The following is a 57,671-nucleotide window of genomic DNA, read 5'->3' on the forward strand; positions in this document are numbered from 1 at the left end:
GCTGGGTTCGTGGGATTCTCTTTGCAGGACGGTTCCATCGACGGTCCAGGTAATGAAGAACGCCAGAGGTTCCGAGTTGTCCATCTCACTATATTAGCCGTTGGGCGCTAGCCCCGGTTGTTGTTGGGGAGGCGACGCGTTTGGTTGGTGGGGCAACCGGGGCTAGCGCCCATCGGCTAATTTTGGATGCGGTCGTTGCGGTTGAGGAACTCGACGATCTGGCAGGGTTCGTGGGATTCTCTTTGCAGGACGGTTCCATCGACGGTCCAGGTAATGAAGAACGCCAGAGGTTCCGAGTTGTCCATCTCACGATATTCGCCGATGGGCGCTAGCCCCGGTTGTTGTTGGGGAGGCGACGCGTTTGGTTGGTGGGGCAACCGGGGCTAGCGCCCATCGGCTAATTTTGGATGTGATCGTTGCGGTTGAGGAACTCGACGATCTGGCAGGGTTCGTGGGATTCTCTTTGTAGGACGGTTCCATCGACGGTCCGGGTGATGAAAAACGCCAGAGGTTCCGAGTTGTCCATCTCACTATATTAGCCGTTGGGCGCTAGCCCCGGTTGTTGTTGGAAACGCGAAGCGTTCAGTATGTGGGACAAGCGGGGCTAGCGCCGAATGGCTAAATGAGCTATCTGTCTTGTTCCACACTCGAGGGTTCAACGAGCGGAAATACTCTTGGCTCGATGGCACGTGAAATGCATTGTCAACAAATATCGAACTCCAATTTTCACGCAGAGGAACAGCACGATGAAAGCGATTTGTTGGCATGGGCGACAAGACATGCGGGTCGACAATGTGGATGATCCGAAGATTTTGGACGCTGGCGACGTCATTATCAAAGTCACCTCCACGGCGATTTGCGGTAGCGATCTGCATCTGTACAACGGGTACATGCCGTCGATGGAAGCCGGCGACGTGGTGGGTCACGAACCCATGGGGGTCGTCATGGAGGTTGGGAACGCGGTCACCAAGCTGAGTAAGGGAGACCGAGTGGTCGTCCCGTTCACGCTTTCCTGCGGACATTGCTTCTTTTGCGAACGGTTGGAGTATTCACTATGCGACGAATCGAATCCAAACGCTGACATGGCAGCGAAGGTGATGGGCCACTCGCCGGCTGGTTTATTTGGCTTCTCACACATGCTCGGTGGATTTGCGGGAGGCCAAGCCGAGTATTTACGTGTCCCTTACGCGGACGTCGGACCGATCAAGATTCCCGATGGGATTCCTGATGACCAAGTGCTGTTTCTTTCTGACATCTTTCCCACGGGATACATGGCCGCTGAAAACTGTGGCATCGAGCAGGGGGATACCGTGGCGGTGTGGGGTTGCGGACCGGTGGCTCAGTTCGCCATTCAGAGTGCGTGGATGTTAGGGGCTGGACGTGTGGTCGCCATTGACCGAGAGCCGGAGCGATTGGAGATGGCACGCACGCATGGAAAAGCCGAGACGATTCATTTCGAACAGGAGAACGTTTACGAGCGACTGATGGAAATGACCCAAGGCCGTGGGCCCGACCGGTGTATCGATGCGGTGGGTGCCGAGGCCCACGCAGCGGGAGGCGTTCGCGAAGTAATCGACGACGCGAAGGAGGCCGTTCACGTCCCGGCAAATCATCCGTACGTTTTGGCAGAAGCGATCAAGTGCTGCCGCAAGGGGGGTACGATCTCGATCCCCGGAGTATACACCAGCACACTCAACGGAGTGCCAATGGGGCCGGCGATGAACAAGGCACTGACATTCAAGATGGGACAAACCCATGTTCAGCGATATTTAAAGCCGCTGTTGCAAAAGATCGTGGAAGGTGCCATCGATCCCTCATTCGTGATCACACATCGAGGCTCGCTCGATCAGGCACCTGAGCTCTATAAAACATTTGAGCAACGCAGCGACAAGTGTATCAAGGTAGTTCTCAATCCATAGAGAAATGCGCTATCAGTAAGCGGCCTCAATGACAAATTCGTAGTCGTCGCTTCCGACGGGAACGTCATTCAGATTGACGATGGCGATACCCGCAGTATTGCGTTCGAGGACGACCATTCCTCGACCTCGTATTCTACGCAGCTTGGGATAGTTCAGCGTCGTGTCTGAGGGTAGGAAGCTGGTAACGCCTCGGTTCTGAAAGACGGGAGTTTTCTCGGGCTGCCATAGGTACTGATTCAGTTCGATGGTCGGCACGGGGTTGCCAAAGTGGTCGATCCACCGAGCGCCTTCTGAGCTGACCTCCAATCGCCCGGCCCCATCGAGATGCAGTTTAAAATGCAAATCGACATGCGGCAGGTCGAGTTTTGAAATGTCAGCAACGATCTGCTCGTGCTCAGATCCGGACAGGGACGGTAACGCAGCGAGGTACCATTGTCGCGATCGGTCGTGGGTGCCTTGTCGTTCCAAAGTTGTCAGAGTTGTGCCCGCATCTTGCCATTGTCGAGCGATCTCGATATGGGCAGCGGAGCTCTCTGGGGTTGCTAGATCGATTTGCGCACAGGCCTTCAGCGACATATCGGACCCTTCGGAGAGCAAGGGTAACCCTCGCTGCCAATCGCGACAGCTGAGTGCAAAAAACTTGCCCAGGCGTGTTTTGGCATCAGCATTGAGGGTATCCACCGCTTGGCCGAGTTCACTGGACACTTTCTGCTGAGCGGTTGTCAGCGGCTTCAAACCTGCCAGACGCCTCGATAGCTGTTCCTCTAGGTCAGTCCGTTGGTCAGTAGCGGCGATTGACTGAGCCGCTGCGACGTAGTCGGTGGCATGTTCGTACTGGTGAATGTCTGACGCATTGTCGGCCCATCGGAGTGAGGCCGTGATCAGTTCATCGCCGGGGATGTCAACGGTTGACTCTTGAGCTGCCTTGAGAAGTCGCAACTGGGCGTGATGGACATCGAACTGATATTGATTCGAGATCTCAGCGAGTAATGTAGCCGCACGTTTGAATGCACCACCCATCGCTAGATACTGACAAGCTTGCCGCAGTTGCACGTATCGCTTGATGGCCTCTGCTTCATTCTTGGACTGTTCCAAGACTACATCTGCCAACTGAATCTTTTGGTCTGCAGTTTCGGCGTCGTCAGATTGTCGTTGCAATTCAGCCAAGAGCTCTTTGTGCGATTGTCTTAACGCACTGAGTTCGAATGCGGGCGTGGGTGGAAAGTTACGCTCACGCACCAGAGAAGGCGGGACGACCACTGTTTCATCGAGTTGGCTCTGGTTGGTCGGAGCACCTTTCAGGATCCATTTCACGACAACGGGAACTAGCCACGGGCCTCCTGCATGAGGTTCGACAGGGGAGTAGGAAACGCGACCGCGCTGGTATGCGATGGTGACGAACACGGGGTCCTCGGGATTGTGCTCGGCACGGCGGTCGTCAGGGTCGCTCGCTGTGGCACGTTTGAGCATGACCACGGCTGTTCGATCTTCGTCCACCGTCACGTTTCCAAATGAATGCACGTAAGGGGGTGATGGCACCAGTGATTCAGAGCCTGCGAACAATACCTCCGATCGTCCCGAGATTCGCTCGAAATGATCGTTGTGAAAGTGCGTGGTGTGAATGCCGAATTCTTGGAACTGCTCTGTGTTTCGGCCGTTGTAGGATCCGAAGACGATCAGGTGTCCACCGTTGGCGACGAACTCTCGCAAGGATGAAAAGACCTGTTCTTTTCGCGCCTCATCCTGATGCCATCCGAGGAAGTCCACACCGTTACTGCCAATGATGATTGCGTGGTGGTTTGAGCAATCCAGGGGTAACGTCTCGAGGGATGGAATCGAGTTGAAACGAAGATTCATCGAGTCGCAGATTTGCTGCGCCGCGACCGCATCGGATGCTCCATCCCCAACCACATAGAGCAGCGATTGGTCGTCCGAGCGGTATTGCAATCTCAGCTTTGGCGTCAGGTCATCGTCAGCGAAGAGCACCATAGCTGTGGTGACCAATGACCAAGTCGCCAACACGAAGCAACGCTGCATGAGGGTTTGATCGAGAGTGCCAATGGACTTAAAAGTATTCATCGTTGCAGTGAAGTGAAACGCGAGGATGGGAGTTCGCATGGATGGGGGCCTGATCGTCACTCGGCGGGCATCTTCCAGATGCGGACGCTGCCATCGGCACTAGCCGAGAGTATACGAGTGCCGTCAGGAGTGAAGGTCACTCCTTGAACATTGAGCCGGTGGCCGGCGAGAACTTTCAGCACGGATTGATCGTCCGTTTTGCACACAATCACCTTCCCTGGCGGGACGGGCTCTTGGCCAGAGAACGTGCCGGCGACGAGATATTGACTATCAGGTGAAAAGGCGATCGATGTGATGAACTCAGCGTCGGTATTGATGCGGCCACGTTCACTGAAGTCATCCGCATTCCATAAAATGATTTCTCCACCAGCGCCTGCACCGGCAAATGTTTGGCCGTCAGGTGACCATGCTGCGCTGTAGACTCGTGGCGAAAGGGATTCAAAAGTATGTAGCAGTTCTCGCGTCTCGGTGTCCCAGACCTTGAAAGTTTGGTACGCGCCGGTGAGCAACCGGGATCCGTCGGGCGACAGTGCCAGTGCATTGCTACTCGCTTGTAACGCTTCCTTCCATTGGTAAGGCAGCGGTGTATCGCTGATCCGCCAGAACTTGACATTGCCTTGGGTGTCGCCCAACGCAATGGCGTCTCCACTGAGTGCGGTGACAATGCAGAAGGCATAACCATCGATCTGCCCGACCACAGAAAAGGCATTTTCGCTCACGAAATCCTCGGTCCGTAGATCACTCAGGATGACCATGCGTTGGCCGCCCGCGGAGACGCTCATGGCTGTCTGTCCATTGACCGTGTGATTTGAAACAACATCGAGCGTGTGCGGCCAGAGTGGATGCTCGGCATCCTTCTGGCCAGTCGCAATATTGTATGTGGAAAGGGAACGTGGCCAAGCAGACGTTTTACTGACGACAAAACTATCGCCATCATTGATCACACTCACACGATGGACATCGTAAGGCCCAAGTTCGACGACATGGAGGGATTCACCCGGGTCTTCGCTGTCAAACGCCCATCGAACGGTGCGTTGGAAATCGATCTCTTGTCTCCAGATACTGGTGTCCCAGCGTCCTTCGAGCCGTTCAATCATGTCTCTGGCCACGGGGCGGTCGTGGGCAATGTGAGCGTAATACGCAATTTGGCCCAATCGGTAGGGAGAATCAGGGACTTCGTCGAGCCATCTCAACAGGCCACTTTTCACTCGTTGCCAATCGAAGCCCGTTTCCGAGAACTCCGTTTCTTCTTTCGCATCGAACGCACTCATGGCGACGATCGCGTAGACGGCATCCCCAATTTCCGCATGGGTTGCATCGCTCCAGTCTTTCGCAAACTGCAACAAATCGCCCTCCTCACCATACCATCGTGGGAGCAAATAGAAGCTCATGGCAGAGGTCGTGGTCACAAACCAGGGATCAATTTCAAATGCCTTTTTGAGATATTCCTGCATGGTCTCTCGGTCATGTCCCAGGTAATGGCCGACGCGCATTTGGTACAAAGCAATGCAGGGATCCTCAATGTTTTCCAGATCCGCGATTTGTTCAGCCCGTTCCAGGACCAGCTCGGCCTCATGCAATGCTGCGGTCATTCCCAGCTCGCCCTCCGTCGTAATGGTGCCAGCCAGGCCGCCACCCCGATATTTTTTCGCAAGTGTCCACAGGCTGTCTGCCAGCGCAATCTGGGAGGCCACCGAAGGAGATTTCTCGCTCCAGGCCACCAACAGCTGTCTGCGATCGTTCACCGCCGCACGTGTGCGTCCAGCGCCTGAATAGGGTGATCCCAAGATTTCGTAGTAGGCTGTCAACAGACTTCCACCCCTCGCCACGCGAGTTTTCTTCGCCCGAGCGTCGGCGATCAATGCATTCAGCTGCTCGTATTCGCGATTGAGAAGGAGCGCTTCGGCATGCTCGATAGCCTGCTTTATATCATCATCGAAGCTGTTTTGCGCCTGCAGCAGTCGCGGACTCAGCGAGACGACGGTTGAGAGCAGCAACCCACAAGCGATCACATGGACGGGCGGCAGATGAAAGATTCGTGTCGCTGCTGACATCCTAAATCTCGAAATGTTGTGTCAATGAAGCATTGGGTTTTCGATCGGATTCTCGCCCGCCCGAAAAATTTATTCTAGTCTCTGAATCACGCCACGCTTGATTCACGTGCGATTCGGAAGCCCGTTGGCCCTTGGCATTATTAATGCGCACTCGCAGTTTTTGCGTTTTGCGTCCGCTTGGGAATACCAGGGGGTCGTGTGCACCAAACTACGACGCAATCCCACCGCACGCAAGCGTCCAACCGCCGCCAAGTCGTTTCTCAAACTGTACGTAGGCTCGCTGTCGGAGTTCTGCCATGACGCGTCGAACGGCCCTCGGATTCGTGCCGATCGTCTCTGTCAGAGGATGGGGCGTCACGGGGCCCACCTGTTCCGCTGTATGAAGTAGGATGTGAAGCACGCTCGATGACTTGCTGTTTCGTATCATGTAGCACGCTGTGTCGCATGAGTGCGGGGACATCGAAGGCATGGGCGTTGCGACGTGTCGAGACTCGAGTCCGCGCGTCCTCGCACAGTCGCATCATGTCAACAACCGGATCAGGACCAGCGAAGTATGGGCACTCTCCAACGGCCAATCGTCACGGCGCCATTCTATGTGAGCTTCCTGCTCAGTGGAGTCCTGGTGCAGCCAGTTCGGGCCGGTGAAACCGAGGCCCACCAAACGCGTCACGCAGTTGCAATTCAGAGAGCTGGTGCTGCAGTTGCCGGACAGTCTGAGCCTTCGCCGAGTTCATTGGTAGGTTTGGGGGACGCGTTGTTGCGGGGTGGTCGATGTACGGAAGCGGTGGAGAACTTTGAGCGAGCGATCAAACGAAGTCCAGAGTCCGAGCCTTACCTATGGCAGTACGGGATCGCGTTGTTTTTTGTTGGTCGGTACGATGATGCTCGCGCACTATTTGAAAAACATCGGGTCGTTAATCCGCACGACGTTGAGAACGCCGCGTGGCACTTTTTGTGCGTTGCCAAAGCGGATGGCATCGAAAAGGCTCGCAGAATTCTCTTGCCGGCTCCCGGCGATTCCCGAGTCCCCATGGGGGCGGTTTTGCAGCGTCTTCCGGGAGGCGATTTTGGGGCGATCGACGAAGCGGTTGAGAAGACTCGCCGCACACCTGCGTACGCATCGGCTCAGTTCTACGGAGACCTGTACATCGGGCTGATTGCCGATGCGGAAGGAAAATCACTTATCGCTCGCGAACACCTTCAAAAAGCGTCATCAGCCAAATTGACGCATTACATGGCGGACGTCGCCCGCGTGTATGCCAGCCAAGTTAAATGACCTATTATTTGATGATGCCCAAGATTCTCCTGTGGTCAGCCTGTTGAATTGACCGTCGCTCGTTTTCGCAGAGGACCGCCGGGACAATATGAGGCGGATTCTGAGTGGCCATTTAGCTCACGGAATATCGGTTTTCTGACTGCGGTACGGATCTTGTTACAGAGCCTTCGTGTCACGAATGGGAATCTTGCTACCCTCCCAGTGTGACTGCGTAGTTCACTGCGTTGATTCAAAGACGGCGAGTTGGGGCAGGTGGTCACTCAGCGCAAACGACTGCTCGTCGTCCATGTTCAGTCGAAAGCCTCCTTCAAACAACGGCCGCGATTCGGCAACACGGTCTGCGATGGGCCCGGCGGCCATGACATAATCAATTCGCCATTTGGGAATATCAGACTTAATCGTCAGACCCTCTCCCTGTCCGATTTTGGCGAACGTATCCACCCATCCAGCATCAATCCAAAGTTTGTGTTCCTCTGTGTCGGGGGCGTGGTTGAGATCCCCGATTAGCAGCATCGACCGACCAGCATCCAGATCCGGTTTCATTGCTGCGATCATCACTTGGATCTCTTTCAGCCGCACAGTAGGATCGGCGGTAGGGAAGAGATGTGCTGAATGAACGATCAATTTCTCATTGCTCGGTAATTGGACCGTAGCTCGCCCCCAGTGCCGGGTGAATAGCTCGGTCGGTCTCGTGCCGCTAACGGGTACGTTTTGCGATTCGATGATTTCAAACCTGCTCAGCAGAGTGCCTGGCCAATTGCCGCCGCTGGGAAATCGAACGTGATTCATGCCCAGTATCTCGGCAACTTCTCGGGTCAGATTTTCACTGGGCGATTCAGAGAAGTTAATAATGTCAGGCGCATAGAGGTCCAGTTCCATCGCCAGTCGCTTTGCCATCTGGCCTTCGGCGACAGCTTGTTTGGCACGCAACCGTTGCTCAGGCCACCCCTTCAGTTTGTAAATATTGTACGCAATGACTCGAAGCGAGGATTCAGGAGGTTCGTTTGCGAGCAAGTTGTCGTTGGCAAGAGCGAGGCTCGCTCCGATCGCGGTACCAAACTGACGGCGTGAAATGGGCATGCTTGTTCCAGTGAAAGCCAGAGGGATCCCGATTCTATACCATGTGAGTTTGCCTGGGGCATGAAGAACAGGTGCGCGACCGCGCCGACGCCTCGCTTTTAGGCTGACAGTTCCAGTTCAACGAATTTTCAGAACGTAGGCGAATTCGCATGGCTTCGCATCGGGCAACGTCACGTGTAGCCCTTCGCGATCCGCCTTCCACTGAACTTCATCAGGGCTACCGAGTAGCTCAATTGAATCAATGTCGGTCAGAGCGAATTCAGCACCGTCGGCAAGTGTCTTGATGGTCACTTCACGGGATTCTGGCCAATCGAGAAGGATGGCGTACAGAGTATCGTCTTTGCTTGTGAAGCGAATATCTTTTGCGGTAAATGGCAGATTCTTCTTTTCGGATAGGTGCCCAGTGGCGGTTTGGGTTGGCCCCTCTCCGTATACCTTCCAGTGAGTGGTGTGATAAATGGCTTCGCCATTGATCCGCAGCCAATCTCCGATGCTCAGCAGGATCTTTTGATCTTCCGTAGGAATTGTCCCATCGGCACGAGGTCCGACGTTTAAGAGCAGGCATCCGTTTTTGGAAACGATGTCGACGAGGTCATCGACCAATCGTCCGGCGGACTTGTATTTCTGGTTCTGGGTATATCCCCACGAGCTACTGCTGATGGCGGTGTCGGTCTGCCAGAACGGTTCGCGAATAGCATCCATCTTTGAACGCTCCAGGTCCAAGACGGCGGCGTCTTCGGGAAAGGCTTGCCATTTGTAGTTGATGACGCCAGGGGAGCCGGATCGTTTCTGGCTGACGTCGTAATAGTAAGCCGCAAACCGCTGGAGGTATGGCGAGAAGTGGTTGGTGTCGTAGGTGGTTTCTTGGCCTGCGGTAATTCCGAAATCGAACCAGACCAAGTCGGGGTTGTATTTATCGACGAGCTCGCAGGTACGAGCTAGCCAGTCGTCCTTGAACTGTTTGTCTTGCGGCTCAAAACGGGCTTGATAGTTGTCTGCGTCCGGTTCAAACAGAAACGGCATCGGTCGCCCGTAAAGCCGAGCAAACTGGGGGGCCGCATTATCAAATTCAGGGCGACGGACGTAGTATTTCCAATTAAAGGCACGGTGACTGCTCAGGCCCAGTTTCATACCCCGTTGCCGAATTGACTTGCTCAGCTCTGCGATGATGTCGCGATGAGGCCCCATCTCGGTCGCGTCCCATTCGGTAAAGCTGCAGTCGTACATTGGAAATCCGTCGTGATGCTCTGCGACGGGAACGACATACTTCGCGCCCGCTCGCGCGAATAAATCAGCCCATTGGTCCGCGTTGAATTTTTCCGCCTTGAACATCGGGATGAAGTCCTTGTAGCCGAACTTCGACTGGGGACCGTACGTTTCGATGTGGTGAGCAAAAAAGTTGTCACCCCTCCGCTCGGTGTCGATATACATTTGACGCGGATACCATTCGCTCCCATAGGCAGGAACACTGTAGACACCCCAGTGAATGAAGATGCCGAATTTCGCGTCCTGATACCATTGTGGAATCTCGTACTTGCCCAATGATTCCCAATTGGCGTGAAACGGACCTTCGCCAATCACCGCATCGATCTTCTCCAGGGCTGGGGCAACCTGTGGATGAGGTGCGGTGGCATCATCCGCTGATGCGGTTAGGAGAGCTGTGCCCATACTGAGCAGGCACACGAGGGTTGCAAATAGGTTAGTTCGGCGCATCAAAATAGGTTTAGACAGAAGGGCAGATTGAAAACTCACTGCGGCCTTGGCTTCCTCCCTCGGCCGCGATAGGAGCATTGCCACCGATATTCCTCATCACGGTGACTCGGTAACCGAGAGTATTTACTCAGTAACCTGAATCATCGCTTTGATGACTCCTGAATCAGGGGCGATCCAGCGATCGAAGACTTCGGGGACGTCGTCGAAGGATGCGTGATGGGTAATCCACGGATCAGTATTGATCTTGTCGTCTTGGATTAAACGAATGATGCGTACAAAGTCCTCCGGTAACGCGTTGCGGCTGGCCAGGAGCGTTAGCTCGCGTCGATGGAAGACTGCTGCGTGTGGAAACTCGAGGTTGTTCTGGGTGATGCCGACGTAGACGACGCGACCGGCATAGGCAGCGAACTCAAAGGCACGAACCATACTGTGATTGTTACCGGTGGCGTCGACGATCACATCGGCCAAACGTCCATCCCCGAGCCTGCGAATCGAATCAACGTCCGATTCATCGCCTGTCAGGAGAACCGTTTTGGCAACTCCCATCGAATTGGTGACGAAGTCCAAACGCTGCTGATTGATGTCAGCCACAATCACATTTGCGTCGGCAAGCCGAGCAAACTCCAGAGCGGACAGGCCGATCGGGCCAGCGCCCAAGATCAGCACGTTCTGGCCAGGTTGCGGGGCACCGCGATTGACCGCATGGCAACCGATAGCAAGCGTCTCGACGAGCGCCGCTTGTTCATAGCTCAACGAGCCCACGCGGTGTAGCTTTTGGGCGGGAAGGATTACCTGGTCGGTCAGCCCACCGTCACACATGACGCCAAAGGTTTGATTATGTTCGCAGCAATTCGTATGTCCCCGCAGACAGGAATCGCACTTGCGGCAGTTGATGTAGGGTTCGACGCAACACCGATCGCCTACGGCAAGATTCTCGACACCTTCACCGACCGCGATCACTTCCACTCCCAGTTCATGGCCGGGAATGCGAGGGAATGCGAAAAACGGAAATCGACCGAGGTAGCATCCCACGTCGGTGCCGCAGACACCCATGCGATGGACACGGACGAGCACTTCGCCCGCTCCCGGTTGCCCGGGTTCGGCAATGTCGATTCGCTTCCAGGTTTTAACGTCGCTGATTTGTAGAGCTTTCATGACTAGTTGTTCTCCGGGAGACCTTCGGCGTGACTGATATTGTGGACAGGTTGGAAGACTGCGAGGACATCAGCGAGCAGTTCCTGGTCGATGGGCTCATTGATCCATTGAGCCCATTTGCGAATGTTGTCTGGATTGGCACTTCCGGCCACCGTGGTGGCGAGGTCGGGATGACTGCAGGAAAACTGCAACGCCAATTTCGCGATATCAACTCCGCGGCTTTCGCACAATTCAGCGGCTTTTCGAGCGGTTTGCTGAACCTCGGCAGAGTCTTTGTGCCAGCTCGGTAGGGTCGCATTGGTCAGCAACCGTGCGGCAAAAGGGCCCGCGTTCATGATGCCCACGCCTTTGGGTTTGAGCTTGGGCAGGACGTCATCGACCAAACGTGTGTTCTGCAGCGTGTACTGGTTGTACGACATGATGCAGTCGAGCTCCGTCTGTTCAGACATCTCGGTGAACATCTTCATGGGGTAGCCGCTGATGCCGATGCAGCGGACCTTACCCGCCTGTTTTGCTTTCCGGAGGGCAGGCAGGGTCTCTTCAACAATCTGGCCCAGCGACACAAACTCGATATCGTGGCAGAGCACGATGTCGAGGTGATCGGTTCGCAATCGGTGCAGACTGACATCGATGCTTTCGGCCACACGTTTGGCGGAATAGTCAAAATGATTGACGTCGAATCGGCCGAGTTTGGTGCACAGCTGATACTCCTCGCGTGGAACGTTCTGCAACGCCACCCCAAGCAGCACTTCGGACATGCCCCGCCCGTAATAAGGTGACGTGTCGATCAGATTCATGCCACATTCAAGTGCAACGCGAACGCTCGCAAACACTTCGTCCATTTGGACGTTACGGAACTCGGCCCCGAGCGATGATGCACCAAAACTGAGGATGGGCAAGTCGAGTCCGGTGTTGCCAAGCGGGCGGGTTGGTAGTGGCTGGGCGCTCATCAATGTTTCCTATTCGAGAAAGTAAAGTGGCGTGTGACTCACGACGAATTGATCTATTCGGTGGCCAGGCTAACGTTCAGTTGTGGATCAAGATGCAGGTAGGATGGTATCCACCGGCCGATCGAACCCAGTGGATTGCCGGTGCCAACCGGCCCCAGGGGAAGCCCTCCGCTCGAAAATAGCTCGGTGTGTCGGAAGACTGGTGGGATGCGCGTAATTGCGCAGTGGCCGGATGTCGGTAACGGCTGCTTGACTTGGCGTGAGACATGATTAGTGTCACGGCAACCCACGTCAAGTTCTCTTGTGGTTATGATTATGTCACCAGTGAGATAAACTTCGATAGCCGATTTTGACCCTACCATACCCATTATTAACCTGGCTTTGATGGCTAGCGATCCCGATTTTGTTTCCCAACAAACCTACGATGCGAGGCGATTTTATCTCGATTTGGATCCGTCGAAGGAGAAGCCGCTCACGGTCGTTTGTGGTGGCGTCGAGCGGATGGAGGATGATTATGTCGTTGAGCGGACGGATTTTCCTTATTTCGCCATCGAGTGGGTTAGCGAGGGAAACGGTCGGCTGACGATGGGTGCCAAAGAGTACGAACTGGCGATGGGAACGCTGTTCACCTACGGCCCCGGCATCGCGCACCAGATACGCAACGTGGGCCCCGGCAATATGCGCAAATACTACGTTGATCTGGCCGGCTCGGAAGTGGCGGTGAAGCTGCAGGAATTAGGACTGCTGGAGTGTCGCCCAGTGACGATCAGCCGGCCGTACGAGCTGGTCGAACTATGGAATTTGATCGATCGCGAAGCCCGGGAGGTTGGCACCGCATCCGCAGCGATCTGTGAGTCGCTCGCGCGGGTGTTGCTGCAGAAGATCGGGCAGCGAATGGTTGTTTCGGGAGGTGGTGATTTCACCGAGGCATTCCATACCTTTGAAATGGTTCGCCAACTTATTGAAGAGCGGTTTCTTGAGCTCAAGACAATCGAAGAGGTCGCAGCGCAGAGCGGGATTTCGCCCATTTATTTATCGCGACTGTTTAAGCGATTCGCTGGGTCGGGCGCGTACCGCTTCCTGCTACGACTGCGGATGAATTACGCCGCAGAGCTCTTATTGGAACGCGGTCTCAAGGTACGTGCCGTGGCTGAGCGGCTGCAATACGCCGACACGTTTCAATTCTCACGGGCGTTCAAACGGGTTTACGGAGTTCCTCCGAGTTCGCTGGCCCGTAACGCGACGCGACGTTGACGAACACGGGAATGTCCGGATCGGGACACTCCCTAGTTCTGCTCGAATTTCACTTGTTCGGGAGCTTGGCTGTCGCTGTGCATGTGCTTTGGCAACCGGAAGACGTTGCCTGCGGAATCGCAGAAATACAACTGGGACGGCGAGGGCTTACGGCCGTGCCCGTCGGCCCAGAAACCGTAGAACTCGGGAGCAGCATCGACAGGCCGTCGCACGTACGTGTGGTTGTAAGGGCTACCGCCGGTCAACTGAGTTGATTGCCACGAGACGCCGCCATCGCGGCTCTTCCACATCGCGATTTCGCCGCCGGGATTGAATGGCTGCGGTCCCGGCTCGGTTGGTGCAATCACAGTCAGCGATTGATCGTCGTGCAGGTACAATGACCCCATGTCGTAATTGTTGTCTGAGGTGGTGACGTCGTGAATCTGCCATTGATCCCCCGTCCAGCGGGCCAACCGCCAGGTGCGCGGCCCATTTGCCGGTCCAGACGCATAACCTTTGGAGGTGATGAATAGGATGTGCGGGTTGCCATCGCCGTCCAAGGCAATGTCCTTCATGTACACAAGCAATTCTTCTTGCTCGTAGTCGTGAACCAGGCCCGCATTGTCGCGGTCGGTCAGCGGGAGCGTCACCGCGGTGCCATCGGCGGCCTGCCACGTGTTTCCTTGGTCCAACGTTTCGACATAGTACAGGTTCGTTCGCCAGTTCAAACCTTTCTGACCGGCGTGTCCAGCAAACTCGTGGGGGTGGTAGTTGAATGCGGTTGCTGCTTTGGTGTCATCGACGGCACTGATTTGGTAATGCCCAGCTTCGATGTCGGCAACATGCTGTGTATTCCATTTGAGTCCGTCGATGCTGTGGGCGAACAGGGTCTTGCGTTTGGCAAAGCTGTCGTACTTGGTGTAAAAGAAGCAGAAACCTTGGCGATCGCTGTGCCAGGCCTGCATGTATGAAAAGTTGGTGATGGGTGTCGCCCTGTCGCTGGCCATGTCGACCGGAGTCACCCGTTCAAAATGCCGAACGTCATAGGGTTCTTTGCTCTTATGAACAAAGGCGGGACGCGACCGGCCGTGAGCTGTCGAGTAGATCCACAGGTAGCCTTCGGTATCGATGGTCATGACGGGGTTATCATGGGCATCGAGGGTATGCTTATCACACAGAATCGTAGGACGGACGACTTCTCCGGTAGTGTGGTCGAAGTAAGAAACCATGTGATAGATGGCTCCATCGGGCGATTCACCGTCAAGATTCCCCTTGTCCAACTCGGCGCTGAACCTCTCGATGTAGTCGGCATCGACGCCGCCGTAGCAGAAGAAGGTTTTGTTGACTTGCGGTCGATAAACCGCCATCGGTTTGTGTTTCGCGCAGTAAGTGCCGAGCCCACCGCTGTACTTGTAAACAAATTCACCGCCGATGCGTTGGTTGAAATACCACAGTCCACGATAACCATCGGCGGTGGCAGCCGCTGTGGGCGGACTGTCGGCCGACACCGACGTGGCGAGTATGAGCACGCTCAAGATGGCGTCGCGGGTAGCTGTTGCAATCAAGTTAATTTCTTTCGTTGCTGTGTTAGACAGAACTCTGGTTTGTTGGCCCAGGCCCGATGGTGGAATGATCTCGTCCGCAGGCGACTTTCACGCTCAGGACAATGGTCGCAAACTAGGACGACCGGCTTCACTCTTCGCTTTCCCACTGCTCGAACTGAGGTGATTGGACGAACGTTTCGAAACCTTCATTGTCGTGGAGGTCACCAAATTGCAGACCAAAGCGATCTCGCATGATTCGGAGTCGCTTGAGAACCTCGTCGTGGTCATTCGTGGCTAATGCGACGGTGGCGGCGTAGTCTTGGGCTTCGAGCAGCGGTGAGGCGTCCACATCGGCATCAGCGACCATCGCACGAGCTTGGTCGACTGCGCCAAGGTTGGCGAGATTCGCACCGATCATCAGGTCCAGGAAAGGATCACCGCCAGTCCACTGGGTCATTGCCTCGTGGGCAGCAATGAGCATGGTGGGATCTTCACGCATGACAGCGACATCCATGGAGATCAATCCTACTGAGGCGTCTTCAGGGAACTCAGCGACGTAGCCTTCAACCGCTGCAAGGTACGCTGCTTCATCTTCGACAGGGGTTGCCGCGATGCGGTAGAGCATCGACGTTTTGAATTTCTTGATGTCTTCAGGCAAGGCATCGAGGAGTTGCAATGCTTTCTCGGTGTTACCGGACTGTATCGCTTGGCTGATTTGAGTCTGCAGTTCCAGTCGCTTCAATTCGGCTTTGGCCTGCCCACTGATACGATCGACGAATGAGTTCTGACTTTGCGCGGCGGCGCCGACGACAGTTCGCAATGTATCTGAAAACGCTTCGCCGGTGGCCGCGATGAACAACTCATCCGCTTTGACGATGCCAGCTTCGCGAATCAGGTGGAGGTCGTGATAATTAATTCGCCCATTGTCATCTAACAACCGGAACACGACGTGCGATTGTCCATCGCGGTAGACCGCACCGACTAAATCGTAGGCACCCTCTCGGGTCAGATAGGGCGTCACGGACTGCACAAACTTAGTCGCCGCGGGTCCGGCGCCCTTAAGGTATCCGTTGCGAAAACGTTCATTGTCGACGAGGCCTTCGAGCGAGCGGTTGAAGATTTTCTTAAAATCCAGCAGCTGTCCGACTTTCACGCCATCGCGTGTCATGATGGCATCCCGCCACTGACTGCCAAATGCCTCCGCTTCCGCAGGGGTAACCATATCCTGGGGTGCGTCCTCCGGTGGCGAGGTCTCCGCTCGCGCCAGCGAGAGGGGCTGGTGAGGCGTCTGACTTGCCGTTGAACCTCGATCGCAGCCGCTGAGCATCACCACCAACAGCCCCCCCAAGACCACCGCTTTACCAAAACGTGGGACGATAGCGAGCAGTGTTCGGCGAAGCATGAGAGCACTCTGGTGGAGAGAAAACGAGCACGGGACAATGATTGGCTCACAATTCTAAGGGATTCGAGCAACGGACTCCTCGCATTTTGACACTGCCACGGCAAATTTTCTGATGCAAGCAGATCGATGAGTCCTTCATTGTCGCAAGGCGTGGCCGACATGATCGCTGGTTGGTTGACCAGGGCGGGTGACTAAAAGTAAATGGCATCACCTTGCCCACTATCCGCTCAGAGAGCCGAGCGACCATTTCACTATTTTGCGATCATCGGGTCCAGCCAGTAGCCGTGATCGCGGTGGGTTCCGTCGCCGGCGTCTTCGACAATCAATTCGAGCTTGTTGGCCCCCGAGATGTTTAATTTGCAGGGCACCAATTGGCCGGGGCGCGTCACGGGGCTGCGCCAGGTTTCCTGGCCATTGACTCGCACGACGAAGACGACCGAGCCAGGCGGGCCGTCACTGACGGCACAGGTCGCGGTCAGCGATTTCCAGTCTCCGCCAAGGTTCCAAGTATAAGCAGAACTGGCGTGCGCGAAGATTCCTCGACGCCTCACGGTTCCGGTGACCTCAATCCATAAATCTTCAGGGCTGTAGTCGAACGCGGGAGTTCGCCAGCCGACGGTGGCAGACGCCGGACGCAAGTCACAGAGTGACCATGAGCGAGCGTCGGCATCGGGCGCAAGGGGACGTTGACTAGGTGGCGTGAGCATCGGCAGGGCCAGAGCCTTGGCGGGCTCCTCGTCGGGAATCGCAGCGGTGAGACGCGCGGCCTCGCCGGCTGCGCCGATTCGCAGGTTCGCTAAAACGGGGGCGAGAACGAGTCGCTCACGCAGCGATTCGGTATTCACCTCCCCTTCGCTTGAAACCGAAAACTTCATGCCAGTTTGCGTAAAAGCGTCTCCGTTGACCTGGTAGGGAGAACGTTGCCGAAATCTCATTCGCTCGCTGTCCCAGTCCATCACGGCGGTGAAGACGGCGATCGTTTCTTGAGTGGGTTCGATTCCAGCGGCTCGCAATGCGGGCAGGCATTCCGAATAGATCATGGCACCGGACGCCGGTTCCTTCGTATTGTAGGCCTGCCAAGGCCGCTCGCCTCGGACCTCGGTGAATCGAAGCAATCCATCCTCGTCGCGGTCCAACGCGACGGGCTGAGCAGTTAAACCGTAGCTAGCGATTTGCTCAGCGTAGAACTCGGTCATCGAATCCAGGACTCGTGTTAGTCGCTCCCGATAATGGGCTGCAGGCTCGCGATCGGAGGGCAGAAAATACGCGAATCGCAATCGGCGCTGCGACGGCAGGGGCTGATTTTCATGGTACTTCTCAAGGCGTTTGTTGGCTAATTCTGCCTGCTCCGCTGTCGTCATGATTTGTTGCGGGATGGCGTCTGCGGCCGGACAGAGCAATAACATCAACGCTGTGAGCGTGAGACTCCGCCGGGAACGCGGGTGAAGTGTTGCTTGCAACCGTTTGACCTGATCGTTCATTTCTTTTTGTTCACGCTGTGGATGCCGAATTTTCTTCGCGGTCGCCTCAGCATACACTGCAGCCATGTCGACATCACCAGCTACCCCCGATCCACGCCGCTGCTCGCAACTCTTGGTCAGCGTGCGCAATCTAGAAGAAGCCCAAATCGTGGCGGCAGCGAGAGTTGATGTGATTGACTTTAAGGAGCCTCGGTCGGGACCTCTGGCTCCGGTCGACGCCGGTGTTTGGAGCTCGGCCGCGCGAGCGTTGCCCGACGCCGTGCTGTCGGCCGCCCTGGGTGAGTCAAGCACGGCAGTCGCGTTGGCGGGACATGTTCCCCCGGTGTTTCGGTTTGCCAAGGTTGGTCCGAGCCAGCAGCGGACACCATCCCAGCTTGAGCGTCTGTGGGGCGAACTGCCACTCCCTGGCAGTGTCGAATTAGTGCCGGTCGCCTATGCCGATCACCAGGCTGCCGATTGCCTTGAATTGGAGGGCGTCCTCGACAGTGTCATCGCCACGGGGCGGGGCCGGTTGTTGATCGATACCTATGGCAAAGACGGTCGCTCGCTGACGGATCACTTCGGGGCGATGGATTTAGCGAAGCTGATCGCCCGGGCCAGGGCCGCCGGGATTTGGATTGCGTTAGCGGGCTCGCTACAACTCGATCAAGTGAAGCAGCTAGTGCAGCAGGGCGTCGTTGCCGATTGCTGGGGAGTTCGCGGCGACGTCTGCGTGCGCGGTGTCGCCCCTGCTCAGCAACGTGCGGGGGCACTTGACGCAGGTCGTGTGGAGAGTTGGATGCAAGGACTCAAGCTGTTGGCCCTCGGGCCGCAGCACGGTGCAGCCGCTGCGCCGAGGGTCACCGGTTCAGCAGCGTTGTTCCGATAGCTGTTGGATCATGATAGCGAGGGCTGCGCTGACCATCGGCGTGCTCATGCTCGGCGAATCTGAATTATCACGAGCGACCTGGGCGGGCGCAAGCGGGATATGGACGAAGGCGGATGCCGTTCGCATGCCAAACGAGCTGATGTAGTGTTGGCTCAGGAAGAGCGCGGCATTGCACAAATAGGTACCAGCGTGGTGGGAGACGGCCGCGGGAATACCGGCTTCGCGAATTTGAGCGGCGACGGCCGACAAGGGCAGCGGGCTGCGATAGGCGGCCGGGGCATCGGAAAGAATCTCGCTGCCGTCGGTCCGCAGGTTCAGGCCAATCGATTCGAGCCGCAGTCGCGAAGAGCCAGGTGCTTGCCCACAGTGCACAGCGAAATCGTAATCCTCTTGCAGTTCCGCACGTAACTTTTCGCTCATGCGTCCCAGATCCACAGGATACCGGCGGGTCACGATTTCAACGGGGCCATCATACCAGCGTGTCAAATCGATCAAGGCCAGCCAACTGGCATTGTCGGGCCAGCGGTCGTACGGTTCGAAGGCGGTGAGCAGGACGCGAATCACGGAAACAACATTAACCGGAAGGAGGAGGAACTAGGGGAAGTATAGTTCCCACTGGGCGCCGTGATTCGCCTTGAATGGGATTTTTCGGTACAATCCAGGCAGACGAGTGTTTCATTTTCAATACATTCCAATGCGGAGCGAACCTCCACACGCCCTGCTTCGTCCTTGTTTTCTGTGCTGCCGAGATTTTTCTAGTCACTCACCCTCGGAGTTACCGACATGTCAGCTCAAGTCGATCAGCTCAGCGCGTACCTGGATCGAGGTACCATCGTCTATGACCAGGACGACGAGCGGGGCCTATTTCGAATGTTGTTCGAAGGCAAACACGGCGATCTGCGGGTGGCAATGATTATCGACGAATCGATGCTGCAGGTATTCACCCATCCCGCCAACAAGATTCCAGCGAGCCATCGGCAATTGATCACCGAGGCAATCACGCGGGCCAATTATGGTTTGAAACTCGGCAGTTTTGAGATGGATTTGGAAGACGGCGAATTGCGGTACCAAACCGCCTTACCGCTGGGTGAAGATTTTCCCGAGGATGACGTGATCGACCATGTCCTGTACGTCGGTGGCGCGATGATCGATCGCTACATGCCGGCTTTTCTGTCGATCATCTACGGCAACGAGGATGTGAAACTGGCCATTACGGCAGCGGAATTGTAGGCTGAATCAGGTGGCGAGCTAGAATTCGTTGGTGGGAGCGAACCATTGAAATCTGTCATTCGATGAGATCCGTCGAGGCAAACATGACAACATTACCAAACAATGGAATCATGCTAGGGCGAAGGTGGTGGTTCACCGAGTGTAGGATTGAGCGGTTTTATCGGGAGGGGCGCGGCGCGAAACACGATCTTGATTTTGTGCGCGATCCCTAATACCCGAACCCACCCCTGATTAGGAACGCAGTGGAGAGGGACTGATCATCGGCGGAGTACTCATACTTCAATTCGCGATTGAAGGCGCCGCCAAACTCAATAAATGCGGTTCGCTGACCCATTCGGATCAGGTCGCTGCGGCCCCACTCGAAGCCGAATGTGACATCAATTTCATTGATGTCGACTCGTTCTTCTGTTTTGGAAGCGTTAGCACGGGTGATGGTCCATGACCCGCCACCGAGATCGCCGGCCACGTACCACCATACATCCTGAGTGCCCAGTGTCCGCCAGTATTTTGCAAACTTCGGTTCGGGGAAAAAGATGTCGAAACGCGTGTACGGATTCGGCTGGCATAGCACACCACCAGCGGGGAGTAGTTTGATGGTTTCACGATCGAGATAGTAGACACCCGCTTTCAGCGTGGAGGAGGGTGTCAATCGAAACGCGAGCAGCCCCCGACCCAATATCCGGATACTATCGGAATAGAAAGTATCAAAATCGGTAAACGCACCGATGCGAACGCCGAATTCACCCCCGACGATCTGGTTGGGGTCCGTCTGCCAGCTGAAATCGAGGAAGCCACCGTAGGCACTGCCTGGTAGGTCGGCTTGGTGCGATGGCGTCGTGATCGGCCCGTCAAACAGGTACAGCGAGAATGACGGTGCGATCCGCAGTGGCTGGTTGCTGAATAGAAAATTGTTGCAGGTCAGTCCGAGCGACACATCCGTTTGGCTGACGCCGAGGTCGTTTTGGCTGTTACCCCCCGTGATGAACATCTGGCGGAATCTCGGTCCGCGAAGCAGATCATAGGCATTGATCCCGCTCGTGATGGGCAGCATGCTGTTGCCATAGGGCGAGCTAAGGCCTTGAGGAAACAGCGAGTTTGGTGAGCTCGATGGATATGCCGAGGGCGGAAATACGGGGGCGCCATAGCTAGCAGGAGGTGGGGTCGAATACGTCGAGCCGCCGTACGGCATACTGCTGGTGGGGGCAGTTCCATAGGGAGATGGGGTGCCAGCCCCGCCGTAAATCGGAGGTGCATTATAAGGAACCGCGCTCGAAGTCGTCCCACCGAATGGGACCGCGCCTGTGGACGGGTACCCGGCGCCCTGGTAAACGTTGCTACTGCCACGAAACATATCGCCAGAGAAGATGCCGCCGAGCAAGCTGCCATTGGGATAGGCCGGATTCGTCCCACCGGGGGCTCCCGGGTAAGCTGGCGTTCCAAACGCGGATGCTGAGTTTGGAGATGTCCCGTAGGGATCGTACTGGGGCGTGGCGGGGCCAAGACTGCCCGACGCGGGTGGTAGCGTCTGACCGCCAGCATAGCCGCCTGGCGGAGATGCATTGCCGGTGGGGGGATAGGTGCTGGGCGGGTAGGCACCTCCGGTGGGCGGTGGTGTAATGGGGCCCATATTTGTCTGCGGCGTTGACGAAAAACCGCTCTGCCCCGATGCGGGGGTTGGCACAACCATTGCACCGAGCATCATCGCAGCAGCCAACATGCGTTCGCGCCAGTGTGATGGTATTCGGTAGTTCGATGCGATGGGCAACCAAAACTCTCCCTGAGGGCTCGTCGACTTCGGACCGACATTGCAATAACTTGAGTCGATTTAGCTATTTTCACAGACTTCCGTCAAGAGAAATGTTCAGTTTGCTATGGAAGACCTCGATATCCCCCAACTCGCCGAGTATCTGCACGTCACTCCGGACCAAATCACAAAGATGGTCACCCGAGGAAATCTGCCGGGACGCAAGATCAGTGGACAGTGGCGATTCAACGAAGCGGAAATTCACCATTGGCTCGAAGAACGCATCGGTTTAAGTGATCCCGATGAACTCGACCGGGTTCGTCGGGTACTGCATCGCCGCGATGACGCGCCGCCGCAGAGTCTCAGCGATATGTGCTCGATTGACACGATTGCCAATCCACTGACAGCGCGAACTCGAGGCAGTGTGATCCGCGGAATGAGCAACTTGGCCGCCACGACCGGGATGCTGTGGGACGCTCCAGCGATGGCCGAGGCCGTTGCTGAACGCGAAAAGCTCCATCCAACTGCTCTTGATAATGGTGTCGCGTTGTTGCACCCACGTCGGCCTCAAACTTCCATACTCGCTGACTCGGTACTTGCTCTTGGCATCTGCCAAGCTGGGTTGCCGTTTTCAGATCGCGGGCAGTTGACCGACATTTTCTTCTTAATCTGCTCTTACGACGACTCCAGCCACCTTCGTATCTTGGCGAAACTCAGCCGTCTCGTGTCGGACGATGCGTTTTTGGAAGGGCTTCGCTCGAGCGATTCCCCTGGGGACGCGTGGTTGATTTTGAAAGAAGCCGAAGCGGCCGTCGATGAAAACCTCTCACTCTAAACGTCTTTTGCCACAGCGGGCTGTCTCTCAACGCGAAGCTGGTGTTGGTCCGCCACCGCTGTTTGCCTGTGATTCGCTGTTGTGGATCGGTGATGCTGAGCACCCCGCGGTCAGTGCGGCGTGGCATCTCTGCCAGAATCACTGTGACGCAATCTCCATCCGCCGGTCGATTTCGGACGCGCTCGCGGCGCCCCCGCGGCAGTCGATCACGCACCTAGTCGTCGCTCAAACGAATCGGCACGAACGCGACTGTTGGGCGATCGATGGCCCCGAGCTAGCCGCACTACGAAATCAATTTTCCAGCGTGAAAACATTGGTTCTCCGAGGTCCTTTGGTCGCTCCAACGGTCCGTTTGCCCGCTCAATCAAGCTCCACGCAGGGTCCGGCAACACCGGATTGGGTTGACTCGATCGCGTTGAGCGAAGCGGCGACCTATCTGAGGTACTGGCTGGCAAACTCTCACGTCGAGCTCAGCGGCGAGGCCGATCGTGGCACCTCGGACAGGCGGAGCGGGCTGGCAACAATGCCCGAATTTCGGATCGCTGATCTGCCGCCAATTGTAGTGGTGGCAGCTCGTTATCAGTACGCTGCAAGCCTGATTGATTCCATTTCGCTCCTGTTCAACGGCTGCGAAGGTCCTGAGCCCATGGTGCAGTGGCAACGCGATGTGACGCCGCGGTCGGGACGCGGATTTGCCACCGTGATGTGGGATGAGTCTGTGGCCACTCCCGAGACGGCAGAGCGTTGGCCGGATCGCTGCGGTCGGGCTCCGCAGGCACGTCATGTGTGGATGACCGGGATGGCCTCGCCCCAGCAGCGGCGACTGGCTCTTGAGCAAGGCGTCCATCAAGTTCTCGACAAACCAGGCAGGTTGGAATGCCTCGTGGCGAGTTTGCGGGCGGCTTGAAAAACCTACTGCGAAGAGTCGGGGATCGGTGAGAGGAACCATCCGCCCACTTCGCTGCGGTGAGCTGTGAACACCGGGACGGGTTCGCCAGTCATCCGTTCAATGGCCCAATCGCACGCGCGGGACGCGGCCGCTTCCGAGCCCGCGTTTTCTCGCAGGTTGGGCAGAGCCGATTCTGCGTTCATGCGGCCGATACTCACCGCGCACATCTGCCGAACCTCGGCCGTCTCGGGTTCGAGCGACTCGGTGTCGTTGAGCCGCTCAAGCATAATTGCGATTAAATCGTGTTGTGGATCATTCTCGTGGATCAGACCGAGGGCCCACGCGGCGGCTGCCCGCGAATGTTGCCCCAACGCGAAATTTTTCGGCAGATAGGAACGCATCAGAGGTGCGGCGGCATCGTACTCCTGATCACCCATGGCGATGAACAGATGCGCGACCTGGTCGGAAAGGCCGGGGATGGAGTCATTGAGGTCACCAGACTGGAATGCCTCGTGGACCGTTTCGGCACGATCTAGCATCGCGGGCAATAGGTCAGTGACCCGCAACTGCGTCAGCCCCCACGCCGTCGCAACTTTCACTTCACCACGCGGGTGGGCTAACAGTTCCACCATTCGCTGCCCAGCGGGCTCGTAGTCCATTCTTGCCAATACCACCGTTGCCTGTTCGCAACCTCGCCACGAGTCTTTCGCGAGAACGTCAGCAACTCGCTGGCAAACCTCCGCATGCAGGTCTGGCTGTTTGCCAAGCTTCACGAGCCCCGCGGCCACCTCGCGACGCAGCATCGGGTTTTCGTCATCCAACATCGCTGCCAGAATTCGGATTCGCTCGAATTTCTGCGTCGCTATCATGGAGCGCGCGCATGCCAAGCGAATACCCGGATCGCGACTGTTCACATAATCACTGAGATGTGCGTCGACTCGGTGCGGATCCATTCTCAGCAACTGCGTCAACGCCCCGGACTGGACGGCAACACTGGGGTGATCCAGTAGGTTCTCAAGTAATGGATACGCTTCGTCGCCGGTTTCTCCTTGGAGTAACTCGATTGCGAGGATTGCGGTCAACGTTTCGGTCATCGAGTTCTCGCTTTGAATCGCTGCCGCCAACTCGATCAGTTCTGGCGAACCCAATCTTGCCAGGGCACGGGCGGCAGCGAGTCGAATGCGCATCGAGGTCCGGCGTTGTTTGACGAGTTCCACCAATGGATCGTGGGCTTCGGTGGCGTCCAGTTCGCCGAGACCGTGGATCGCTCGAAGTAAGCTGGATGGGCTCGATATCGATGAACGTAGCCGCTCCAGCCAGACATCCTTCATGGCGTCGGACTGCCAGTTGGCCAAGGCGGGTTCGATCATTTGGGCGACCGTACCGCCATGGAGGATCGCGGTGTCTCCGAGGAGAGCCGCATCCGTTTTTGATTCCAGCACGATCAGGGCATGCGCAGCTGAACGGACCAGGTCCAGGTTCTGGTCGGGCACGGTCATCAGTTCTCGCAGCTTCGGACGCAAGCCGTCGGCGCCCGGCAGTCCACCTTGATGGGCGATGGACAGACTGTCGATCACCATCCGCTGAAGTTCCACGTCGGGGCGATTGAGCGCCTTGGTCCATAGTTCGAGCAGTCCATCGGAAAACACCTGATCGACTTGGATAGGCGGGAACGCAGGCCGCTGATACATGGCCATGTCATATTCAGCGAAAGGATCGATCGCGAGGACGCGTTGGGGAAGCACGACTGCCAGTGCGATAACGATCAAACTGAGGACGCGGGCAGGGAATTGCGTGATCAAGTTCATGTTTTTCATACTGCCCGGCTCAACCGCCATACCTGTAGTCCCAGAACGCCCAACATGAGGGCGGAAACGCTGCCTGCGACCCACCATGCCAGCGGCAGCAAATCATAATTTTCGAAACCGGGCGCCCCGATCACATTCAGCGCCGCCCCGACTGGGGTCGCGAGCAACACGGTTTGCACTGCATCGTGTCCGAACGGTGCATCGCGTCCCAGCCATACCAACATCGGAGTGAGGAAGACTGCGATGACGGCAACGTAGGCTGCCGTCGTCGACACCGCTGTGCTGCGAAATAGGCTGCCGATCGCCGCGCTGAGCGACAAGGCTTCAATCGCGGTCCAGACTAAGCAAACCAGTACCAGATTGACCTGCAGCCACATCACCGGTTGGATCAAGATCATCATCAAGTATCCCGGCAGCGTCGCCATCAGAACCAATCCTAACGTCCAGGCCACGCTCAGGATCTTTCCGCTAACGATGCGGAACGGAGAGAGCGGAGTCAATCGCAATAGCTCCCACCCGCTGCCCTCGCGTTCGCCACTGATCAATCCCGACGCCAGGCTCGGCGTGAGAACCACGACCAAGACGACCTGCAGCATCACCATCAATCCGCCGATCGTCTCGACGCCCCAAGAAGTTGCACTGGTAGCGGCGGCGAAAGTAACCAGGACGGAGGCAACCGCGCAGACTGAAATTAATCGCAGCAACCACTGCGATCGCCCAAACTTTCGGCAGCGGAACTCTTTCACCATCACGGGATTGAGGTACCAGGGAATCCCGCGTTTGCGACGTTGGGGGTCGATAAGATAAAACAATCGTCGAGCGGTGCGGGCGGCCCGTCCGCGTTCGTGGGTAATCACTCCCTTGGCACGCGATCGATCAAAAATTCGGTAATTGAATCGCGACAAGGTAATCGATGCGAAAATGCCGCTGCTCAGCAGGGTTACAACGATGAACTGACGGGTTGCCGATGTCGCCTTCAAACCTGCCGAACCCACGTCGCCCTGTCGCATGATTTCCATCACTGATGGGATCGGGGAGAGATTGCGAAGCCAACTTGCCAAGGTTGAAATCGCACCGTCTGCACCGGGGAAAAACGCCGCGGGCACGAGCGTCAAGAAACACATGCCCAGCACGATGGTGTAGGTGATGCGAACGCCCGCGTCGGCTGTTTGCACGTAGCTGCTGACTAACATTCCAAGGGTGGCATACTGAATTACGAGCAACATCAAGATCAGATACAGCAGTCCCAACTGGCCAGTGAGGCTGATCCCACCCATGGCAAAGCACGCCGCCGAAGCTGGCAAGCTGCACAGCAGTACGAGAACGCTGAACAGCAAGACGCCTGAAATCTTTCCGAAATAGATCGAAAATGCAGTCAGTGGCGAGTTCAGCAGCAGCGCCAGCGTGCCTTGGTTTTTTTCGTTGACGACCGAAGTGGCAGGAAATGCAGGGACGAGGAAGACCACACCGGCAAGTAGCCCGTAACCGAACACTCGAAAAACTTCTAGCGATTGAATTCCACTGAGGTCTACCGACGCATCGGCCGGCCAGCGAGTGAGCACGGAGATGGAAAACGCAAAGGTCAAGCACATCAACACGATCATCGCGCGCGGCGATCGCAAGATTCCGTATAACTCTCGTTGGATCAAAGGGTTGATCACGCGTCGACCTCCGCCGCGGATGCCGTGGTCACGACACCACTCGCCGGCGTGCCGGCGGCGACATGGTCACTCTCATCGCCGGCGTTTGCGACGGAGAGGAAGGCATCCTCAAGATCAGTCGCAACCTCCCTAAACTGGACGACAGTTTCGCCTTGACTGACCAGGTGGGACAGGAGCGGTGCAACTTCACGATCATTCAGGTGCGTTGAAAATCGGACCATCATCTCCGTCTTCGCACAGACCACGTCAGCGACATCGAAGAGGGCGTCGCCCGCGTGTTCCTGGAGCCAACGTCGAACAATCTCGCCCACTCGTTCCACTTGCTCATTTGATATCAGCATGATTTCAAATGTTCGTCGTTGCTGGACATCTCGCATGATGTCATCGAGGGTCCCGAACGCCCGCAGTTTACCTTTGGTGATCATCGCGACGACGTTACAGATCCGCGCCAATTCCGGCAGGATATGACTTGTCACGATGAGAGTCTTGCCCATATCGGACAGGCGTAACAACATCACCCGCATATCGATACGGGCTTGCGGATCGAGGCCGTTGGCGGGTTCGTCAAGAATCAATACTTGGGGGTCATGCATCAATGTTCGCGCGATCGCCACCCGCTGCTGCATGCCGCGGCTGAGCGCGTCGACATACAGGTCGTGCATGTACGTCGCGCCGGTGATATCGAGAACTTCATCAATTCGCTTTATCCGCGGACTACGACCGATGCCGTACGCAGCGCCAAAGAAGTCGAGGTATTCACTCACGCGCATGTTGGGATAGGCACCGAAGTCGTCCGGCATGTAGCCGACGAGTCGTTTGATCTTGCGAGATTCGGTCAAGCAGTTGGCACCCGCGATCGTAGCGGTGCCACTGGTTGGTTTTGACAGTCCCACCAAGATTCGAATCGTCGTGGTCTTTCCAGCGCCATTGGGGCCGATGAAGCCGAGAATCTCCCCCTTGCCGACACGCATCGTCAACGAATCGAGCGCCGTAAAGTTTTCGTAACGCTTGGTCAAAGCGTTTGTTTCCACAACCGTTTCTGAGCTGCTCACGGCGAATTGATTCCTGGGGGATAGTCAGTGAGTTTTCGGTTTGGATTCCGAGCCGATGACGGATGAGCTTGAGTTATTGCATCGTCGCATCAAAGGCAACGTGGACATAGTCGATCTTCCATGTGCTGCGACTTGGGTCGCTCGCGGCCGGTACGTCTGCGGCCTCTTCCTGCGAGCGGGCTCGTTCTTGCTCGCTCTCAGAGACATCGAGCGATAGTACGAGCCCACCTTGACCATTTAGCGTGAGCGCTTGAGGGTCGCGAATGTCAAATCGTATCAGTCCACTGGGGTCTTGTTCGCGATAGACGGGGTGGAACTCCCCGTCAACGAGACTCTGCACGGTGAGTGTCCGCGAGGGAGCACTGATCTTGATGGTGACACTCGCGTGGTCAACCGTGCAGTGCAACAGGTTGCGAGGTATTGAACACTGGATTTCTGTTTCACGCGGCTGACTCAACTCGAGCCACTGTCCGGTTTGAGCGTTGAAGATCGCGGTCATTCCTCGCGTGCCGGCATAGGGTTGGATACGAACGAACGTCGCGGGCACGTGAAATCGGGTACCGCTCGTCGGCGGTGTTATATCAATGGGAACCGAGGCCAAAGCCGAACCACGGCGATCGAGGTCCTGATCAAAATGGGCCCCGGAATCGACCGGATCTGTCCACACCAACAGGATCGGGTCACTTCCAAATGGCGGTTTGTCGCTGTCGAGTAGTTTGCGGATCAGTTCCTGCCGCTCACGCTGCATATCGGAGACGATGGCTGACCGGATAAATTGGCCTGGCGATAGGACGCCATCGCGGTTGCTCGTCAACGTGTTCCGTTCGCCGGGGTCGAACTCCACGGCGAGCGAGGGCGCCGGGGCAGCGATCACGACAGCGTCTTCGCTTCGGTCTGCAGGCAGACCCACGACGCGACCTTGAAAACCTTTCTCGGTAAAGGTCGCTTGGACGAGCCAGGGAGGCGATAGCTCGATGGCGGAGTGTGTCTGCAGGTGTTGTAGGACGCCGGGGGGCTGGTTGACGAACAGCCATTGCGAACGACCGCTATCATCCCACTGCAACCGCCTGATCTCGCCACTGGCACCTGGATCGCGCAGTAGCGTTGTGCTGTCGGGAGAGGATGAAATGTTGAGCGGACGCTCAGTTTGGCTGTACACCGCTGCTACCGATTGCAGGTTAACCACCGGATTGTTGGGAAGATTGCGAATGATCTGACTGATCGCGACCGTTGAGGGTACCGAGCTGGTTTGCTGCCTGCCAATAACGATGAATGCACCCCCTGCAATCAAGGAGGCAACTGGAACTACGATCGCTAAATACTGCAAACTCTGGCGTCTTGCCAACCAGAGTCCAGCCAAGATCATGACCAGCAGGTGCAGCCCGAGCAGTATGGCGATCAGGTAACGCTGAGGAATCGAATAGCCGATTTCATCGTCGACGAATGCAGTCAATTCGGCGAGCGGTTGCGGAGCAACCTCCCGACCGACAAAGAATTGACTGGCGAACTTAACGTAGGTTTGCAGTGGCATGTTTTCTCGCACCCAGCCTCGGGCGCCCACCGTTGTCACGAACACGCTGCCACGGCCGACTCGTTTGCGGAATGCCGCTGGCCAACCATCGATCGTGCAGAGGACGGAGTCAGGCTCTGCGATCACGCGCAAGAAGTCGACCGGCCGCTCGGAACTCCACTCCTCGAGTATTCGGTCAGCTCCTCCAATCGATGGATCGACCATGGCGTACTCGATGCGATTCAATGCCACCTGATCCACGACGCTATAGCACATCGCGTCGCCCAACAGCATGCGCGCTGCCTCGGGACTGACCCGATCTGCCATCAACCAGAGCTGGCCGCCGGCTTGGAGCCAGCTCTGCAATCGCGACAGGGACAGTGTGTCGTTGAGGATTCGATCGGAGGCGATGACGATTTGGTCGACCGCGTCGAGGCCGACGGGCGAGGCGGGTAGAAAGTGGTCTGGGATGTGAATCAGCCCTTCGCCACTACTCGACCGCATCTCAACATCGCGTCCTGCGTTAACGGCGTCGGCAATGTCTTGGTTCTGCTCCTCAGAAATCGCGTCACCCGCAGTCGTCAGATCGAGCACGATGGCAGCCCGGGAACGCTCTTTAGATACCAGCAACGTGCGTGGAGTGCTCGGCATTCCGACGGCATCCTTCTGGAACTGTTCGGCACCATCGGCGGCGTGATGAATCTGCATCGACGAATAATCAATAAGATTTTGGTCGAACGGAATCGTCGTTGGAATTTCAATGGGGAGCTGCGCCACACGCCGAGCGCGCGCCGGCAGCCACATCCGCCGCGCGTACTGCACGTTGGATTCGGGATCGACGATCACCGCCATCGTCTCCTCCCGATCTTGTTCGGTTGGATTGGAGCCTCCGACCGAGAGCATCGCCCACCGGCCCGGCACCTGACGACGCAGTCCACCGGACGAGACACCGAGGTTGATGACGGCGTCCCCTTGAGAATGAGATTCCGCATCCACTGTCCCGTCAGCAGATGCCTCGATGGCTTGCACGGTCGCGGAGGTAGCAATGCATAGGACCGCCAAGCCGCAGGCGACTTGGAGCTTTACGAACAGGGACATGGCTCGATCACTTATTTAATTTCGACGAGCTGTTTATCCTTGGCCATCTGTCGAATGTCTTCGGTAATCTTCATCGAGCAGTACTTCGGGCCACACATGCTGCAGAAGTGAGCGCTCTTGAAGGTGTCCTGTGGGAGCGTCTCGTCGTGGTAGCGCTGAGCGGTTTCGGGATCGAGTGACAACCGGAATTGTTCTTTCCAATCGAATGCGAAGCGGGCTCGCGAGAGCGCATCGTCGCGGTCTTGGGCACCCACTCGCCCGCGTGCCACGTCAGCTGCGTGAGCGGAGATTTTATAAGCGATCACACCCTGTTTGACGTCTTCCTCATTGGGCAGGCCGAGGTGTTCTTTGGGAGTGACGTAGCACAGCATGGCGGCGCCGTGCATGCCAGCATTGGCAGCACCGATGCAGCTGGTGATGTGGTCGTAACCGGGCGCGATGTCGGTGACGAGTGGTCCGAGGACGTAGAACGGGGCACCGTCGCAGACTTCAATCTGGCGCTCGACATTCATTTGGATCTGGTCAAGCGGAATGTGGCCGGGGCCTTCGACCATGACCTGGGTCCCTTTTTCCCAACCGCGACGTGTGCAATCGCCGAGCACGTCGAGTTCGGCGAACTGGGCCGCATCGGAGGCGTCGGCAATGCTGCCAGGTCGCAGGCCGTCGCCGAGTGACCACGTCACGTCGTACTCGCGCATGATGTCACAGAGATCGTCAAACGCTTCCAACAGAGGATTCTGTTTGTTGTGTGCCATCATCCATTTGGCGATCAGCGACCCACCACGGCTCACGATCCCGGTGACACGGTTGACCGTCAGATGCAGGTGCTCGAGTTTGACACCGCAGTGGATCGTCATGTAGTCGACGCCCTGTTTGGCCTGATGCTCCACCATGTCGAGGAAGTGCTGCGCGGTCATGTCCTCGATGTTGCCACCGAGTTCTTCGAGCATTTGATAAATCGGTACGGTCCCGATTGGCACCGGGCTCTTCTCGATGATCTGGCGACGGATGTTGTCAATGTCTTTGCCCGTCGACAGATCCATTACCGTGTCGGCACCGAAGTGAACCGCGGTGTGTAGTTTCTCGAGCTCTTCGCCAGCGTTACTCGTAACGGCGCTGTTGCCGATATTGGCGTTGATCTTGCACTTTGCCGCGATCCCGATCGCCATCGGTTGGAGGGCACCGGCGGCGTGAACCTTGTTCGCTGGAATGACCATCCGTCCCGCCGCAACTTCATCGCGGATTAATTCCGGAGCAAGTGATTCACGCTCAGCAACGAATTCCATTTCAGGAGTGATTTCGCCCGCACGGGCGGCCAGAATTTGCGTCATGGTGTTCGAACTCAGTTTCGAGGGGCGAAGGGAGCGACTTTGTGGATTGGGCTGTCGATCGAGAGAGAGCCTGGACGCAACCGGGAGCGGTCAGGCGTCGGTGCACGATGGCCGACAGCAGGTGGTTCACCAAGGCGTTCAAAGTCGTTTAGATCAACAGCCAGTTATACGGCAGCACGTCGGCAGCGAGTAGTCCCGCAGCAGGTCAGTCGGCTTCGAGGGCCAGAATTTTCTGCAGTCGTCGTGCATGTCGTTCGGCAGGGGTGTAGCGGGCAGCTAGGAACGATTGGATGATCTCGAATGCCAATTCGCTGCCGATAATGCGTCCGCCGATGCACAAGACGTTCATGTCGTCGTGCTCGACACCCTGGTGAGCGGAATAGGTGTCGTGGCAGATCGCGGCGCGGATGCCAGTGATTTTGTTCGCCGCGACACTGACCCCGACCCCGCTGCCGCAGATTAAAAGTCCGCGATCGGCTTGGCCGCTGATGATCCGTTCAGCCACTTCAACGGCGAAATCGGGGTAATCGCAGGGTTCGACATCGTGTGTGCCACAGTCAATGAGATCGCTGACCTGTCCGCCAAAATGTTTGATAACCTGCTCTTTGAGTGGGAAACCGGCGTGGTCGCCCCCGATGGCTAGACGTATGGGAGACTCGGAAGCAGACATGGCTTGCGGGGGCAGAAGTGAGCAGGCGTGTGGAAAACGGCGTTTGGCCGACCTCGCAGAGGATATCCGTTGGAGGCCCAATTCGGCTAGGGTAGCATGTCCAACAGTAGCGACGGTCGCGGCGATCGCTTGGCAAATCGCTAACGTATGGCGCTGCCTTCGGTGGGTGGGACGTGGCCTGCAGCTGGAGGGTAGGCCGCTCTCAAACACGCACCGTTAACCTATTGGCCGCCGGACGCGAGTCGCTAGCCACAAATCACCAGTCGCTGGTTTAGACGCCGCCAGCGAGCGATCCGCCGCTCACCGAGGCTCGCTTCGCAGCGACCATCTCGCGAAATTGGACACGCAGATTTTTTAGCCAATACAACAGATACAGGTTGCCGACGACAGAGAGCAGTAACAACGCATTGAAGATTGGCTGGGCAGCGACTTGCTTGAGTTCGCCATCGAATTCGCCTGCTCCTGAACCTGCGGAGGTCGTCTGGTCGCCGAACCGGCCCCGGCCCAGTGCCCCATCCGAGGACGAGTCGAGGTCATCTTCGCCGCCCCGTGATCGTCCCTCGATCCGGCTTCCGGTTTCCGCATTGCGTGGGGCGCCGTTGATGCCACCGCTCATTCCGCCATTGAGCCCTGCAAGGTGCGAGTCGGGGTTTCGGGCGTCCGTATTTCTGGGGTAGCGATCCCGCTCGGAGCTGGCATCGGACAACCGATCGCGAGGTGGTTGTACGAGCGGTGTTGTCGAATGACTCCCGGCAGGCCGGTTGTCAGCGAACGGGCCGCCGGCGAAACCAGTGTTTTTCTGCACGCCATCGCGGAGGCTTCCTGGAGGTGTGTTGGATTCGGCGATCGAATCCACCGCCTTAATCAAATGCCCCTGTCGATCAACGCGTCGTCCATATTGGTCCAAGCGATAACCCTGCCGATCGACCGGGTAGCCCTCGGCGTCATAGCTGTAGCCGTTCTTGGGCAATCGTGAAGCCTGGGCGGCGCTGAGGTTGGGGTCGTAATCGAGTTCGCTGCTCGATGCGGTGGTTTGTCGAGTGTCGTCGGCGTAGGCAGATGAGCTGTATCCGCCGTTGGCACTCGGTGGATTGGGGCGACTCGTCGACGAGTTGACTGCCGATTGCAGCCCGGCAGGTAGCTGGCCGAAATTGCCGCCGGCGAACGCGCTTGCTGAACTTGAGGCGGGGCTCGTGGAGGGGCGACCGCGCGACCCATTCAAGGCGTACCAATCTTCGTCGCGGGTCGTTGCGTTCAAAGGTGGTGTCGACGCAGGGCCACTGTAAGAGTTGGTCGACGACGTCGAGGCCGCCATGTTCGGTGGCAGAGAGCTTGATGAGGTCGGTGCCGCTCCATAGCCGGCGGAGCCTCCTGTCGCCGCCGAGGGTGATGAACTGGGCGGGGCACTGCCAAAACTGTTGGTCGATGCGTAGGGCGCCGTCGATGGGCCATTGGACGCTGGGGTCGGAGGCAGTGCTGACGTGCTGCTCTGCGTCAAACGATTTCTCGGATCGTCGGCGTTGTTGGGTGGCAGGACCGGGCCATACATCAATCCTTTGGCAGCGTCCTGAATGCCGTTGGTGGCAGACTGGAATTGTGAGTTCGCTGCATCGCCCATCCGCTCAACGCCGGCGTTGAGGTTTTGCTGGATTTGTTGCCGGCTGGCTTCGGTGGTCGCGTTGAACTGTTGGGCGACGTTATTGGCCGCCTCACGGGCGGCCTGCTCTAGACTGCTGTTGTTGAACCCCGTGCTCGGAGGAGGCGCGCTGCCGTAACCGCTCGTGCCGTACCCTGAGCTGCCATATCCGGTGTTGGGAGGAGCACTGCTCGATGCTGGTGTCATGCCGAAGCCACCGGGCATATTCATGCCGCCGCTTTGGGGAGCTGGCTTCATCATTGCTGTGGGGGCCGATGCGCTCACTCCGATGGGGCGCAGGTCGGTGGGGTCGCCCATTGACGGGATCGGCATCGGGATTTGATCGGCCGCAGCAACGGCGTTGAAAGTGCCTGTTTCGACGTCTCGACGAGACAGGTAGTCAGGCGTGATGCGTGGCACATTGCCATTTCCCACCCGGATCACCACCTCACTGACGTGGCCTCGAACCTCGGCCGGGATTTGGCTGGAAATTTCCCCCGTGCGCGCTACCTGCTCCATCTTTTCAGGTGGAATCTGAATGATGTACTTCACGCCGTTCCCATTATCAGGCGTCCACCCATAGGTGATCCCGACGGTCGCAGCCATCAAAAGCATCACAGCGCCACTCATGGCACAATCCTTTGCTGTGTTGAATGATTGGGACAGGCAAAGACAGCCCTTGCAGTCCCGATCGATACAGCCCGCCTTTTCATAAGGCAGCCCGCAGGTCGATCACCCGCCGAAGCGGGTTTCACGACACAATTTATCGCTCTGAGTGAATCCAGGTAAAGCCCGATCGTGGATGAAAATCGGAATTACCCGCGAGTTACTTGATTCAGTGCCCGTAGTAGCGGGGTCGGGCTCGATACACGGGTCCGTAGTGCCGATGATGAACGTGAATAGGCTGCGGTGGAGGAGTCACGTAAACAGGTGTCTCGACGATGGTGGTCGTGGGAACTGCGTTGGCCCCAGCGATTTGGCTTCCCAGGGGAGCTTGCTGCATTGCCGAAATGACGGTTTCACTGACACCTTGTTCGTGCAGCGAGATGATGTCGGAGACGGCTGGCTGGCGCTGGACTCCCCGGGTAGAAATCTGATTCAAAATCACGTTCTGGCTCACGCCACTGCGGCTCATCGCAATCACATCGCTGTAGCTTACCGCGCCAGTGGGCACCTGTTGGGGAGCGTAGGTGGTGGCGGTCATCTGCTGCTGGACTTGGTATTGTCGCTGCTGGGCATACTGTTGGTTTCGATAGGCGACATCTTTATCGTTGGCATTACCCAGCAATCCACCGGCAACGATTCCCACGGCACCACCGATCGCGGCGCCGGCACCGGCTTTGTCACTGTTTTCGCCAATGATTGCCCCGGCAATTGCGCCCGTGAGTCCACCCAGCGTGGCCCCTCGCTGGGTGTTGTTTTGCGCTTGAACTTGAGTAGCTGGTCCACAGGCAAGGCACGTCAGAATCGCGACGACCGTGCCGAGACGACAACCGCGGCCGGAGCCAAACCAAGTCAGAGGATACGATGTCATTTTAGGTCTACCACAGGAGGCGAATATGAGCGGCCAGAGAAGTATTCCTTGTAGAATCGACGCGTGACGGGAATCAACCGCAATTATGTGCCGATTTTTCCGCTTGGGTTAATACCGTCGAGCTATCCGGCAGCAATTAATCCTGGTTTGGCAAGTCCTGAAACTTCACATGCCAGCGGCCGTTGGCTGCGTGAAAAACGAGCTTTCGATCTCGATATCCCAGCCGTGGCGGAACTGCTATCCCAGTCGTGGTGGAACTGGGAACTGAAGGGAGAACTTCGTGCCTCGATTGACTTCGCTTTGCACGCTGATGCGGCCACCGTGAGCCTCGATAATCTTTCGGGCTGTCGGCAGGCCTAGGCCCGAGCCACCATCCTTGGTGCTATAGAATGGCTCGAACATGTGCATCACGGTATTGTCGTCGACTCCGCCGCCCGTATCGATCAAGTCCAAGCTCACGCCGCTGCGATTGCTGTACGTTCGAGCCCACAATTGACCGCCGTCTGGCATCGCCTCCAGCGCATTCTTGACCAAATTCATCAGTGCGGACTGCAATGAATCACTGTGCAGGCGGATCGAGGGAAGATCGGGATCGAGATACTGTTGTAGATCCACTTTCTGCGCGTCCGCTTGGGCCTGATAGGCACCGAGAACCTGTCGCACTTGGTCATTCAAGCTGCCTGAGACGAGATCGATGTGCCGCAACCGGGCGTAGCGGAGGAAATCTCGCAATAACGCTTCCATCCGCTCACACTGATCACGGACCATGTCGACACGAGGCAGACAGCGACGGCTCGCTGCGGTGTCGATTTCAACGAGATCCTCGCTCAGCAGCTCGATATTCATGTGAATGATCGAGAGCGGATTTTTGATTTCATGGGCCAACGACCCCGCCAGCTCCGCGAGTTCCTCGTACTGGCCCTGGACCTCGTCCATTGCCGCCTGATGTCGTGCGGCATCTTTAGCACGGTCATCGATGCGAGTGTGCGGCTCGGAGGGGGGAGGCGTCATCAGATCGATTCGGAGTGTAGCTGGTGGCTGCTTGATTCTTGGCGGCGTAGAAATCCTGCTGCGAATTGTAGCGTGTGCTCGTTTGCCTGGCGTCACCCTCGACGAATTTCCCGCTCCCGACTACAACTATTACCCGTCGAACTCCCCACTTTCCCCTCTTGCAACTTTCCTCTGCCCATGTCGACTGCTGCCGCAACTCAGCCTGAAACGAACGATCCCTACATCCAATCCCTATTCGCGGAGCGAATCGGTGGGGCGAAGTACGGCAAGGGAACAGAGATTTACAAATTCGAGAAGATCAAGCGTGCCAAGCGTAAAGCTCTTGCGGATCATCCCGATCGGCAATTGCTCGATTTCGGTATTGGCGAGAACGATTCGATGGCCCCCGAAAGCGTCCGTCAGACGATGGGGCAGGAGATCAACCGCCTGGAAAATCGCGGCTACGCTGATAATGGCGTCGCCGAGTACAAACAGGCAGCTGCGAGGTTCATGCAGCGCAACTTTGGTGTCCAGCTCGATCCCACTACCCAGATCAACCACTGCATCGGCAGCAAGCCGGCCTACGCGATGCTGCCTGCCTGTTTCATCAATCCCGGTGACATCACGATGATGACCGTTCCCGGTTATCCCGTTGCCGGCACACATACTCGCTACTACGGCGGCGATGTCTACAAGCTACCTCTGCTCGCTGAGAACAACTTTCTGCCCGATCTCGATGCGATCCCCGACGATATCTATCGCCGTACGAAGTTGATGATTTTGAATTACCCCAACTCGCCAACTGGGGGTACCGCTCCGGCGGAGTTCTTCGCCAAGGTAGTCGAACTGGCCAAGGAAAAGGAATTTGTCGTCGTCAATGATGCCGCGCACATCATGCTGACGTTTGATGGCAAACCATACAGTTTCCTGGAGACACCGGGTGCGCTCGATGTCGGAGTCGAAGTCCACTCGATGAGTAAGGGCTACGACATGATTGGCTGGCGGATGGGATTTGTAGCTGGGCACCCACTCGTCGTTCAAGCCTTCGCCGATGTGAAGGACAACAGCGACAGCGGGCAGTTCATCGCGACACAGAAAGCCGCTGCCGCTGCACTTGATGACGATTCGATTCCCACGGCCATTCGTGCCAAGTATCGCCGCCGGATGGAAAAGCTTGTCGCGGTCTTGAACGACGCTGGCTTCGAGGCCTCGATGCCTGGTGGTACGTACTTCTTGTACACGACATCACCAACGGCGACCGCCTCGGGTGAAACGTTTGCGGCCGCTGAGGATGCGACGCGATTCCTGATCGAAGAGCTCGGCATCGTGACCGTGCCCTGGGACGATGCCGGTTCGTTCCTTCGATTCAGCGTCACGTACATGGCCGAAGACGAAGCGGCGGAGGATGCCTTGATGGCCGAGACCGCCAAGCGTCTGGCCGGAGCCGGGCTGCAATGGAAGTCCTAGGCGGCCCGCACTACGCGGTTGCTGGCGCGGGCGAGTCTCATGGGCCCGCCATCACGACGATCATCCACGGCTGCCCGCCCGGACACCGCATTGGTCGCGCGGATGTGCAGCCATACTTAGATCGCCGCCGACCTGGCGGCAATAAGCACGGCACGCCGCGAAACGAAAAAGACAAAGTCGTTTTTTTGTCGGGGTTGTATCAGGATGACGTCAATACGCTGCTCGGCGGTTCAAAATTATCGGTCGCCGTGGACGGCGCCTCGTTTGAAACCGAGGGCTATGAAGACGGGTTCACCACCGGCGAACCGATTGCCGCCATCGTGCTGTCGACCAGTAAAAAGTCTGGCGATTACACCCAGTTCACAGGTCCGGGCGGGGAGGTTCGGCCCGGCCATACCGACCTCGTGAAATACCACCAGTCGCAAGGATTTGTCGATGTGCGAGGCGGCGGGCGGTCGAGCTATCGCAGTACGATCAGTGACGTGATCGGTGGCAGTGTGGCGCGCATCGTGTTGCAGCAACTCTTTGGAGTCCGCATTCTTTCGTCGATCTGCCAGGTGGGATCGTTGCTGGCGTCCGAGCGACTGGCCGCATCGCTCACTCTGCAGAATGCGGACGCAACGCAGAGCCAACTCGACGCCGCTGAGATCCCATCGATCGACATGGAGTTTGCCTCCGCTGCAGGCGAACTGATCAAAGAAACTCGTCGTCGCGGGGATTCGCTCGGGGCCGCGGTGGAAGTCGTTGCTGTCGGCGTGCCGCCGCTCCTCGGCAGTCCCCTGTATCAAAGTCTCAAGGTCCGTTTAATGGGCGCGCTCGGCGGGCTCAATGCCGTTCAGTCGTGTGAGATTGGCGCCGGCGTGGATGTCATCGAGCGGACCGGTAGCGTCAACAATGACCCGATCCGGCACAGTGGATATCAGGGCAACACCCATGGTGGGCTGCTCGGCGGGATCACGACGGGCAACCCCGTCGTCGCCCGCGTGGGCTTCAAACCCACATCGACAATCAACCTCCCGCAGCAATCCGTGACAAAGGACTTGCGCGAGATCGAATTCGAACTCGCCAAAGGTCGCCACGATCCCTGTGTCGGCGTCCGTGCCGGGGTAACGCTCGAGTCTCGTGTCGCGATCGAGCTGCTCAATGCTCTGCTTGGCTATCAAGGCACCGCTCATGCTGGTGACCCGATCGAACTCTTTTAACGGGCTGATCTTGTCCCGCTCCGCATGTCTCTGGTAGACCTGCTTGAAAACCGATCGGAAACTCACTCAACCGGGACCAAAGTCGTGGCGATTATCCTGTGGACGTGTTTATTGGGTTCATTGGCGGCGAACCATGCCGGTCCTCAAGCATCAGGTAGCGACGGGACTGACCGTCAGCTGTTGTTAGAGGATCGCTGTCGCGAGCTGGTGCATCAACCTTTGTTTGACTTTCCGCTGTCCCGTGAGCTCGGTGTGCCGGTCTGGTACGCACCTCATCCACGCCCGCAGAGCGACGCCCCGGTGTGGTCTTTTTCCGTCTCGATCAGCCGTTGATACGCGCATCTATCGCGGCATAGCCGTTCAGGATCGCTTTCGTGATTCCAGCCAACCGGTCGCGGCGAACTGATTCACAGCCGCTGGCTGCGGTGCGGCCGGCTTTGAGCCCTACTTGAGCCGCTGGGACTTAGCTGACAGGAATCCAGCGTATTCTTGCACGGTAATCCGGCCGTCGCCGTCGAAATCGGCACCGGCGGGACTCATCATCATCTTGCTCCATTCACTGGCGGTGAGTGCAAAGTCGCCATTTTCGTCGTAACGCGCGATCATTTTCTTTGCCAGCAAGACAATTTTTTCGCTGGGTGGTTCGCTGGGCATCTCCAACTTTTCGGTGGCGGCGGCGCTGGACGCCGCTGATCCACTTTGCGACGCGAAAGTCGTCGAGCGGCCGGGGGTGTCGCCTTGAGGGGCGGTTCCCGAGCGAGTATCGCTCGCAGTGAGGCCATTGTTGACGCCTTTCAGGACTTCCGAGGCGGTGATCACGCCGTCATGATTAGCATCCCAGCCGTAGAATTCGGATACGAGCACATCGCTCCATTCGGACGTGTATTCGCTCATCGAAACCTGGCCATCGGAGTTCAGGTCACGCTCGCTGAAAAACCGCGGCAGTCCCTCGGGGGCCGTCGCTGAGTACACCCGGTAGGAACGGCGACCTTCGAAATCGACGATGTCCGTTTGGGCCGGATTCTCCTCCTGTCGGCGGGAGTCATCGCGGCGGTCGCGGCGACTGGCTTCTTTCCCATTGCGTTCGACGGCTTCACGGGTGGCGAGTTCCTGGGCGGATAATTTGCCATCGCCGTTGCGGTCAAAATCCATCGGGTTGCCCCAGAATCCACCGCGCCGAATCTCTTCTCCGTCGAGCTGACCGTCTCGATTTCGGTCATAGCGTCTCAGGTTATTGCTGGCTTCTTCGAAGTCCGCATCGCTGGGGGCGACAGCCATGATTTCCGCAGAAGGTCCGAATCCGAGCATTGGCAGCACGGGGATCTCGGCACCGAATCCTGGCACGAGCGGCTCCACAGCCATGGGATCCGCATTCTCGCTGCTGCGGTCATCGCCGCGACCCCGATCATCTCCGCGGCCGCGATCATCGCCCCCCCGGCCTCCACGGTCTCCGCCTTGGCTCCGCATCTTTTCGAACGCTTCAGTGATTTTCGTGAGCGGGATCGGTTGGCCAGGCTTGATGCTGGGGTCAGCCGATTGCATGCGTTCGACAAGGGACCGCATCGGTCCCTCTTGCTCGTCGGGATCGAGCATGCCGTTACCGTTGCGGTCTAATCGCGACAGGAACCCACTCGGACCGCCTCCACGATCTCCGCCTCGGTCACCCCCCCGATCGCCGCCACGGTCACCGCCGAAACCACCGCGATCGCCCCCAAAGCCGCCACGATCACCCCCGCCACGCTGGGCGTGCACCGGCAGCGACCACAGACACGCGACTCCCGCAATCAGGGCTAAACGACGTACGCTAGTAGAGCAGAGGATGGACATGAATCGAATTCGCGATAGAAGGAAAAGTGATGCAGATTTCGAGAGAGTCGAATGAAGAATAGGGTGCGATCTGCGCTCTCTATTCATTTTTTTAACTATTTCATTCCGCGAGGGCGGGAAATCGATGCTGGCGTTGTAACACCGCAGAGGGCGGGTGGGTTTCGCCCACAGAAGAAATTCAGCCAACGATCGTCGCTCGCGATTGTGGATCCTCGGCTCTGTCCGCCCTGCGCAGAGCTCATTCAACCTGCACGAATGGAGTCGCTGGCCTGCATTTTTCGACCGACCCACTTCTTTCAGAAATGCGGGCGAACCGAGGTTTCTCTTTTTCGGTCGAAAACGCTATCCTGGGGCAAGATCGCTGCCGATTTCTCGCTTTTTTCACGTTTTCCCGTATTTACCAAACATGTCTACCGCTTCGGTTCAACACGTTGACGTTCAATTGCCCGATGGCACCACTCACAGTCATTCTGGCGATACCACGGCGATGGACATTGCCCGGGGCATCAGTGACGGTTTGGCCCGCTCCGTCGTGGCCGCTGAGGTGGACGGCAAGATTGTGGATTCATTCCGTCCGCTCGGCGAGGTGGCCGGCGCAGACGGGACGCTGGCGCTCAAACTACTGACTTCGCGTGACTCGTCGGCGCTCGATGTGCTGCGGCACTCGGCGGCCCACGTGATGGCGCGCGCCATCATGCGGCTCTATCAAGGCGTCTCGCTGGCGTTCGGGCCGACCACGTCCGGGGGGTTCTACTACGACTTCGACCTGCCCGAGAAAATCAGCGAGGATGATTTTCCTAAAATTGAAGCCGAAATCAAAAAGATCATCAAGGAAAAAGAGCCGTTCGAGCGATTTGTGCTTGATCGCGACGAGGCGCGCAAACTCTGCGACGATCTTGACCAAGATCTCAAGGTGGAGCACATCGATACGGGGTTGGGCGACCAAGCCACCGTCAGCTTTTATCGTCAGGGTGAATTTGTTGACCTCTGCCGAGGGCCCCATATCCCGCATGCGGGGATGATCAAAGCGATCAAACTGCTGTCCGTGGCGGGCGCCTACTGGAAGGGCGACGCGGCCGGCCGACAGTTACAACGGGTCTACGGCACTGCATTTTTTGACAAGAAGGAACTCGCCGCCTACCTCGAGCAACTAGAAGAAGCCAGGCGCCGCGATCACCGTGTGCTCGGTAAACAGCACGGATTGTTCGCGATCAATCCGGAGGTCGGCCAAGGACTCTGTCTGTGGTTGCCCAAGGGGGCCCGGGTGCGGGTAGCTTTGGAGGATTTCCTGCGGAAGGAGTTGCTCTCACGCGGGTACGATCCCGTTTACAGTCCGCACATCGGTCGCGTCGAATTGTACGAGACCAGTGGCCACTTTCCGTATTATCGCGACAGCCAGTTTGCCCCGTTGTTCGGTACCGAAGTTGGTGGGCTGCTCGATGCGTGGAGCAGTCGGCTCAATGAGGGCAACCTCAGTGGCGATGACGAGGAAAAGTTAATGGCGGCGGCGGAGGTATTCGGGGTCAAACTGCCTCAGTACAAGGCGTCTGCGTCTGCCGATGCCAAACAGAAGGTACTCCATGACTGGCAACTCACCCACGAGCGATATTTGCTCAAACCGATGAATTGCCCGCATCACTGTCAGATCTTTGCCGCCCAGCCGCGATCTTATCGCCAGCTACCGCTGCGATTGTTCGAGTTCGGCACCGTTTATCGGCACGAGCAAACCGGCGAACTGAACGGCATGATGCGGGTGCGTGGTCTGACTCAAGATGACGCTCACATCTTCTGCACCGCTGAGCAAGTTGAAGAGGAGTTCCGCGCTACCATTGAACTGACCAAATTTGTGTTGGAGTCGGTTGGCCTGGACGATTACCGCGTCCAGCTGTCGTTGCGAGATCCCGACAGCAGCAAGTACGTCGGTAGCGAAGCCAATTGGGACCACGCTGAAAGCGCCCTGCGTGGTGTGCTGCAGCATTCCGGTTTGGAGTTCAACGAGGAGCCTGGCGAAGCCGCGTTCTACGGACCGAAGGCTGACTTTATGGTTCGAGACTGCATCGGTCGTTCGTGGCAACTCGGAACGGTGCAGTTGGACTATAACTTGCCGCAGCGGTTCAAGCTCGAGTACAAAGGCAACGACAACGCGACCCATCAACCTGTCATGATCCACCGCGCCCCGTTCGGATCGCTTGAGCGATTTACCGGGATGTTGATCGAGCATTTTGCCGGGGCTTTCCCGATGTGGCTATCGCCCGAACAGGTCCGCGTGCTGCCGCTGAGTGACAAGTCGCTTGACTATGCCGTTGCGGTTGCCAAGCAACTTGACGAGGCGGGACTGAAGGTCACCGTGGATTCGCACGACGGCAAGGTGCAGGCGAAAATCCGCAATGCCCAGCTCGACTTGGTCAATTACATGGCCGTCGTGGGGCCCAAGGAAGCCGAGAGCGGACACGTGGCCCTCCGTGACCGCATCGATGGGGACCTTGGTTCCATGCCCGTCGCCGAAGCGATCGCTCGGTTGACCGACGAAATCAAGAACCGAACCGTTCGCCAAGCCGTGCGATCATCGAGTGTATCGGTCGCTGAATCGGGTGAAACGTCGCACGAGTATTGAGAGGGTCGGTCGGACATCGGGTCGACCAGACCCCGTGCGAAAATAAGGACAGCGCCGGTGCGGATACTCCCGATGGGCGGAGCCGCCGGTTGACGCTTAAACCGTCACGCGTCCGCGAGGTCCGAGGCGGCCGAACATGCGATCGAGTTCGTCGCGACTGAAGAACAAAGCCGTCGGCCGTCCGTGCGGGCAGTGGTGCGTGTCTTGGTAAAGATCTTTCTGTTCGAGCAAACTGACGATCTCCTCTGGCGAGAGCGGGTCGCCCGCTTTCACAGCAGCCTTGCACGCCACCGTGCTGAGCAGATGGTTCAGCAAGTCATAGGGATTGGGATCGCGGCCGGCGCCCATCACCGATTCTAAAATCGTTCGCAGCATCTCTGCGGGATCCTTGTTCGGCATGATCGCCGGATAGGATTGGATCAGAATGGTCTCACCACCGAAGTCCTCGATTTCTAATCCGATCCGCGCAAGCGTCTCTTTGACTTCAAGTGCCGCGACGCGTTCTGCGGGTGTTAGGGAAACGGGCTCAGGGACGAGCAATCGCTGGGCTTCCAAGGACCCGTTCTCGCCCAACACTTTTTTACAGACGCGTTCGTAGAGCACTCGCTCATGCAAGGCGTGTTGGTCGATGACAACCATTCCCTTGTCGTCCTGCGTGACCAAATAGCGATTGTGAACTTGGAAGCCGAGATAACAAACACTCGGGCTGACTCCGCCGACGGACTGCATCGTCGATGGTTGCGCGTCGCCGCCGGACGCAGACTCGGCGTTGTCCCCAGTCCTGTCCTGGGCGCCAACACTGCCGGGAGGTATGGGCGCATTGCCGGTGGATTCATCCCCGTCCCAAGGTGCACGCGTTGGAGCGTGCTGTACGTCTCCGCCAAAGGGCCGGAACTCGGGAGCACCGCCGAGCGCTGTCGTATGGGCAGTGGTTGCCGGTGACAAAGAGGAATCGATCCGATGGGTGGTCGTCGAGATGGATTGATCACGCGGTGCGTCACGCCCGGTACGCGCCCAATCAATGACTGCCTGCCGCTGACCATCCACTTCACGAGCTGGCATGCCCATGACAGATTCTCCACGCGATCGCAAAGCATCGCCGGTGACCGGTTCGGGGGCCGGTGCCGAACTGACACGGTGTGTCATGTCGGTGGATAGGAATCTTTGCCGGAGCGTTTGCAGTAACCGACTGTAGACACGGCCACTGTCAGTGAAACGCACCTCCAGTTTCGCCGGATGCACATTGACATCGATCATTTCAGGCGGCATCGTCATTCGTAGGAAACAGACGGGGTGACGGCCCACCATCAACAGTCCTCGGTAAGCTTCACCGAGCGCGTGTTGCAATGCCCGATCCCGGATATGCCGCCCATTGAGAAACAGGTACTGCATACGGTTGTTGCCTCGGCTGACGGCGGGGTCGCAGGCGAAGCCAAATATCTTCACTTGAGCGTCGTCGCTCTCGATCAAGATCAACGACTCCGAAATCTCGGTACCGAAGAAAGCTTCGATCCGATCTGCCCAACGTGGCGTGGGCAATAAGTCGAACATCTCCTTGTCACCGTTGCGCAGCACAAAGTGAACTTTGGGGTTCGCCAGTGCCAAGCGGGTGAATGCTTCGACGATGTGTCCGCGTTCCGTTTGCGGAGTCTTCAGAAATTTTCGCCGCACAGGTGTGTTGAAGAACAGATTGCGGACTTCGATGGTCGTCCCGACTGGACATCCGCAGGGGCCCGGGGACTCGATGACACCACCGCGAATGTCTATTTGACTGCCGCTGGGAGTGCCTTCGGCGCGACTGCGGATGGTCATCTGCGACACGCTGGCGATCGACGCGAGCGCTTCCCCGCGGAACCCCAGCGTGCCAACGTGAAACAGCGAATCGTCTTCAGGAAGTTTACTGGTCGCGTGGCTGGTCACTGCCAATGGCAATTGATCGGCGGTCATGCCGCAGCCGTCATCGCTGATCCGGATCATTTCGACGCCGCCACCCGCGATCGTCAGCTCGACGCGCGAGGCACCCGCGTCAATGCTGTTTTCGAGCAATTCCTTGACGACGGAGGCCGGACGCTCAATCACCTCGCCGGCGGCAATCTGGTTAACCAGTTGCGGCGGCAGCTGCCGGATGATCCTCGGCCCCGTGGGCGGCGCCGGGACAGAAGCAGAGGAGTCGGTCGCCGGTTCGTTGGAGGTGATCGCGTTCATGCCCTTGAATGTAACGGATCAAGGGCTGGGGACAATCGCAAACGTGGAGTAGGCGAGTCTCCCCGAGACTCGCAGATCTGAATATGCAGGTGAGCGTACTTAGATCGCACCTACTTCCGAGGACCGGCGTGCGAGAGCCGGTTTCTGAATGTTGGCTGCTGAGTCGCGGAGAGATTCGGCGACTGACAACTCGGCAAATAGGGGTGCTCGCAAACTCGTTCAGCGCTGCTGGCGAGTTGGCCGGCCTGCCGTTTGGATGCCGCCTTTGGGCCGCAGTAAGTACACCTTGGGATCATCAATGATGAATGAGGTACTCCAACGCTGGCCATCGTCTGCACTACAGATGTTGTAGAAGAACGTTCGCATCCGTTCGGCGCGATAGTTGTATGGGAATTGGCTGGTGATGTAGTCGTCTTCAGTCAGTTCCTCGACGCCGGGCGACGCATAATAGTGGACCATTCCATCGGGTGTGACGCTCATGCCGAGTGTCCACCAACCGGTGGTGGTGATCTGGGGGCCGCGGAAATCGCCTCCGTTCTTATTGCTGCGAATGCGTAGGTAAGCATAGTCGGCATCGCGGCTGGGATGATCTTTGCTTTCAAATTCGATGAACATGCCCGGCCAGTAAATCTCGTTGCCGAGCTCTTCGACTTTGCGTTTAAAGATCCCTACCTCCTGTTCGATCATGGCGGTGGTTTCCAATCCCAAGCGGAAACCGAAGTGTGGTCCAGATCGGTTTTCCCACTGGGCAACTGGTGGCAGGAAGACCCGCGTCGTCACGCTGGGGGCTTCGGAGATATCGATCCGCCGTCCCAGCCGATTGTGGATATTGCAGATGAAATCGTCTTGATGCATCGTGCCGCTGGCTCGACCCGGAATGCCGGTGAACTTGCTTCGCAGCAGCATCGATCCGGTGCTACCAGGGATGCCTCCAGGTGGTGTCGCGACCCGTTCGACGACATCGGGATGACCTCGTTTGATGCCCTCATACCACCGACCATTGACGCTCTTGCCCAAGGGGCCGCGTTGATTTTTGTCGATATCCTCGGTGCTCTTGGGATTGTTTGGGATGTATCGCCACTGGGCGTCTTCAAAGTCGTCAGCGACGCCGGTCAGTTCCACCCCCGTTCCGGGCACCACGGGCCGCTGCGCCTGGGCTTGTTCGATCATGTTCGTGGAGACCACGCAGGCCACGCAAGCCACGAGAGATTGCCAGCAATTCATCCGATTCATGTTGTCCGTCACTTCCGTTTCAAGATTGTTGAAATGGACACGGCAGGCTGGCAGCAACCACAGTTGCTGTCTTGGATCCAGGACACGCTCGGCGTCAGACGCCCTGCGCAACTCCTGCCGTGACGGAGGCCCCCCTCCAATCCTATCAATCGGAACAATGCGGGCTCAAACTCAAATCAAAAGCGACTGAGTCGACTCGAATAACCCTCGCAATTGCTACTAACTGTCCGATTGGGAGTGGCCATGCAGCACCAATCGCAAAAAGGTGTGGGTTTTTGTACGCTGCCGTCGCGGATCGAATTATGATGTTCTTACGCGGGCGGAAACGCAAACGACAACCTGCTGATGACAACAAGATAACCAGCGTCCCCCCGTGCGAGGCGGGGTCGGCTCCTCGGAGTCGGCCTCGCCTTTTTTCGTAGGCTTTCCCATCCCCAAACCGCGATTTTTGTTGACGGCAGGCTATCCTTCGGTGAATAATGGGTCTGCACCGCAGGCAGCCTCGGTTGTCTTCGTCCTTCTCTCTTTTCGCAGGTGTTGCGTTGCTTTTGCACAACGAGTCTTCAACCGTGTTCGCCGCTCTCCGCTCAGGGCAGCACGCTGAGTCACATGCCACTGGATCAATCGCTGCGCGGACGCCTCGAGTGGTGGCTGCTACACGTAGTCATTCGGATTGGAACGCCAGCGCTCATCGTAGCTGGGCATTCCGGTTGTGGTGGATGATGGCATTGACCGCCGCGGCGTGGTGTTTGCTCGCGGGGATCGCGTCGGCACAGAAATACGACACCTATGAATTTGATAAGAAATACGAAGTCTTCAAGGAGCCCAAAAAAGCGGCGGAGCTGGAGCGTGCGACCAGCCAGCTGAAAACGGCCCGTGATCTCGATAAGATTGACAAGTCGGCGCCGAACTATGCCAAGTTCTATCTCACCGAATACATTCCGTGGAAACTCACCCAAAAAGAGAATTTGGCGGAAGTTAGCTCGACCATCGAGGATTTGCTGAAGGATCTCGATGGTGCCCAGCGGATGTCCAGTGCCGGGGCGCGAACCTTGCTCATAAACACGTTTTTCGGCATGCAACGGATTGCGGAAGGAAATTACATCCCAGCGGCCCGGATCAACGCGATCAACGCCTTGGCTCGACTCAATGCCACGCCGCTGGATATCGCCAATGGGCGACCTCCGCTGCCCCTCAAGCAAAGCTATCCGATACTGTTCAAACTGTATGCGAATGAGAAAGAGAACGACGGCGTGCGAGCAGCGGCCCTGCATGGCATACACCATTACACCCAGTTTGCATTTCCAGTCATGACGGCAGAGGAAAAGAAAGCCCTCGTCGACGAAATGAATAAACTGCTTGCCGCTGAACCACCGCAGTCGCGGGACCCCGAGGCGCACGCTTACCTGCAGCGATTTGCCGTGGATATTTTGAACATTCTCCGCGCTCCCAACGATGAGTCGCTGGGAACCCAGTTGATCAGTATCAGTACCTCGGAAACGCATCCTGACCTGATCGCATTGTATTCCGCTTCCAAGCTCGGTGGAATCAACAGTGGGCTGCAGGGCAAGGTGAAGGATCCCGCAGAAGTTACCAAACAATGGTCGCTGCGGGCTTTCAATGCAATCGAGTCGGAATTAGCTCGTTTCGCGGCCCAAACGCCACCAAAGAAGGCGATGCAGCAGCCCCCGAATCCGATCACATTTCTCCAGAAAAGCGAGACCGCTAAGGAACGCGCTAAACGACAGCGTGCCGCTAGCTCAGGACGCGGTGCTGGTGGTTCGGGAATGGATGCCGAGTATGGCAGCATGGGTGGGGAGTACGACAGCATGGAAGGCATGGGGAGCATGGACATGATGGATAGCTCCTATGGAGAGATGAGCGGATATGGTGATATGGAAATGATGGGCTCAGGAATGATGATGATGCCCCAGATCCCGCCTCAACCGCCCGAAGTGAATCTCTCACGCCGCAAGGTGAGCCTGGTGCTCCAACAACTTCTCCGCGGAGCGACAGGGTCGCCAAAGGGAAAGATTGGCGAAAAACCATCAGGATTGATGGCGGGCGTTGACCAGGCAGACCAGGCAGTGATTCAAGAATGGGTCGCAACGATGTTGGAAGTCGTCGCCGCGCTCAACGAAGAAAGTTTGTCTGATCTCGAGAAGTGGACCGACGCACTGGAAAGCCAACGGCCCATCTTAGGGGCCTTGGCGGGCGTGGAGGTCACCGCCATCGAAGATCCAGACGAGATCGAGGATCGTCCACTGCTGCCGTTTCCTGGCATGGCAGCGCCCATGGAACCGGCCGCAGAAGCGAATGCCCTGCCAGGCTTGCCGGTCGCTCAGTGATACGGATCTGAATGGTTGCCTCAAGTGTCCAAGATTGATCGGTGATTTCCGCTGGCAATCACCTGGTGATGCCTGAATCAAGAACTCCAGCCACCACGCAGTATGCTTCCGGCGGATAAAGCCAGTTTTTGATTGTTTGTATGTGAACAACGGACTTCACCCTTCCCAAACTATGTCGGGGCGGGTGAGGTCCTGCGAAATGTCTGCCAACAAACAACGCTCAAACTGCACGGACTCTGAACTGGAGTATCTCCGAAAAACCTGGGAGGCTTACTCCTGTTCGGTGATCCGATCGAATCGCAGCACGCGTCCAAAGGTGTTGTACTCGGCAACAAACAAGCTGCCATCTTCATTGACGACAACTCCGTGAGGCGCATTGAGTGTGCCTGGCCGCCATTGCTCAGGTTTGATCGCATTGGTGGCCAATTCATCAGCATGCGTGTTTTCACCCACCGTCAGTACGCGATTGCCCGCCTTGTCGAGAACGCTCACACGACCTTCGATTTCGCCGACGACAGCATAGTCACCCATCAGGGTTACCGCGGCAGGGCGTTTCATGTCAGGGATTGTTCCGAGCACCTCGCCATCGAGCGATAGCATGATCATGCGGCGGTTCTCGCGGTCGCAGCACAAGAGTTGAGGTGGATTGAAGCGGGTGTCGACGACCAGTTTGTGAACCGTCTTGAAGTTGTAGGGGGCTTCCGGACCGCCGAAACTGTGTTGGTATTCACCGTCGGCCGACAAGACGTGGATCAAGTTGTTTCCGTAACCATCGGCGGCAAAAATGCGGCCGTCCGGTGCGGGGACGACACAGGTGATTGTTTTTGACTTGCCCTCGAAATCGTCTGGGGTGAGCTGGAAAACGATTTCACCATCGAGTCGCGTCTTGATGATTCCTTTGCCGTTGTTGTCGGTGCCCAGAATAAATTCGCCTCCGTCGTCAGAGCCAATGACGAATCCATGGACGCGGCCTTTGAAATTTGGCACGTTGCGCAGGTAGCTGCCTGCCGCGGAATACACTTGAATGCCTGGGCGAGGTCCTCCCTGCACGCTGACGTAGACGTCACCTGCTTGACTGACGGCGATGTCGCCGTGCATGTTTCCCAGCGTCGCCATGGGTTCGGGCGGCTTAGCCCATCCCTCGACATATTCAAAATCCAAAGTGGATGGGGCTGCTGCAGCGGGAGACTTCGCCGGGGCGGTGTCAGCGGCATGGGCCCCGGGGGTGCTGAGTACCCCTGCGAGTGTGAGGGAAGCCAGTAGTTTCGAGGCTCGGACGAATCGGGTGCGTGACATGTAGACTGCTTTCCAAAGAGGGGATAAATAGGAATGTGACAGCGGGGGCGGCCCGTGCCGTTGACTCCATCGTAGCGCCGACGTTCACCCTGGCGTGGATGCGTCCTGTGCAGGAGAACTTCGGCCCCACCACGCACCTGCCGTGCTCGCCAAGAGCAGGCCAGGCATGCGTAGGTGACACGGGGGCGCACTAGGGAGCGGGTGGCGGAGGGGGGGGCGTGGCCGAACTGAGTAAATTGCTTAGGGCGGGGACCGTGGCCGCGGCGGACCAGGCTGCCATTCCAGCCGACCAGACCATCGTTTCCCCATTCACTTCGCCGCTGGTGACTCCAGAGCGGATTTGGTCGCTGGTGAACGGCCCTTTGGTCTGCCCGCCTGCGGCGACGTACCATGCGTCGGTGGGTGGTGGCGGTGGAGCCGCAGAACCAGCCGCTGCACCCATCCCAGGCATCATGCGGTTGGCCATGGCCATGCCGAGTCCGAGTCCGAGTCCTTCCGATGCCCCACCTCTGCCACCGCTCTCGGCGGCCGACGTCATGGCTTGGCCCATTTGGTATTGCTGGTAGCGGTTCAGGTCGCCCAGCACTCCCATGCTCGTGCGTGTATCGAGTGCCTTTTCGACCGATTCAGGAAAGGAGATATTGACGATGAAAAGTTGTGGGCAATCCAGCCCGTACTCATCATCAATCCGCTCGACAACCTTTTCGCGCAGTTTGCCTGCGAGTTGCTCGTAATTGCTCGCCAGGTCCAGGGCCGCGATTTGTGAGCTACCGATCAAATCCGCGAATGTGCTTTGAATGACCGATCGCATCAGCGTGTTGACATCGTCAGCGCCGAATTCGCCGTTGGTACCGACAACCTCTTGCAGGAGCGCCTTCGGGTCCACGGCTTTGAGCGTGTAAGTGCCGAAGGCGCGAATCCGGATGGGACCAAATTCAGGGTCACGCAGCATAATCGGGTTGGGCGTGCCCCATTTCAAATCCGTCAGTTGCCGTGTGCTGACGAAGTACACCTCTGCCTTGAAAGGGCTCTCAAAGCCGTATTTCCAGCTCTGGAGTGTGGTCATGACCGGCATGTTGGCGGTGGTCAACTCGTAGTGGCCGGGTGGATAGACATCCGCAATTTCGCCCTGGTATACGAACACGGCAACTTGGCCGGGCCGCACAATCAATTGAGCCCCGTTCTTAATCTCGTTGCCGTGCCGGGGGAATCGCCACATCAGAGTGTGGTGTGAATCGTCGATCCATTCGATGATATCGATCAACTCGGATCGAATCATGTCAAACAATCCCATTTGGATTCCTTCGTTTTGATGGTGTAGAGAGGCGAAACCGGCGTCATGAGTATAAAGCATGGCGTATGGTTTCGGGGGGCGAGGGAGGTTTTATACCGCTCCGGCCATGTCGGCGAGTTGGATATTGGCGCGGGTCTGTTCTTTTTCCAGGTAGGCCCGACCGAACTTTACGTTGACGTGGTCCCAGGGGAGTTTGTGAAGCAGTTCGTATTTCTGATGCACGATGGCGTCGACATCGAGTCCCGCATCGGCGATCGCGGTCCACCAACGCTGCGGATCAAGGTGTTCGGTCCAGCCGTCCATGCGGGCACCGCGTTCCCAAGCCAATCGGATTGCTTTTCCGGTGCGGCGGTCGCCCCGGCTGAGCACGCCTTCGAGCAGACTTGTTTCAATGTCGTGGCACTTGATGTTCACGCTACGGATCTGGCGTCGGCTGTACAGATACTGATGTGCCCATTGAAAATACTCTCGCGATTGCATCCCGTTCCACTGGTAGGGCGTGTGAGCCTTGGGGACGAAATTAGAAACGCTCGCGGTCACTCGGGCGTTGCGCCCGTTAACCTCCTTGCCAACCGTAGCGATGGCTTCGGCGAGGTCGACGATCCCGTCCAAGTCAACTTGGCGTTCGCCTGGCAGTCCGCACATGAAGTACAACTTGACGCTTTCAAATCCATTTTGAAACGCCGCCCGACACCCGTCGATGAGATCGCTATTCTTAATTTTTTTGCGAATCTGCTCACGCATGTCATCGCGGGCAACTTCCGGTGCCAGCGTCAAGGATCGGCGTCGATCGCTGCCAATCAACTCAGGTAGACTGCGCAACTGATCGTTGACCCGGAGACTTGGAACGGTGATGTTGACACCGAGCGGCCGAAAAACGTCATGGAGACGGCGGATCAAAGGTTCAAAATGCGGATAGTCACTGCTCGATAGTGACAGCACACTGATTTCGTTGTATCCCGTGTTTCGGTAGCTCTCGAGAGCTGCGTCGACAATCGTGTCGACTTCGCGAATCCGCAGCGGTCGTTTGATCACGGTGCTTTGGCAGAACCGGCAGAGGTGGGGACAGCCACGCATGATCTCGATGGCGATGCGATCGTGAACACATTTGACATAGGGAACGATCGGCGCCGTCGGTAGTGGGATGCCATCGAGATCCGAGATGACACTCGGGGCGATCGTTTCAGGGACGTCATCGCGAGTGCGTGAGATTGCGGCGATGCGGTCATCGACGTACTCAGGTGTATAGAATCGCGGGACATACGCAAACTCTAGACTCGCGGCGATTTTTGCTAACGCATCGCTACGTTGGCGACGCCCCTCGGCACCGCTGGCGAAACTGCCGTCGGCGCCGCGCGCAGCGTCTCGGAGCTCCACCCAAGCATCACAGATCTCCGGCAATGCAGGTTCTCCGTCACCGGTGATCATCACATCGAAGTAATCCGCCATCGGCTCGGGGTTCTGGCAGCACGGGCCACCGGCGACCAGCAACGGGTCCGCCATCGTGCGATCTTCGGCATGCAAGGCAATTCCTCCTAGGTCGATCATGGTCAACACGTTGGGTGAGCTGATTTCGTATTGCAGCGACAATCCGATCACGTCGAACTCGCTCAGCGGCGTGAAGGTTTCGAGCGTGTAGAGCGGCACCCCATGCTCGCGAAGTTTCGCCTCCATATCGGGCCACGGTGTGAATACGCGTTCAGCGCACCAATCCTCCCGGCGATTGATCAGCGAGTAGAGCACCTGCAGTCCGTGATGGCTCATGCCGATCGTGTAGGCATCGGGAAATCCAATCGCCAGTCGTCCCCGCAGACCCGTATGGTCCTTGACCACGATATTGCGTTCGCCGCCCACGTATTGGGCAGGCATCTGAACGTACGGCAGAATGCGCGATTCGAGCTTGCGTTTGAGCGTATGATTGATCATGACAGTCCATTGGGATAGGGTCTGCGGATTCCCTGCGAGGTGGTAGGATGGGATCGTCTCCCCGTCCGGCACCGATTCATGCCTCTGACACATCGAGCTCAATTTTCCCGAGCTCAACCTTCCGAGGATGCGGGCCAACGCGAATCTGCAGGTGATTCAGAAGAATCTAAGATAAGGTTTCACGGGGAAGGTCACCACCGCCAAGACGTCCTGGGAAACGATCGGTTTCAGCCGACAACCATGACAATAATGAACCCGGAGGAAAGATGAGCGAGTACGAGAGCGTCGGGAAAGTCAGTGATTTCGAAGAGAACGTGGGGCGTGCCGTCGCAGTCAAAAATCGCATGGTGGCGATCTTTCGTAAGGGCGACCAGTGGTATGCGATTGACGACATGTGCCCGCATATGGGGGCATCGTTAGCGGAAGGTTATGTCGAGGAGAATACGGTCACCTGCCCGTGGCATGCGTGGCGTTTCTGCATTGTCGATGGCACCTGGGAGGACAATCCACGCACCAAAGTCGATTGTTTTGATATCAAGGTCGAGAACGGCCAGGTCTGGGTACGCGAAAAAAGCGGTGACTAGCGATATTGCTCGTGGCAGTTAGCGCAAGATTGGGTGATCTTACCAACTCCACCTCGCACCGCCTCGAAATCTTGCCGCTCAATTGCCGACACCACTGAGAGTGCGGCCGTACTCATCTCATGGCTCAGTGTGGCGTAGTCGTCGTCCTCGGAGTCGTCCATGCCGTCTTTGGTCAATACTTCGCCGACCATTGCTAGCAATTCCGCATTCTTGCGTAGTTTGTCGACATTTTCCGCGGCCGTCGCAGCGTCATTGGACTGGTCGCTGAGCTGATCAACCAATAGCTGACAGTATTCCATGAGCGGCGAACGATCAACGATCATGGACCAATCATTTTCTTGGTCGCTCGTCTTGGCTGCGGTTAAGCCCGCCCCCGATACGAGGTCCTGCAGGTCAGCTTTGCGGAGTTGCGCTTCGTTGAACACGGGAGTGGATCCGGCGGCGCAATTGCGGGCCGTCTTGGCGACCAGGTCTCGGGCTGTTTTCGCGTCCGATTTCCATCTGACATCGCCTGAGTATTCGGAGATGACTGCGAACAGCGACGCCAGGATCGAGAGATTTAACCGTGCGTCCTGATATCCGCCACTGTTGAACGCGCCCGGCGTGGTCAATCCTGCATCAAACTTTAACTTGACTCGTTTGACCTCATCTTCGAGTGAGAGGGGCGAAATGAGTTTGTTCCAGCCGTGGCCACTCGCTGCGCTGTCCTCGGTGGCGGCAGCTTCAGACTGCGCGATCGCGGTTGCCGCATGAAGTTCACGCAGGCTCGATAAGGTTGGTCGGTCGCCCCGAAACGCAGTCGACATCTCGGAGAAAAAGATGCGGGATGTGACGGCGTCGTCGAACTGTGGTGGACGTGCCCGCTGTGTCTGCGCCTGAGCGGGGCTCACCGCGATCACAACCAATCCCCAAACGGCCAGCATCAGGGGTAATAGAGGCAGATGGTGACGCATGGAATCTTCTTCGAGAAATAGGGATGTTTGCCCGGTGAACGGTCAGCCTTGGCATTCGACACCGAGTAACCTCGCTCACCACCGAGGAGCTGGGTTCGCCAACGCGTCAATGCCACACCTTGGTGAGTTTGCGAGGTCAAACTCGACGTGGCTGACCGAGTCGACAGGGTACTTCACGGATCGCTTTGGCATGTCAAACTCGGCTAACTACCATCAGCTAGGTGTGCGGCTACCGCTGCGAGTAGCGGATCGATTGTTTGCGATTGAATTTGATGAGGTGGTGACCAAGCGAACCACTCGTAGGCATCGTGCTCGCTGACTTCAATTCTAACAGCAGCAGGCAGGCGTGCCAAAAAGTACCTCACCTTCTTGGCGAAAACTTTGCCGGGATATTTGCGGTAAGTCACGTCATAGTTGAGGTCAAAACGAAAGCGATCGTCGAATTGACATATTTTAGAATCGAGACCCGTTTCCTCCTGCATTTCTCGTTGGGCAGTTTCCAAGTACGATTCTTTGCCGTCGCAATGCCCCTTCGGCAGATCCCACCGATCGGGGTGCCTCATGAGCAAAAATCGGGGTTGGGGCTCCTGAGTCAACAGCAGAACACCTGCCGCGCGGACGGGGGACTTCTTCGGTATCGGCATCGGCACCTCCATCCTGTTTCGTTTCCACCGCCGTTGCGATCCGCTCAGTCGGCGACAATTTGTATGGTAACATCCTCGAATGAAAATTTACACACGTACCGGCGACGCTGGCACCACCGGGTTGTTCGGTGGGCCCCGCGTGCGCAAGGACCATGCGCGGATTGAGGCCTATGGGACGGTGGACGAACTCAACGCCAGTTTGGGCTGCATCCGCAGTACATTGGGTGATGAATGTGCGAGACGGGCTGGAGACGTCGCGACGACGAAATCCCTGCAGCAATTCGACGATTGCTTTGCCCTTGTCCAGCACGAGCTGTTTTCGCTGGGAGCTGAGCTCGCATCGCCCCGTCCTGACGAGTTCCATTTACGGGTCATCGGAGCTGAGCATATCGAACGGCTCGAACGGTGGATCGATCATTCGGAAAGTCGCCTGCCACCACTCAAGGAATTCATTCTACCGGGCGGTTCGTCACTGACGGCGCAGATTCACGTTGGGCGTGCGGTCTGCCGTCGCAGTGAACGCCGAGTGATCACGTTAGCGGAATCCGCTGGTCTCGAAGCACCGATCAGTCCCGAAGTCGTCATCTACTTAAATCGCTTGAGTGATTGGCTGTTTGTCGCCTCGCGGGACGTCAATCGCATTCTCGGGCATGTGGATCAAGCTTGGGTGAAGCCAAAATCAAGCGGAAAGTCTTAAGATGGGCGTCCGGCCTGCCAATGCGCTCGGGGCACGCCTGCCAATGCACTCGGGGCATGCCTGCCAATGCGCTCGGGGCATGCTTGAAGGCAGTCTGGTGATTGAATCGAATCGCAGTGTCAGCCAATAACCTCGTGGATGCCTGCTACCCAATTTCCCCATGATGCGTGTAGAATAGCGTGGGCACCGACGTCCATCGGACCCACCTCACGCACACTCGTTACTTCCGCCGGAGCCCTCAGCCGTGAAAAAAGTCGAAGCAATCGTTCGCCACTTTAAACTTGAAGACGTTAAAAATGCGTTGACCGAGCAAGGCATCCAGGGCATGACCGTCAGCGAAGTCCGCGGGTTTGGTCGTCAAAAGGGGCACACGGAAATTTATCGTGGCACGGAGTACGCCATTGATTTTGTCCCGAAAGTCAAGATCGAAGTGGTTTGCACCAGTGAAAATTTGCAAACCGTGATTGATGCGATTTTGCAAACCGCACAAACCGGACAAATCGGCGACGGAAAGATTTTCGTGACCGATCTGGAAGACTCGATCCGGATTCGCACCGGTGAGCGGGGCGAAGAGGCGCTGTAGGCTGGCTGAGACAAAACCTGCGACGAAATCCGTTTCGTTGACGTCGTCGGCGATGC

At 57.3% G+C, this 57,671-nt stretch carries 46 protein-coding genes (1 of these 46 running past the window's edge); 16 read left to right on the forward strand and 30 right to left on the reverse strand.

From position 1 onward, the window contains the following. Positions 1-176 precede the first annotated feature (176 nt). Positions 177-305 carry a hypothetical protein gene (locus tag Poly21_RS27765; protein WP_302119829.1) on the reverse strand — a complete coding sequence of 43 codons (129 nt, stop codon included), beginning with the start codon at positions 303-305 and terminating at the stop codon, positions 177-179. A gap of 441 nt (positions 306-746) precedes the next feature. Here Poly21_RS27765 and Poly21_RS20045 point away from each other — a divergent pair, with 441 nt between their 5' ends. After that, a complete protein-coding gene (locus tag Poly21_RS20045; protein WP_146408866.1) occupies positions 747-1,919 on the forward strand; it encodes a zinc-dependent alcohol dehydrogenase in 1,173 nt (390 codons plus the stop codon). Between the two features lie 12 nt (positions 1,920-1,931). On the opposite strand, the gene Poly21_RS20050 is transcribed toward Poly21_RS20045, so the two are convergent. The 3 genes from Poly21_RS20050 to Poly21_RS28340 all read right to left on the reverse strand — a co-directional run bounded on the left by Poly21_RS20050 (position 1,932) and on the right by Poly21_RS28340 (position 6,521). Continuing rightward, positions 1,932-3,998 (reverse strand): hypothetical protein, encoded by a 2,067-nt coding sequence (locus tag Poly21_RS20050; RefSeq protein ID WP_146408867.1) that lies wholly within the window; start codon positions 3,996-3,998, stop codon positions 1,932-1,934. 56 nt (positions 3,999-4,054) lie between these two features. Beyond that, complete coding sequence (locus Poly21_RS20055) at positions 4,055-6,052, reverse strand: WD40 repeat domain-containing protein (RefSeq protein ID WP_146408868.1); 1,998 nt, start codon at positions 6,050-6,052, stop codon at positions 4,055-4,057. Between the two features lie 208 nt (positions 6,053-6,260). Then, complete coding sequence (locus Poly21_RS28340; protein WP_146408869.1) at positions 6,261-6,521, reverse strand: Rrf2 family transcriptional regulator; 261 nt, start codon at positions 6,519-6,521, stop codon at positions 6,261-6,263. Between the two features lie 84 nt (positions 6,522-6,605). Here Poly21_RS28340 and Poly21_RS20065 point away from each other — a divergent pair, with 84 nt between their 5' ends. Beyond that, on the forward strand, positions 6,606-7,328 hold the full coding sequence (locus Poly21_RS20065; RefSeq protein WP_146408870.1) for a tetratricopeptide repeat protein: 723 nt from the start codon (positions 6,606-6,608) through the stop codon (positions 7,326-7,328). Positions 7,329-7,544: 216 nt separating this feature from the next. Here the strand turns inward: Poly21_RS20065 and Poly21_RS20070 are convergent, their stop codons facing one another. From Poly21_RS20070 to Poly21_RS20085, 4 genes are all read right to left on the reverse strand, one after another. Next, on the reverse strand, positions 7,545-8,408 hold the full coding sequence (locus Poly21_RS20070; RefSeq protein WP_146408871.1) for an endonuclease/exonuclease/phosphatase family protein: 864 nt from the start codon (positions 8,406-8,408) through the stop codon (positions 7,545-7,547). Between the two features lie 117 nt (positions 8,409-8,525). Beyond that, positions 8,526-10,121, reverse strand: a complete 1,596-nt coding sequence (locus tag Poly21_RS20075; RefSeq protein WP_146408872.1) for an alpha-L-fucosidase — start codon at positions 10,119-10,121, stop codon at positions 8,526-8,528. A 123-nt stretch (positions 10,122-10,244) separates the two neighbouring features. Continuing rightward, positions 10,245-11,276 (reverse strand): zinc-binding alcohol dehydrogenase family protein, encoded by a 1,032-nt coding sequence (locus tag Poly21_RS20080; RefSeq protein WP_146408873.1) that lies wholly within the window; start codon positions 11,274-11,276, stop codon positions 10,245-10,247. Positions 11,277-11,278: 2 nt separating this feature from the next. Then, positions 11,279-12,226, reverse strand: a complete 948-nt coding sequence (locus Poly21_RS20085) for an aldo/keto reductase (RefSeq protein WP_146408874.1) — start codon at positions 12,224-12,226, stop codon at positions 11,279-11,281. 384 nt (positions 12,227-12,610) lie between these two features. Between Poly21_RS20085 and Poly21_RS20090 the strand changes: the two genes are divergently transcribed. Then, entirely contained in the window at positions 12,611-13,480 is an 870-nt protein-coding gene (locus Poly21_RS20090) for an AraC family transcriptional regulator (protein ID WP_146408875.1), read from the forward strand. 32 nt (positions 13,481-13,512) lie between these two features. Here the strand turns inward: Poly21_RS20090 and Poly21_RS20095 are convergent, their stop codons facing one another. The 3 genes from Poly21_RS20095 to Poly21_RS20105 all read right to left on the reverse strand — a co-directional run bounded on the left by Poly21_RS20095 (position 13,513) and on the right by Poly21_RS20105 (position 17,952). Continuing rightward, positions 13,513-15,024 carry a BNR-4 repeat-containing protein gene (locus Poly21_RS20095; protein ID WP_302119835.1) on the reverse strand — a complete coding sequence of 504 codons (1,512 nt, stop codon included), beginning with the start codon at positions 15,022-15,024 and terminating at the stop codon, positions 13,513-13,515. 127 nt (positions 15,025-15,151) lie between these two features. Then, the gene (locus Poly21_RS20100; protein ID WP_146408877.1) at positions 15,152-16,405 is read right to left on the reverse strand and encodes a hypothetical protein; all 1,254 of its coding nucleotides are present in this window, start codon (positions 16,403-16,405) and stop codon (positions 15,152-15,154) included. Positions 16,406-16,656: 251 nt separating this feature from the next. Beyond that, entirely contained in the window at positions 16,657-17,952 is a 1,296-nt protein-coding gene (locus Poly21_RS20105) for an NPCBM/NEW2 domain-containing protein (protein ID WP_146408878.1), read from the reverse strand. Here Poly21_RS20105 and Poly21_RS20110 point away from each other — a divergent pair. Continuing rightward, on the forward strand, positions 17,951-18,754 hold the full coding sequence (locus tag Poly21_RS20110; protein ID WP_146408879.1) for a (5-formylfuran-3-yl)methyl phosphate synthase: 804 nt from the start codon (positions 17,951-17,953) through the stop codon (positions 18,752-18,754). The genes Poly21_RS20105 and Poly21_RS20110 overlap by 2 nt on opposite strands. Here the strand turns inward: Poly21_RS20110 and Poly21_RS20115 are convergent. Further along, positions 18,734-19,318: a pyroglutamyl-peptidase I gene (locus Poly21_RS20115; protein ID WP_146408880.1), complete on the reverse strand. Its 585-nt coding sequence runs from the start codon at positions 19,316-19,318 to the stop codon at positions 18,734-18,736. The genes Poly21_RS20110 and Poly21_RS20115 overlap by 21 nt on opposite strands. A gap of 219 nt (positions 19,319-19,537) precedes the next feature. Between Poly21_RS20115 and Poly21_RS20120 the strand changes: the two genes are divergently transcribed. After that, complete coding sequence (locus tag Poly21_RS20120) at positions 19,538-19,984, forward strand: YbjN domain-containing protein (protein ID WP_146408881.1); 447 nt, start codon at positions 19,538-19,540, stop codon at positions 19,982-19,984. Between the two features lie 208 nt (positions 19,985-20,192). On the opposite strand, the gene Poly21_RS20125 is transcribed toward Poly21_RS20120, so the two are convergent. Beyond that, on the reverse strand, positions 20,193-21,701 hold the full coding sequence (locus tag Poly21_RS20125) for a hypothetical protein (protein ID WP_302119838.1): 1,509 nt from the start codon (positions 21,699-21,701) through the stop codon (positions 20,193-20,195). 154 nt (positions 21,702-21,855) lie between these two features. Here Poly21_RS20125 and Poly21_RS20130 point away from each other — a divergent pair, with 154 nt between their 5' ends. Further along, complete coding sequence (locus tag Poly21_RS20130; RefSeq protein ID WP_146408882.1) at positions 21,856-22,563, forward strand: PTS sugar transporter subunit IIA; 708 nt, start codon at positions 21,856-21,858, stop codon at positions 22,561-22,563. Next, entirely contained in the window at positions 22,544-23,470 is a 927-nt protein-coding gene (locus tag Poly21_RS20135; protein ID WP_302119840.1) for a hypothetical protein, read from the forward strand. Before Poly21_RS20130 ends, Poly21_RS20135 begins: the two co-directional genes overlap by 20 nt. A 5-nt stretch (positions 23,471-23,475) precedes the next feature. On the opposite strand, the gene Poly21_RS20140 is transcribed toward Poly21_RS20135, so the two are convergent. The 9 genes from Poly21_RS20140 to Poly21_RS20180 form a co-directional block, all read right to left on the reverse strand. Beyond that, positions 23,476-25,269, reverse strand: coding sequence for a HEAT repeat domain-containing protein (locus tag Poly21_RS20140; protein ID WP_302119842.1), 1,794 nt, complete (start codon positions 25,267-25,269; stop codon positions 23,476-23,478). Further along, entirely contained in the window at positions 25,266-26,921 is a 1,656-nt protein-coding gene (locus Poly21_RS20145) for an ABC transporter permease (protein ID WP_146408884.1), read from the reverse strand. The genes Poly21_RS20140 and Poly21_RS20145 overlap by 4 nt, the downstream gene beginning before the upstream one ends. Beyond that, positions 26,918-27,973, reverse strand: coding sequence for an ABC transporter ATP-binding protein (locus Poly21_RS20150; protein WP_302119846.1), 1,056 nt, complete (start codon positions 27,971-27,973; stop codon positions 26,918-26,920). The genes Poly21_RS20145 and Poly21_RS20150 overlap by 4 nt, the downstream gene beginning before the upstream one ends. A 73-nt stretch (positions 27,974-28,046) precedes the next feature. Beyond that, positions 28,047-30,581 (reverse strand): hypothetical protein, encoded by a 2,535-nt coding sequence (locus tag Poly21_RS20155; RefSeq protein WP_146408885.1) that lies wholly within the window; start codon positions 30,579-30,581, stop codon positions 28,047-28,049. Positions 30,582-30,592: 11 nt separating this feature from the next. Next, a complete protein-coding gene (gene thiC, locus Poly21_RS20160; RefSeq protein ID WP_302120328.1) occupies positions 30,593-31,927 on the reverse strand; it encodes a phosphomethylpyrimidine synthase ThiC in 1,335 nt (444 codons plus the stop codon). A gap of 190 nt (positions 31,928-32,117) precedes the next feature. Beyond that, positions 32,118-32,582, reverse strand: coding sequence for a ribose 5-phosphate isomerase B (rpiB, locus tag Poly21_RS20165; RefSeq protein ID WP_146408887.1), 465 nt, complete (start codon positions 32,580-32,582; stop codon positions 32,118-32,120). A gap of 271 nt (positions 32,583-32,853) precedes the next feature. Then, positions 32,854-34,848 (reverse strand): mu-protocadherin, encoded by a 1,995-nt coding sequence (locus Poly21_RS20170; protein WP_146408888.1) that lies wholly within the window; start codon positions 34,846-34,848, stop codon positions 32,854-32,856. 205 nt (positions 34,849-35,053) lie between these two features. Next, positions 35,054-35,752: a YMGG-like glycine zipper-containing protein gene (locus Poly21_RS20175; RefSeq protein WP_146408889.1), complete on the reverse strand. Its 699-nt coding sequence runs from the start codon at positions 35,750-35,752 to the stop codon at positions 35,054-35,056. A 237-nt stretch (positions 35,753-35,989) separates the two neighbouring features. After that, a complete protein-coding gene (locus Poly21_RS20180) occupies positions 35,990-36,763 on the reverse strand; it encodes a sensor histidine kinase (protein ID WP_146408890.1) in 774 nt (257 codons plus the stop codon). A gap of 177 nt (positions 36,764-36,940) precedes the next feature. Here Poly21_RS20180 and Poly21_RS20185 point away from each other — a divergent pair, with 177 nt between their 5' ends. The 3 genes from Poly21_RS20185 to Poly21_RS27770 are packed head-to-tail and all read left to right on the forward strand — an operon-like array spanning position 36,941 to position 39,744. Beyond that, positions 36,941-38,209, forward strand: coding sequence for an LL-diaminopimelate aminotransferase (locus tag Poly21_RS20185; protein WP_146408891.1), 1,269 nt, complete (start codon positions 36,941-36,943; stop codon positions 38,207-38,209). Further along, on the forward strand, positions 38,197-39,411 hold the full coding sequence (locus tag Poly21_RS20190) for a chorismate synthase (protein WP_146408892.1): 1,215 nt from the start codon (positions 38,197-38,199) through the stop codon (positions 39,409-39,411). Before Poly21_RS20185 ends, Poly21_RS20190 begins: the two co-directional genes overlap by 13 nt. Positions 39,412-39,435: 24 nt before the next feature. Then, positions 39,436-39,744: a hypothetical protein gene (locus Poly21_RS27770; RefSeq protein WP_302119854.1), complete on the forward strand. Its 309-nt coding sequence runs from the start codon at positions 39,436-39,438 to the stop codon at positions 39,742-39,744. Positions 39,745-39,855: 111 nt separating this feature from the next. On the opposite strand, the gene Poly21_RS20195 is transcribed toward Poly21_RS27770, so the two are convergent. Then, on the reverse strand, positions 39,856-41,238 hold the full coding sequence (locus Poly21_RS20195) for an EF-hand domain-containing protein (protein ID WP_146408893.1): 1,383 nt from the start codon (positions 41,236-41,238) through the stop codon (positions 39,856-39,858). Positions 41,239-41,644: 406 nt separating this feature from the next. On the opposite strand from Poly21_RS20195, the gene thrS reads away from it, so the two are divergent. Next, complete coding sequence (gene thrS, locus Poly21_RS20200) at positions 41,645-43,852, forward strand: threonine--tRNA ligase (protein WP_146408894.1); 2,208 nt, start codon at positions 41,645-41,647, stop codon at positions 43,850-43,852. 96 nt (positions 43,853-43,948) lie between these two features. On the opposite strand, the gene mutL is transcribed toward thrS, so the two are convergent. Both mutL and Poly21_RS20210 read right to left on the reverse strand, forming a co-directional pair. Beyond that, entirely contained in the window at positions 43,949-46,057 is a 2,109-nt protein-coding gene (gene mutL / locus Poly21_RS20205; RefSeq protein ID WP_146408895.1) for a DNA mismatch repair endonuclease MutL, read from the reverse strand. A gap of 219 nt (positions 46,058-46,276) precedes the next feature. Next, positions 46,277-47,290 carry a hypothetical protein gene (locus tag Poly21_RS20210; protein WP_302119857.1) on the reverse strand — a complete coding sequence of 338 codons (1,014 nt, stop codon included), beginning with the start codon at positions 47,288-47,290 and terminating at the stop codon, positions 46,277-46,279. Positions 47,291-47,937: 647 nt separating this feature from the next. On the opposite strand from Poly21_RS20210, the gene Poly21_RS20215 reads away from it, so the two are divergent. Next, positions 47,938-49,638: a hypothetical protein gene (locus tag Poly21_RS20215; protein WP_302119859.1), complete on the forward strand. Its 1,701-nt coding sequence runs from the start codon at positions 47,938-47,940 to the stop codon at positions 49,636-49,638. Between the two features lie 270 nt (positions 49,639-49,908). On the opposite strand, the gene Poly21_RS20220 is transcribed toward Poly21_RS20215, so the two are convergent. The 3 genes from Poly21_RS20220 to Poly21_RS20230 form a co-directional block, all read right to left on the reverse strand. Further along, positions 49,909-50,934: an NHL repeat-containing protein gene (locus Poly21_RS20220; RefSeq protein ID WP_146408897.1), complete on the reverse strand. Its 1,026-nt coding sequence runs from the start codon at positions 50,932-50,934 to the stop codon at positions 49,909-49,911. 190 nt (positions 50,935-51,124) lie between these two features. Continuing rightward, a complete protein-coding gene (locus Poly21_RS20225) occupies positions 51,125-52,288 on the reverse strand; it encodes an SPFH domain-containing protein (protein WP_302119861.1) in 1,164 nt (387 codons plus the stop codon). A 30-nt stretch (positions 52,289-52,318) separates the two neighbouring features. Continuing rightward, positions 52,319-54,154, reverse strand: a complete 1,836-nt coding sequence (locus Poly21_RS20230) for a TIGR03960 family B12-binding radical SAM protein (RefSeq protein ID WP_146408898.1) — start codon at positions 54,152-54,154, stop codon at positions 52,319-52,321. A 266-nt stretch (positions 54,155-54,420) separates the two neighbouring features. Here Poly21_RS20230 and nirD point away from each other — a divergent pair, with 266 nt between their 5' ends. Beyond that, positions 54,421-54,738: a nitrite reductase small subunit NirD gene (nirD, locus tag Poly21_RS20235; protein ID WP_146408899.1), complete on the forward strand. Its 318-nt coding sequence runs from the start codon at positions 54,421-54,423 to the stop codon at positions 54,736-54,738. Here nirD and Poly21_RS20240 read toward each other — a convergent pair. Then, positions 54,735-55,691, reverse strand: a complete 957-nt coding sequence (locus tag Poly21_RS20240; RefSeq protein ID WP_146408900.1) for a cytochrome c — start codon at positions 55,689-55,691, stop codon at positions 54,735-54,737. The two genes, nirD and Poly21_RS20240, sit on opposite strands and share 4 nt — an antisense overlap. A 203-nt stretch (positions 55,692-55,894) precedes the next feature. Next, positions 55,895-56,347 carry a bis(5'-nucleosyl)-tetraphosphatase gene (locus Poly21_RS20245; protein ID WP_146408901.1) on the reverse strand — a complete coding sequence of 151 codons (453 nt, stop codon included), beginning with the start codon at positions 56,345-56,347 and terminating at the stop codon, positions 55,895-55,897. Positions 56,348-56,414: 67 nt separating this feature from the next. Between Poly21_RS20245 and Poly21_RS20250 the strand changes: the two genes are divergently transcribed. The 3 genes from Poly21_RS20250 to glnD all read left to right on the forward strand — a co-directional run. Continuing rightward, positions 56,415-57,032: a cob(I)yrinic acid a,c-diamide adenosyltransferase gene (locus tag Poly21_RS20250; protein WP_146408902.1), complete on the forward strand. Its 618-nt coding sequence runs from the start codon at positions 56,415-56,417 to the stop codon at positions 57,030-57,032. Between the two features lie 244 nt (positions 57,033-57,276). Beyond that, positions 57,277-57,615 (forward strand): P-II family nitrogen regulator, encoded by a 339-nt coding sequence (locus Poly21_RS20255; RefSeq protein ID WP_146389333.1) that lies wholly within the window; start codon positions 57,277-57,279, stop codon positions 57,613-57,615. A 52-nt stretch (positions 57,616-57,667) separates the two neighbouring features. Then, positions 57,668-57,671, forward strand: partial view of a [protein-PII] uridylyltransferase gene (glnD, locus tag Poly21_RS20260; RefSeq protein ID WP_146409448.1) — the start only. Its footprint extends 2,618 nt past the window's final position; only the first 4 of its 2,622 coding nucleotides appear in the window; its start codon is at positions 57,668-57,670; its stop codon lies beyond the right edge, outside the window.

This window comes from Allorhodopirellula heiligendammensis, assembly GCF_007860105.1.
Taxonomy (GTDB): domain Bacteria; phylum Planctomycetota; class Planctomycetia; order Pirellulales; family Pirellulaceae; genus Rhodopirellula; species Rhodopirellula heiligendammensis.

Excerpts from the sequence above, each read along its gene's own strand:
- Poly21_RS20175 (WP_146408889.1), bottom strand. The coding sequence starts at position 35,752 with ATGACATCGTATCCTCTGACTTGGTTTGGCTCCGGCCGCGGTTGTCGT.
- thrS (WP_146408894.1), top strand. The coding sequence starts at position 41,645 with ATGTCTACCGCTTCGGTTCAACACGTTGACGTTCAATTGCCCGATGGC.
- Poly21_RS20225 (WP_302119861.1), bottom strand. The coding sequence starts at position 52,288 with ATGCTTTATACTCATGACGCCGGTTTCGCCTCTCTACACCATCAAAAC.
- Poly21_RS20170 (WP_146408888.1), bottom strand. The coding sequence starts at position 34,848 with ATGAGTGGCGCTGTGATGCTTTTGATGGCTGCGACCGTCGGGATCACC.
- Poly21_RS20155 (WP_146408885.1), bottom strand. The coding sequence starts at position 30,581 with ATGTCCCTGTTCGTAAAGCTCCAAGTCGCCTGCGGCTTGGCGGTCCTA.
- mutL (WP_146408895.1), bottom strand. The coding sequence starts at position 46,057 with ATGAACGCGATCACCTCCAACGAACCGGCGACCGACTCCTCTGCTTCT.
- Poly21_RS20220 (WP_146408897.1), bottom strand. The coding sequence starts at position 50,934 with ATGTCACGCACCCGATTCGTCCGAGCCTCGAAACTACTGGCTTCCCTC.
- Poly21_RS20085 (WP_146408874.1), bottom strand. The coding sequence starts at position 12,226 with ATGAGCGCCCAGCCACTACCAACCCGCCCGCTTGGCAACACCGGACTC.
- Poly21_RS27765 (WP_302119829.1), bottom strand. The coding sequence starts at position 305 with ATGGACAACTCGGAACCTCTGGCGTTCTTCATTACCTGGACCGTCGAT.
- Poly21_RS20120 (WP_146408881.1), top strand. The coding sequence starts at position 19,538 with ATGTCAGCTCAAGTCGATCAGCTCAGCGCGTACCTGGATCGAGGTACC.
- Poly21_RS28340 (WP_146408869.1), bottom strand. The coding sequence starts at position 6,521 with ATGCCTTCGATGTCCCCGCACTCATGCGACACAGCGTGCTACATGATA.
- Poly21_RS20125 (WP_302119838.1), bottom strand. The coding sequence starts at position 21,701 with ATGTTGGCTGCTGCGATGATGCTCGGTGCAATGGTTGTGCCAACCCCC.
- Poly21_RS20100 (WP_146408877.1), bottom strand. The coding sequence starts at position 16,405 with ATGCTTCGCCGAACACTGCTCGCTATCGTCCCACGTTTTGGTAAAGCG.
- Poly21_RS20075 (WP_146408872.1), bottom strand. The coding sequence starts at position 10,121 with ATGCGCCGAACTAACCTATTTGCAACCCTCGTGTGCCTGCTCAGTATG.
- nirD (WP_146408899.1), top strand. The coding sequence starts at position 54,421 with ATGAGCGAGTACGAGAGCGTCGGGAAAGTCAGTGATTTCGAAGAGAAC.
- Poly21_RS20135 (WP_302119840.1), top strand. The coding sequence starts at position 22,544 with ATGAAAACCTCTCACTCTAAACGTCTTTTGCCACAGCGGGCTGTCTCT.
- Poly21_RS20190 (WP_146408892.1), top strand. The coding sequence starts at position 38,197 with ATGGAAGTCCTAGGCGGCCCGCACTACGCGGTTGCTGGCGCGGGCGAG.
- Poly21_RS27770 (WP_302119854.1), top strand. The coding sequence starts at position 39,436 with ATGTCTCTGGTAGACCTGCTTGAAAACCGATCGGAAACTCACTCAACC.
- Poly21_RS20080 (WP_146408873.1), bottom strand. The coding sequence starts at position 11,276 with ATGAAAGCTCTACAAATCAGCGACGTTAAAACCTGGAAGCGAATCGAC.
- Poly21_RS20230 (WP_146408898.1), bottom strand. The coding sequence starts at position 54,154 with ATGATCAATCATACGCTCAAACGCAAGCTCGAATCGCGCATTCTGCCG.
- Poly21_RS20105 (WP_146408878.1), bottom strand. The coding sequence starts at position 17,952 with ATGGCTGCAGTGTATGCTGAGGCGACCGCGAAGAAAATTCGGCATCCA.
- Poly21_RS20055 (WP_146408868.1), bottom strand. The coding sequence starts at position 6,052 with ATGTCAGCAGCGACACGAATCTTTCATCTGCCGCCCGTCCATGTGATC.
- Poly21_RS20090 (WP_146408875.1), top strand. The coding sequence starts at position 12,611 with ATGGCTAGCGATCCCGATTTTGTTTCCCAACAAACCTACGATGCGAGG.
- Poly21_RS20180 (WP_146408890.1), bottom strand. The coding sequence starts at position 36,763 with ATGACGCCTCCCCCCTCCGAGCCGCACACTCGCATCGATGACCGTGCT.
- Poly21_RS20240 (WP_146408900.1), bottom strand. The coding sequence starts at position 55,691 with ATGCGTCACCATCTGCCTCTATTACCCCTGATGCTGGCCGTTTGGGGA.
- Poly21_RS20050 (WP_146408867.1), bottom strand. The coding sequence starts at position 3,998 with ATGAATACTTTTAAGTCCATTGGCACTCTCGATCAAACCCTCATGCAG.
- Poly21_RS20070 (WP_146408871.1), bottom strand. The coding sequence starts at position 8,408 with ATGCCCATTTCACGCCGTCAGTTTGGTACCGCGATCGGAGCGAGCCTC.
- Poly21_RS20045 (WP_146408866.1), top strand. The coding sequence starts at position 747 with ATGAAAGCGATTTGTTGGCATGGGCGACAAGACATGCGGGTCGACAAT.
- rpiB (WP_146408887.1), bottom strand. The coding sequence starts at position 32,582 with ATGTCTGCTTCCGAGTCTCCCATACGTCTAGCCATCGGGGGCGACCAC.
- Poly21_RS20110 (WP_146408879.1), top strand. The coding sequence starts at position 17,951 with ATGTCGACATCACCAGCTACCCCCGATCCACGCCGCTGCTCGCAACTC.
- Poly21_RS20195 (WP_146408893.1), bottom strand. The coding sequence starts at position 41,238 with ATGTCCATCCTCTGCTCTACTAGCGTACGTCGTTTAGCCCTGATTGCG.
- Poly21_RS20210 (WP_302119857.1), bottom strand. The coding sequence starts at position 47,290 with ATGAATCGGATGAATTGCTGGCAATCTCTCGTGGCTTGCGTGGCCTGC.
- Poly21_RS20185 (WP_146408891.1), top strand. The coding sequence starts at position 36,941 with ATGTCGACTGCTGCCGCAACTCAGCCTGAAACGAACGATCCCTACATC.
- Poly21_RS20250 (WP_146408902.1), top strand. The coding sequence starts at position 56,415 with ATGAAAATTTACACACGTACCGGCGACGCTGGCACCACCGGGTTGTTC.
- Poly21_RS20140 (WP_302119842.1), bottom strand. The coding sequence starts at position 25,269 with ATGAAAAACATGAACTTGATCACGCAATTCCCTGCCCGCGTCCTCAGT.
- Poly21_RS20245 (WP_146408901.1), bottom strand. The coding sequence starts at position 56,347 with ATGGAGGTGCCGATGCCGATACCGAAGAAGTCCCCCGTCCGCGCGGCA.
- Poly21_RS20065 (WP_146408870.1), top strand. The coding sequence starts at position 6,606 with ATGGGCACTCTCCAACGGCCAATCGTCACGGCGCCATTCTATGTGAGC.
- Poly21_RS20130 (WP_146408882.1), top strand. The coding sequence starts at position 21,856 with ATGGAAGACCTCGATATCCCCCAACTCGCCGAGTATCTGCACGTCACT.